A 54,942-nucleotide genomic window follows, 5' to 3' on the forward strand; every position below is an offset into this window, starting at 1 on the left:
GGATCCAGCCGACCTCCTCGAAGTCGCCCGAGTGGTAGGCGCGCGGCGCCAGGTTGGGCTCGCCCGAGCAGCCGCGGAAGTGCGGCACCGTGAAGGCCCAGCCCGCGGCGCGCGCGGCGAGCGCGAAGGCGATCGCGTAGCGGCTGCTCGACGAGCTCTCCAGGCCGTGGAACAGCACCAGCCGCGGTGCGCCGGGCGCGGTGGCGTCGAGATGGTCGAGGTCGACGAAGTCCTCGTCGGGCGTGGTCCAGCGCTCGCGCCGGTACGGCGGCGCCTCGTGCATCCACGGGCGCGAGAACAGCGAGGGCCAGATCGTCTGCAGGTGGCCGCCGGGCAGCCAGCGCGGAGCGCGGTAGTCGTGCATCGCGGCGCCGGCCCCGGGCACGGTGTCAGTGCAGCGTCGTCGGCGCCGGTTCGGGCGGCGGCCGGTCGTCGGGGCCGGCGGCGGTGGCGTGGTGGGCCACGATGCGCCAGCCCAGCGGCGTCTTCAGGTAGACGTTGGTCGCCAGCATGCGCAGCTCGCTGCGGCCCTGCGCGGTGTCGACGGCGATGCGCTCGACGAGGTGGTGCACGGCGACGTCGGCGCGCTGCAGGCGGTGCACGGCCTCGTAGCTCACCGGGATGCCACCGTCGGCGAGGATGGTCTCGTAGCTGGCGCGCACCGCCGCGTTGCCGACGACGCGGCCGCCGCCGGGGTGCACGCAGAGCACGTCCTCCTCGTCGGCCCACAAGGACATCATGCGGCCGACGTCGCCGCTGGCCATCGCCTCGTAGAACGCGGTCTCGGCGTCTTCCGGCGTCAGCGCGATCGTCGGCGCGGCAGGCGGCTTCGGGCGGGCCACGGCGTGGTCAGCGGAAGACCACGCTCTTGTGGCCGTTGAGCAGCACGCGGCGCTCGACGTGCCAGCGCACCGCGCGGGCGAGCACGCGCGACTCGATGTCGCGGCCGACGGCGGTGAAGTCCTCGGCCGACAGCGTGTGGTCCACGCGTTCGACGTCCTGCTCGATGATCGGGCCTTCGTCGAGGTCGGCGGTGACGTAGTGCGCGGTCGCGCCGATCAGCTTGACGCCGCGCGCGTGCGCCTGGAAGTACGGCCGCGCGCCCTTGAAGCTGGGCAGGAAGCTGTGGTGGATGTTGATCGCCCGGCCGCGCAGCACCTCGCAGAACTCGGGGCTCAGGATCTGCATGTAGCGCGCGAGCACGACGAGGTCGATGCGCTCGCGTTCGATGATCGCCTCGACCTCGCGCTCCTGGGCGCGTTTGGTCTCGGCGCTGCTGCCGCCGACCAGCGGCAGGTGCACGAACGGGATGCCGTAGCTCTCGGCCAGGCCGACGAAGGTCGTGTGGTTGGAAACGATCGCCGGGATCTCCACCGGCAGCTGCCCGCTCTTCCAGCGGAACAGCAGGTCGTTCAGGCAGTGGCCGTGCTGGCTGACCATCAGCAGCAGGCGCGGGCGGCGCGAGACGGCGTGGAAACGCACGTCCATCTGGTGCTGCTCGCGCGTGTGGGCGAACAGCCGGTCCAGCGTCTGCACGTCGGCGAGCTGTTCCGGCGCCTCGAAGTGCACGCGCATGAAGAACAGGCCCGTCGCGTCGTCGCCGTCGAGGTCGCCGAACTGCTGCGAGTCGATGATGTTGCAACCCGCCTGGTACAGCAGCCCCGAGACGGCGAAGACGATGCCTTTGGTGTCCCGGCAGGAGAGCGTCAGGACGAACTGGTTTTCCGCAGCCATCCCGGCATTGTAGGGACCGCCGTCGGCGCGCCCGGCGCGACATCCGTCACGGCCGCCCGGGCGCACTCCCATCAGGAGTGAGCGGAAATGTTCGATATACGACCGGATGTCCCGCGCTGCGCCCGTTTCCCCCTGAAGAGCCGATGAAGCTGCGTTCGATCTCGCACGGCTTCTCGGCCGCGGTGCTGCTCGCGCTGCTGGCCAACGTGCTGGTGTTCTGGGGCCTGGTGTTCCCGGCGCGCGAGGCCACCCGGCTGGCGGTCGACGACCGCGAACGGGCGCTCGGCTTCGTGCAGCAGATCGAGGACGAGAACGCCTTGCTGGCCGAGTTGGTGCAGGGTTTCACCGCACGCACCGACCGCCAGGGGGACCTGCGCTACCTGAACACCTACTACGAGATCCTCGAGGTGCGCGACGGCGTCTCGCCGGCGCCGCCGGGGCCCGACCCGATGCTCTACTGGCGCGAGCGCATGCGCCTGAAGGACCCGGCCACGCCGCGCACCGGCACGCCTGCGCCCCTGCTGGAGCGCATGTCGCGCCTGGGTTTCGCGCCCGACGAACTCGCCGCCACCGGTCGCGTGCTCGCCGCCGCGCAGTACATGCAGGAGCTGGAGAAGGTGGCGATGGCGGCCACCCAGGGCCTGTTCGACACCGCCAGCGGCGAGTTCGTCGACGACGGCCGGCCCGAGCTGTACTTCGCTTTCGAGCTGGTGCGCTCGCGCGAGTACGAGGACCGGCGGCTGATGCTGGCCGAGGCGGTCAGCGAGCTGCGCAGCCAGGTCCGCGCGCGCACCGAGGCCGCGACGGCCCTCGCGCGCGAGCGCCTCACGACCGGGATCCAGGTCGCGTTCGCGGTCAACGCGCTGCTCTCGCTGCTGTTCTACGCCGGGGTGCGCGTGCAGCGCCGCCTGGTGCTCGAGCCGATCCGCACGCTGAGCCGGGTGGCTGCGCGCATCACCGACGGCGACTACGACGCGCGCACGCCGCCGGGCACGCGCGGCGTCGACGAGCTCGTCAGCCTGGGCCGGGCGCTGGACGCGATGGCCAACCGCTTCCAGGCCGAGCTCGCGGCGCGCGAGCGCAGCAGCCAGGAACTGCAGCTCGCGCGCGACGAGGCCAACGAGGCCACCGAGGCCAAGTCGCGTTTCGTGCGCAACATGAGCCACGAGATGCGCACGCCGATGAACACCATCGTGCTCGGCCTCACGCACCTGTCGCTGCAGACCGACCTGTCGCCCGAGCAGCGCGACTTCGTCGACAAGGCCCAGGGCGCCTCGCGCATGATGCTGGCGCTGATCAACGACGTGCTCGACTTCTCCAAGATCGAAGCCGGGCGCATGAGCATCGAGTCGGCCCGCTTCTCGGTCGAGGAGGTCGTCGCCCAGGCGATCGAGCTGGTTCGCCAGCCGGCGCAGCACAAGGAGCTCGAGCTGCTGTGCGACTGGGCCGATCCGTCGCTGCTGGCCGCGCGCGGCATGCTGCGCGGCGACGCGCTGCGGCTTCAGCAGGTGCTCGCCAACCTGCTGTCCAACGCCGTCAAGTTCACGCCGCGCGGCCAGGTGCGGCTGACGGTGGACAGCCTGCCGCAGGACGACGAGACGACGGTCGAGCTGCGCCTGGCGGTCGAGGACACCGGCATCGGCATGACGCCGGAGCAGGTCCAGGGCCTGTTCCGCGAGTTCGTGCAGGCCGACGTGTCGACGACGCGCCATTTCGGCGGCACCGGCCTGGGGCTGGCGATCACGCGCCGCCTCGTCGAGCTGATGGCCGGCACGATCGAGGTGCACAGCGAGCCGGGCGTCGGCAGCCGCTTCGAGGTGCGCGTGGCGCTGCCGCGCGAACGCGCCGCCGAGGCGCCGCCGCCGTCGCCCGAGGCCGGCACCGCGCGCGTGCTCGTCGTCGACGACCAGCAGGACTCCCGGCTGGTGCTGCTGGGCCTGCTGCACACGCAGGGCGTCGGTTCGGCCGGCCGCCTGGCCGCCGCGCGCGACGGCACGCAGGCGGTGGCCATCGCCGAGGAGGCGCTGCGCGAGGGCCGGCCCTTCGACCGCGTGCTGCTCGAGTGGATGCTGCCCGACGCCGACGGCGCCGCGGTGCTGCAACGCCTGCGCGAACTGATGCCGGCGGCGCGTTTCAGCGTCGTCTCGGCCTATGGCAGCGACGAGATCCGCCAGCGCGCGCGGGCGCTGGGCGCGGCCGACTTCGTCGCCAAGCCGGTGCTGCCCGAGGACCTGCGGCGCCTGTTCCGCCCGGCCGAACCTCCTGCCGCCCGGACGCCGCCGCCGGCCGGGCTGCCCGGCCTGCGCGTGCTGCTCGTCGAGGACCACCCGCTGAACCAGGAGCTCGCCGCGTCGCTGCTGCGCCGCCGCGGCGCCCAGGTGGCGATCGCCGACAACGGCCAGGTCGCGCTGCAGACGCTGGCCGCGCGCGGCCCCGGGGCCTTCGACGTCGTGCTGATGGACGTGCAGATGCCGGTGCTCGACGGCCTGGAGGCGACGCGGCGGCTGCGCCGCGACGCGCGCTTCGACGCGCTGCCGGTGATGGCGATGACCGCGCACGCGCTCGACGAGGAGCGCCGGCGCTGCCTGGCCGCCGGCATGCAGGGCCACATCTCCAAGCCGCTGGACGTCGCTGCGCTGGAGGCGGCGCTGGCGCCGTTCGTGCGCGCGCCGCTCGCGGCGCCGGTGCTGGACCTGGACCAGGCGCTGCGCCTGGTCGGCGGCAGCGCCGAGCTGCTCGAACGCACGCTGAGCGCGTTCGCCGCCGAGTACGGCGCCGGCATTGCCGCCTGGGCGGCCTGGCGCGACCAAGGGCGCTGGCCCGAGCTGCGGCGTGCCGCGCACACGCTGCAGGGGCTGGCCGGCACCGTCGGCGCCGCGGCGCTGCGTGAACGCGCGCTGGCGCTCGAACGCGCCGCGGCGCGCCAGGACGCGGCGGTGGCCGCGGCCGCCTGGCGGCCGCTGGACGACGCGCTCGGCGAGGTGCTGGCCGCGATCGGCCCGGCGCTGCGAAGTCTGGGCGCGGGCTCACCGAACTGAAGAGGACTCTCTCGTGCGCACGTTCTTCCCCTCGCTGCGAACCGCGCTGGCACTGGCCGCCGCGGCGCTGGCGGCCGGCCCGGCGCTGGCGCTGGACCTGTCCTGGTCGGGTTTCGGCACGCTGGGCTGGGCGCAGTCGAACCGCGACTACCGCATCGAGCGCAGCATCGACGACGAGGGCACGGCCGAACGCGACACCGTGTTCGGCCTGCAGCTCGACGCGCGCCTGGCCGAACAATGGACCGCGACGGTGCAGCTCAGGGCCGCCGAGTCGCTGCAGAAGGACCGCCGCTGGGACCTCACCCCGACCTGGGCCTTCGTCGCCTGGCGGCCCAGCGACGACTGGCTGCTGCGCCTGGGGCGCATGCGGCTGCCGCTGTACCTGTACTCCGAGCTGCTGGACGTCGGCGCGACGCACGACCTGGCGCGGCTGCCGACCGAGATGTACTCGATCGCGCCGTCCAACGAGTTCGACGGCCTCGCGGCGACCCGGACCTGGGGCCTGGGCGAGGACGAACTGGCGCTCGACGTCTACGGCGGGCGGGCGCGCACGACGGCGCGCTTCTGGTCGCGCGACGGCGCCGAGCGGCGCAGGCCCGCGGGCGCGAACTTCGTCGACGTCGACGTCCAGCTCTTCGGCGGCGCGCTGACGCTGCGCCGCGCCGACGCCCTGTGGCGGGCGAGCGTCCACCACGTGCGCACCTCGCAGAGCGACGGCACGAAGATGCCGGTGACGCTGCCCTGGGTCGAGCTGGCGCCGGGCGTCGGCTTCTACAAGACCGACAACTCGATCCCCTACGGCCCGGCCCTGAGCCAGGTCTCGGCGATCACCAACCTGATCTTCACGCTCGGCGTCGAGCAACGCTTCGCCGAACACTGGCGCGTCGCCGCCGAGTTCGCACGCGACATCCAGCGCGACACCGAGCTCGGCTCCAACACCGCCGGCGGTTACGTCGCGCTGTTCCGCGAGTTCGAGACGGTGACGCCCTATGTCGCCTGGTCCAAGCTGCGCTCGACGCGCGGCACGCGCGAGTGGTACCGCCGGCTCACCGAAGGCGGCCTGCCGCCCGGCCTGCCCGGCGCCGAGCAGATCGCCGCCGGTCAGCGCCTGACCGCCGAGACCATCTGGGCCGCCGATCAGCGCGCGCTGGCGCTGGGCGCGTCCTGGAACCTGGGCAGCGGCCACAAGCTGAAAGCCGAGTGGAAGCGCACGCACATCGGCCAGATGAGCCGGTTGATCGACACGCCCGCGGGCGCCGACACGATCCACGACACGCACGTGGACGTCTGGTCGCTCGACTACAACTTCGCCTACTGAGGAGGGCCCCGATGCGCACACTCCTCGGTTTCATCTTCGGCGTGCTGCTCTGCGGCAGCGCCTGGGCCGGCGACGACATCGTCGTCATCGCCCACCCCGGCATCACGCGCCTGGACCTGCCGACGCTGCAGCGGCTGTACACCGGGCGGGCGGTGGAGGTCGGCGGGGCGCCGGCCGAAGTCGTCAACGCGCCGCCGGGCACGCCGTCGCGCCAGCGTTTCCTGTCGCAGGTGGTGCAGCTCGACGACGGCCGCTACGTCGCCTACTGGACGGTGCGCCGCCACGTCGGCCGCGGCGTGCCGCCGCGCGAGCTGAAGACGGCCGCCGAGATCATCGCCTTCGTGCAGGCCACGCCGGGCGCGATCGGCTACATCCCGGCGTCGGAGCTCAAGCCCGGGCTGAACGTCGTGCTGCGGCCCTGATCAGGCCGCCGGCAGCGTGACGGCGAAGCTCGAGCCGGCGCCGGGCTCGCTCTCGACCTCGATGCGCCCGCCCATCAGCACCACCAGGTCCTGCGTCAGCGCCAGACCGATGCCGGTGCCTTCGACCCGGCCGCGCACGCCGCGGCCGCGGTAGAAGGGCTCGAACAGGCGCTCGCGCTCGTCGCGCGCGATGCCGATGCCGGTGTCGTGCACGACGAAACGCCGCCACGGGCCGGCGGGCGCCGCGATCTCCAGCTCGACGCGGCCGCCCGGCCGGTTGTACTTGATGGCGTTGGTCAGCAGGTTCAGCAGCACCTGGCGCAGGCGGGTGCGGTCGGCGCGCACGACGGCGCCGGCCCCGGCGTCGGTCAGCGTCAAGCTGACCCGGGCGCGTTCGGCGCTCGCGGTGACCATCGCCAGCGCCTCGTCGGCCAGCGGCCGCAGCTCGACGGCGGCCAGCCGCATCTCGAAGCCGCCGGACTCGATGCGCGTCAGGTCCAGCAGGTCGCCGATCATCTGCAGCAGGTGCTCGCCGGCCTCGCGGATCAGCTTGAGCCGGCGCTCCTGGCCTTCGCTGGGCGGGTCGACCGGATCGCTCTCCAGCAGCTGGGCGAAGCCGAGCACCGCGTTCAGCGGCGTGCGCAGCTCGTGGCTCATGCGCGAGAGGAACTCGGTCTTGGCGCGGTTGGCGGCGGCCGCCACGGCGGCGTCCTGGCGCGCCTGCTCGAGTTCGCGGCGTTCGGTGGCGTCTTCCAGGTAGCCGTGCCAGACGGTCGAGCCGTCGTCCTGGCGGCGCGGCGTCGCTTCGCCGCGCACCCAGCGCAGTTCGCCGTCGCGGCGCACGCGGAACTCCACGCGCCAGGGTTCGAGCGTGCGTGCCGACGCGCGGATCGCGGCGCGCAGCGGGCCGCGGTCGTCGGGCTCGACGCAGTCCAGCAGCGCCCGGCCGTCGCGCGCCAGTTCGGCCGGCTCGATGCCGAACAGCGCCCGGCAGCGCTCGCTGGCGTAGGGGAAGGTGACGCGGCGTTCGCGGTCGACGCGCATCTGCACCAGCGTGCCCGGCACGTGGCGCGCGATGCGCGCCAGCCGCTCCAGCGCCTGCTGCGCGGTGTCGGCCAGCTCGCGCAGCTCGGTGATGTCGGTCTGCGTGCCCAGCATGCGCAGCGGGCGGCCGTCGGGGTGGCGCTCGACGATGCGGCCGCGCTCGCGCACCCAGCGCCAGCGGCCCTGGGCATCGCGGATGCGGTAGCTGTGCTCGTAGACGTCGACCTCGCCGCGCGCATGGCGCAGGTAGGCCTCGTGGTTGGCCGCCCGGTCCTCGGGGTGGATCAGCCGGTTCCAGTCTTCCTGGGTGTGGCCGATGGCCCCGGGCCGGTAGCCCAGCATCGCCAGGCCTTCGTCGATGTCGCTGAGGCGGTCGCTGTCGAGGTCCCAGCCCCAGACGAAGGTGCCGGTGCCGGCCAGCGCGGCGTGGAACAGCGCGTGGCGTGTATCGCCGCCGGCGGCCGGATCGGGCGGGCAGGGGCGCGCGCCCGATTCGGGCGAGGGGGTCGGCTGCGTGCCCACCCCCGCGTCCTCTCAGTGGCCGTGCAGGTGCACGCCCGCGGCCAGCTTGTAGGCCGTGCCGCAGTACGGGCAGCGGCCTTCGCCGGTGCTCGCGACGTCGATGAAGACGCGCGGGTGGTTGCTCCACAGCGGCATCTTCGGGTTCGGGCAGAAGACGACGCCCGGCCCGGCGAGGTCGGCCGCCTGGACCTCGACGGTGGCTTTGGGTTCGTTCATGGGTTCAGACCTTGGTGAGCCATTCGGCGTACTTGGGGTTGCGGCCGTTGACGATGTCGAAGAAGGCGGTCTGGATCTTCTCCGTCACCGGGCCCCGCGCGCCAGCCCCGATCTGGATGCGGTCGAGCTCGCGGATCGGCGTCACTTCGGCCGCCGTGCCGGTGAAGAAGGCCTCGTCGGCGACGTAGACCTCGTCGCGCGTGATGCGCTTCTCGACGACGCTGATGCCCAGGTCGCGGCAGATCGCGAAGATCGTGTTGCGAGTGATGCCGTTGAGCGCGCCGGCCGACAGGTCGGGCGTGTAGACGGTGCCGCCGCGCACGATGAACAGGTTCTCGCCGGCGCCTTCGGAGACGAAGCCCGAGGCGTCGAGCAGCATCGCCTCGTCGTAGCCGTCTTCGGTGGCCTCCATGTTGGCCAGGATCGAGTTCGTGTAGTTGCTCACCGCCTTGGCCTGCGTCATCGTGATGTTGACGTGGTGGCGGGTGTAGCTGCTGGTCTTGACGCGGATGCCGCGGCGCAGGCCTTCCTCGCCGAGGTAGGCGCCCCAGGGCCAGGCGGCGATCATCAGGTGCACGGTGTTGCCCTTGGGGCTGACGCCGAGCTTCTCCGAACCCAGCCAGGTCAGCGGGCGCAGGTAGCAGCTGTCGAGCTTGTTGGCGCGCACGACCTCGCGCTGCGCGTCCATCACCTCCTGCAGCGAGAAGGGGATCTTCATGCGCAGGATCTTGGCGCTGTTGAACAGGCGCTCGGTGTGCTCCTGCAGGCGGAAGATCGCCGTGCCCTGGGCCGTGTGATAGGCGCGCACGCCCTCGAAGGCGCCGCAGCCGTAGTGCAGCGTGTGCGTGAGCACGTGGATCTTCGCGTCGCGCCAGTCGACCAGCGCGCCGTCCATCCAGATCTTGCCGTCGCGGTCGGACATCGACATGGTGGTTCCTCGGGAAAAGTGAGCGGTTCTAGAGAGCGACGATTCTAGGCGGCGGGGTGCGCGCCGGCATCGGGTGCGGCGCCTGCGCGCACGAGCTGCCAGGCGCCGACACGGCCGCCGTGGAACTCGACACGCACCGCGTCGCCGCCGGCGTCGCGCCAGACGAAGGTCTCGGGCGTGTCGGCGATCTTTTCGCCCAGGCTGCCGGTGAGCTTCATCACGGCCAGCATCGGCAGCCCGCGCTCCAGCCTGGCGTGCAGCACGACGGCGCTGGCGACGCTGGCGCGTGGCCGCTGCGCCGCCTGCTGCATCCCGCGCAGCGCGCGGCTGAACTGCAGCAGCAGCCAGAACACGGTGACGGTGACGCCCAGCGCGACGCCCTTCCAGCCCCAGCCGACGTAGCCGGCGGCGACGGCGGCGGCGGCCAGCAGCCAGCCGATCCAGGCGTTCATCGTCTTGCTCCCAGGTCGGCTTCGCGCCGGCCGACGCGGCCGCTGCGCAGCGCGTCGGCCCAGTCGCCGCGGCCGTGGGCCTCGGCGCGGCGGGCGGCGCTTTCGTGGTCGTAGTCGACGGCGCGCAGCGTCGCCTGCCAGCCGCCGGAGCCGTGTTCCAGCCAGGCGTAACGCGCCTGCGGCGTGCCGGTCTCGGCGACGTGCGGCGCCGGCTGGTCGTGGTCGAAGGCCGGCAGGCCGACGCTGCCGGGGTTGAGCACCGTCGTCGTGCCGACGCGGCGCTGGCGCGGCAGGTGGCTGTGGCCGCAGAGCAGCCAGGCCGGCGTCGCGGCCGGCAGGCGCGCGGCGATCTCGCCCTCGTCGGCTTCGTGCAGGCCGTCGGCGCGCACGCTGTGCAGCAGGTACTCCAGGTCGCTGCGGCCGCTGCCGTGCAGCGCGAGCACGTCGGCATGCGGCGCCATCGTCGCCGGCAGCGCCGCCAGCCAGGCGCGTTCGGCCTCGCCGAGCGCGTCGAAGGCGAAGCGGTCGCTGTCGCCCAGGCGTTCAGGCGGCGGCGTCAGCAGCTGGCGCTCGTGGTTGCCGGCGATCGTCGGCCAGCCCAGCGCCATCAGCCGGCGCGCGGTCTCCAGCGGCCACAGCGGGCCGGAGACGATGTCGCCCAGGTTCAGCCAGCCGTCGACCGTGCCGGCGTCGGCGATCACCGCCTCCAGCGCCGGCAGGTTGCCGTGGATGTCGGAGACGACGGCCCAGCGCATCGTCACAGCCCGCGCACGATGTCGATCGCCTGCTCGATGCGCTCGACGGCGTGCACCGTCAGGCCTTCGATCGGCTTCTTCGGCGCGTTGGCCTTGGGCACGACGGCGACCGAGAAGCCGAGCTTGGCGGCTTCCTTCAGCCGCTCCTGGCCGCGCGGCGCCGGGCGCACCTCGCCGGCCAGGCCCACTTCGCCGAAGGCGACGAAGCCGCGCGGCAGCGGCTTGCCGCGCAGCGAACTGGTGATCGCGAGCAGCACCGCCAGGTCGGCCGCCGGCTCGCCGATGCGCACGCCGCCGACGGCGTTGACGAACACGTCCTGGTCCATGCACGAGACGCCGGCGTGGCGGTGCAGCACCGCCAGCAGCATCGCCAGGCGGTCGCGGTCCAGGCCCACCGACAGCCGCCGCGGGCTGGGGCCGCCGCTGTCCACCAGCGCCTGCACCTCGACCAGCAGCGGCCGTGTGCCTTCCAGCGTCACAAGCACGCAGGAACCCGACACCGGCTCGCCGTGCGCCGACAAAAAGATCGCGCTCGGGTTGCTGACGCCGCGCAGCCCCTTCTCGGTCATCGCGAAGACGCCGATCTCGTTGACGGCGCCGAAGCGGTTCTTGATCGCGCGCACCAGGCGGAAGCTGGAATGCGTGTCGCCCTCGAAATACAGCACCGTGTCGACGATGTGCTCCAGCACGCGCGGCCCGGCCAGCGCGCCTTCCTTGGTGACGTGGCCGACGAGCACCATCGCGCAGCCGCCGGTCTTGGCGACACGCGTCAGCTGCGCGGCGCATTCGCGCACCTGGGCCACCGAGCCCGGCGCCGAGGTCAGCTGGTCGGAGTACAGCGTCTGGATCGAGTCGATGACGCAGAACGCCGGCTTCTCGGCGTCCAGCGTCGCCAGGATCTTCTCCAGCGAGATCTCGGCGACGACGCGCACCTTGGCGCCGGCCAGGCCCAGCCGGCGCGCGCGCAGCGCGACCTGGGCGCCCGATTCCTCGCCGGTGACGTAGAGCACCGGCATCACGGCCGACAGCGCGTCCAGCGCCTGCAAGAGCAGCGTGCTCTTGCCGATGCCGGGGTCGCCGCCGATCAGCGTCACGCCGCCGGCGACGATGCCGCCGCCGAGCACGCGGTCGAGTTCCTCCTGGCCGGTCGGCGTGCGCGCGACTTCGGCGGCGTCGATGTCGGCCAGCGTCGCCACCGGCTGGCTCCTGGCCAGCGCCTGGAAGCGGTTGTTCTTCGTCGCCGGCTCGGCCAGGCCCTCGTCGAGCGAGTTCCAGGCGCCGCAGGCCGGGCACTTGCCCAGCCACTTGGGGCTGGTGCCGCCGCACTCGCGGCAGGTGTAGATCGTTTTCGCCACGGGGGTGATGCTGTCAGAAGTCGCGCACGCGGCCGCGCCCGGCCTTGACCTGGGCGTCGCGCGCCTTGCCCTGCAGCCGGCGCTGCTTGGACGACCAGGTCGGTTTCGTCGCCCGGCGTTGCACGGGCACCTCGGCCGCGGCGTCGACCAGCGCCTGCAGCCGCGCCAGCGCGTCGGCCTGGTTGCGCGGCAGGCTGCGGTGGGTCTGGGCCTTGATGACGACGACGCCGTCGCTGACGATGCGCTGGTCGGGCGTCGCCAGCAGTCGTTCCTTGATCGCGTCGGGCAGCGACGAGGCGCGGATGTCGAAACGCAGATGGACCGCGTTCGAGACCTTGTTGACGTTCTGCCCGCCGGCGCCCTGGGCGCGGATCGCCGCGAACTCGACCTCGCGGCGGTCGACGCGCGGCGGCGCGGCCATCAGTCCTCGGCGACGCGCATCGTCACGCGCGGCGCGACGGCGCACATCAACTCGTAGCCGATCGTGCCGGCGGTGCGTGCCACCTCGTCGATCGGCAGCACGCTGCCGCCCGGGCCGCGGCCCCAGAGCGTGACTTCGCTGCCGATGCCGGCGTCGGGCAGTTCGGTGAGGTCGACCTCGAGCATGTCCATCGAGACGCGGCCGATGGTGCGCGTGCGCCGGCCGTCGACCAGCGCCGGCGTGCCGGTGGGGCACAGCCGCGGGTAGCCGTCGGCGTAGCCGCAGGCGACGATGCCCACGCGCATCGGCCCCGGCGCGGTGAAGCTGCTGCCGTAGCCGACGGTGTCGCCGGCGGCCAGCGTCTGCGTGGCGATGATGCGCGAGCGCAGCGTCATCGTCGGCTGCAGGTCCCAGTGGGCGATGTCGTGCTCGGGGAAGTCGGGCGCGCTGCCGTACAGCAGGATCCCGGCGCGCACCCAGTCGTTCTTCACGCCGTGGCGCAGCAGCGCGGCGCTGTTGGACAGGCAGCGTTCGCCCGGCAGGTCCTGCGTCGCGGTCTCGAAGGCGGCGATCTGGTGGGCGATGCCGCGTGGGCCGTCGGCGTCGGAGAAGTGCGTGATCGCCGAGATCTCGTCGACCTGCGGCAGCGCGCCCAGCCGTGCCCAGGCGCCGCGGAAGGCCGCCGGCGTGAAGCCCAGCCGGTTCATGCCGCTGTTGAGCTTGAGGAAGACGCGGTGCGGGCGGTGCGTCTTGTGCGCCGCCAGCCAGTCGATCTGCTCGTCGCAGTGCACCGCATGCCACAGGTCCAGGCGCGAACACAGCTCCAGGTCGCGCGGTTCGAACACGCCTTCGAGCAGCAGGATCGGGCCGCGCCAGCCCAGCGTGCGCAGGCGCTCGGCCTCGGCCAGGTCCAGCAGCGCGAAGCCGTCGGCGCCGCGCAATCCGTCATAGGCGCGCTCGATGCCGTGGCCGTAGGCGTTGGCCTTGACGACCGCCCAGACCCGTGCATCGGGGGCCTGCGCGCGGGCGCGCTGGAGGTTGTGGGCGAGGGCGCTGACGTGGACGAGAGCTTCGATGTGGCGGGGCATGGCCGAGTCATTTTGCCAGCCGGATCGTGTCTTCCATCCTTCGGAACGACGATGCCACCGTGCTATAAACCGCCAGCCCGAAAGGATGGAGAGACAGGACTGGCGCCCGGAACCGGCGTCCCCGGCTGGTGCGCGACAGATGAAAAAAGGTTTCTCGACCATCATGTCGGCGCAGTTCTTCAGCTCGCTGGCCGACAACGGGCTTACTGTCGCTGCCATCGAACTGCTGCGCAGCAGCCAGGCGCCGAGCTGGCACGTGCCGGTGCTCGCGGTCGTCTTCGCGCTGTTCTACGTGGTGCTCGCGCCCTTCCTCGGCGCCTTCGCCGACGCGATCCCCAAGGGCCGCGTGATGCTGATCTCCAACGGCATCAAGATCGTCGGCTGTCTGCTGATGCTGTTCGGCGGCCATCCGCTGCTGGCCTATTCGATCGTCGGCCTGGGCGCCGCGGCCTACTCGCCGGCCAAGTACGGCATCCTCACCGAACTGCTGCCGCCGTCGCAGCTGGTCAAGGCCAACGGCTGGATCGAAGGCCTGACGATCGCCAGCGTCATCCTCGGCACCGTGCTCGGCGGCCAGCTCGTCGGGCCGCACATCGCGCCGGTGCTGCTCGGCATCGACCTGCCGTTCTTCGACACCGGCATCGACATGCCGGCCGAAGCCGCGATCTGCGTGCTGCTGGTCATCTACGCGCTGGCGGCGCTGTTCAACCTCTACATCCCGCGCACCGACGCGCCGCTGCAGCCGCTGCCGTCGAACCCGCTGACGCTGGTGCGCGACTTCTCGCGCTGCAACGCGCGCCTGTGGTCGGACAAGCTGGGCCAGATCTCGCTGGCGACGACGACGATGTTCTGGGGCGTCGGCGGCAATCTGCGCATCATCGTCTTCCCCTGGGCCGCGGCGGCGCTGGGCTACACGACGACGCAGGCCTCGTCGCTGGCCGGCGTGGTGTCCGTCGGCGTGGCCGTCGGTGCGGTGCTCGCCTCGATGCGCATGCGCCTGGACCGCGCCACCGCGGTGATCCCGCTGGGCGTGCTGATGGGTGTGCTGCTGATGGGGCTCAACCTCATCCGCGACCTGTCGGTGGCCATCCCCTTCCTGCTGCTGCTGGGCGCCGCCGGCGGCTACCTCGTCGTGCCGATGAACGCGCTGCTGCAGCACCGCGGCCACAACCTGATGGGCGCCGGGCGTTCGATCGCGGTGCAGAACTTCAACGAGCAGGCCTGCATCCTGGCGCTGGGCGCCTTCTATGCCGGCATGACGCGCTTCGAGCTCTCGGCCTTCGCCGCGATCACGGTCTTCGGCCTCGTCGTCGCCGGCATCATGGAGACGATCCGGCGCTGGCACCGGCGCAACATCGTCCAGCACAAGGACGAAGTCGAGCGGCTGCTGACCATCGCCCGCACCGATGGCCATTGACGCCGCCGCGCCGCGCGCCGGCAGTTCCGGCGCGACGGCGCCGGCGCTCGCGCTACTGGCCAACGCTTTCGTCTGGGGCCTCTCGTGGTGGCCTCTGCGCGAGCTGCAGGCCCTGGGCCTGCACCCGCTGTGGGCCACCGTCACGGTCTACGGCAGCGTCGTGCTGGCCATCAGCGCCTGGCGGCCGTCGGCCTGGCGCGAGCTGCTGCGCACGCCGGTGCTGTGGGTGCTGGTGGCCGCTGCCGGCACGACCAACGCCACCTTCAACTGGGGCGTGACCGTCGGCGACGTCGTGCGCGTCGTGCTGCTGTTCTATCTGATGCCGCTGTGGACCGTGCTGCTGGCGCGGCTGCTGCTGCGCGAGCGCCTGACGCGCGCCGCCGCCCTGCGCGTGGCGATGGCGCTGGCCGGCGCGGCCGTCGTGCTCTGGCCCGAAGGCGGCGGCCTGCCGCTGCCGCGCACGCTGGCCGAATGGCTGGGCATCGCCGGCGGCTTCAGCTTCGCGCTGAACAACGTGATGCTGCGCCGCGAGGCGCACCGGCCGCAGTCGGCGCGCGCGCTGGCGATGTTCCTCGGCGGTGTCGTCGTCGCCGGGCCGCTGGCCGCGACGCTGGCCGCGCACGGCGCGGTGCCGATGCCGCCGTCCCCGGCGCCAGGCTGGATCGCCGGCGCGCTGCTGCTAGCGGTGTTCTTCCTCGGCGGCAACCTCGCGCTGCAGTACGGCGCGGCGCGTCTGCCGGCCAACGCGACGGCGGTGGTCATGATCACCGAGGTGCTGTTCGCCTCGGTCTCGGCGGCGCTGCTGGGCGCTGCGGCGATCACGCTGCCGCTGCTGGCCGGCGGCGCGCTGATCGTCGGCGCGGCGCTGCTCGCCGCCCGCTGAATCAGTGGCTGGCGGGCGCCGCGGCGCGCGGCGGCCGCGAGACCAGGCGCGTCAGCTCGTCATCGTCCAGCGGCTTGCCGAGATAGGCGTCGGCGCCGGCGAGCGCGCCGCGCACGCGGTCGATCTCGCCGTGCTGCGCCGAGACCAGCACCAGCACCGCGCCGAGCGCGCCCGGGCTGGGCTGGCGGCGCAGGCGGCGGCACAGCGCCAGGCCGTCGAGCTCGCTCGCGTCGCCGAGCTCGACGTCGACGAAGACGAACTCGAAACGCTGGCGCGCCAGGCGTTCGAGCGCCTGGCCGCTGGTGCGCGCAGCGATGCTGGGCAGGCCCAGGCGCTGCAGCCGGCCGGCCAGATGGCGCGTCGCGACCTCGCTGTCGTCGACGATCAGCGCATGCGGCATGGCCGGCCGGGCGGCCGGCGCCGCCGGAGCGCGCATCGCGACGATGGCGTCGAGTTCACGCAACAGCAGCAGCGCGTCCATCGGCCGCGGCATCCAGGCCGCGGCGCCTTCGGGCGCGTGGCGGCCGACGAAGACCGCGTCGCCGACGCGGCCGGCGGCCGAGGCGCTGAGCACGGCGTCGACGTCGTCGGCGTCGACGACGAGGAAGTCGGCCTGCTCGGCGTCGGCGACCTGCACGTAGCCCGGCTCGCGCGTGGCGGCCAGGCGCACGCAGCAGCCGAGCGTGCTGCGCTCGAAGGCGCTGAAACCGAGCAGGTGGAGGCGGTGCAGCATGGCGGCAAACATGCTGCGCGGTGCCTGTTCGCCCTGTCAACGCCGGTCATGGGATGGGGGCTTACGATGCGCGTTTCGTCACGACCGGAGCTTCGATGGCCGCGACCCTGTCCGATTTCGACGCCGTCACGATCGACGGCCAAGCCGCACCGCTGTCCGCCTATGCCGGCCAGGTGGTGCTCGTCGTCAACACCGCCAGCCGCTGCGGCTTCACGCCGCAGTTCGCCGGGCTCGAGGAGCTGTGGCAGCGCTACCGCGAGCGCGGCCTCGTGATCCTGGGATTCCCGAGCAACGAGTTCGGTGCTCAGGACCCGGGCACGAACGACGAGATCGCCTCGTTCTGCCAGCTCAACTACGGCGTCAGCTTCCCGATGATGGCCAAGGTGAAGGTCAACGGCGGCGACGCGCATCCGTTGTGGCGATGGCTCACCACCGAGGCGCGCGGCGTGCTCGGCACCCAGGCGGTGAAGTGGAACTTCACCAAATTCCTCGTCGGCCGCGACGGACGCGTGTTGAAGCGTTACGCGCCGACCGACGCCCCGGCCTCGCTGGCCGCCGACATCGAGAAAGCGCTTTCGGCATGACCGTCTTCTCCCACCTCGAGCCCTATGCGGGCGACCCGATCCTGTCGCTGAACGAGGCCTTCGGCCGCGATCCGCGCCCGGCCAAGGTCAACCTGTCGATCGGCATCTACTTCGACGACGCGGGCCGCATCCCGGTGCTCGACTGCGTGCGCCAGGCCGAGGCGCAGCTGCTGGCCGAAGCCGGCCCCAAGCCCTATTTGCCGATGGAAGGCTCGGGCGCCATGCGCACCGCGGTGCAGACGCTGCTGTTCGGCGCCGCCAGCGCCGCCGTCGCCGAAGGCCGCGTCGCGACGCTGCAGACCATCGGTTCCAGCGGCGGCCTGAAGGTCGGCGCCGATTTCCTGAAGCGCTGGTTCCCGGCGAGCACGGTCTGGGTCAGCGACCCGACCTGGGACAACCACCGCTCGATCTTCGAAGGCGCCGGCCTCGCCGTGAAGGCCTATCCGTACTACGACGCGGCCACCGGCGGCGTCGCCTTCGATCGTCTGTGCGAGACGCTGCGCGGCCTGCCGGCGGGCGACGTCGTGCTGCTGCACGCCTGCTGCCACAACCCGACCGGCGTCGACCTGTCGCCGGCGCAGTGGGCCGAGCTGGTGACGATCGTGCGCGCGCGCGGCCTGATCCCGTTCCTCGACATCGCCTACCAGGGCTACGGCGACGGCATCGAGCAGGACGCGTTCGCCATCCGCGCGCTGGCCGACGCCGGGCTGTCGTTCTTCGTCTCGAACTCGTTCTCCAAGAGCATGAGCCTGTACGGAGAGCGTGCCGGCGCGCTGTCGGTGGTCTGCGCCGACCGGGCGGAGGCCGAGCTCGTGCTCGGCCAGATGAAGGCCACCGTGCGCCGCAACTACTCCAGCCCGGGGCTGCACGCCGCCGGCGTCGTCGCGCGCGTGCTCGGCGAGCCGGGGCTGCGCGCCTCGTGGGAGGCCGACGTCGCGGCGATGCGCGAGCGCATCCTGGCGATGCGCCGCGCGCTGCACGAGGTGCTGGCGGCGCGCAAGCCGGGGCGCGACTTCGGCTACTTCCTCAGCCAGCGCGGCATGTTCAGCTACACCGGGCTGTCGCCGCAGCAGGTCGACCGGCTGCGCGAGGAGTTCGGCGTCTACCTCGTGCGCTCGGGCCGCATCTGCGTGGCCGGGCTCAACAGCGGCAACGTCGAGCGCACGGCCGAGGCCATCGCCGCCGTCGTCTGAGCCTGGACGCAGGACGCCGGAAGGCGTTCTGCGCCTGCCCAAGGCCCGAGCGCGATTTCACGCGGGAGGGCTGAGCGGTCATTCGGCCGGGATCTCCCGGCCGACCGCCTGCTGCACCAGCGCGCGCAGCCAGCGCTGCGCCGGGTCGCCGTCCTGGCGCACCGGCCAGACCATGTGCACGCCCACTGGCGGCAGCGTCACCGGCGCCGGCAGCGCCCGCGTGACGAGGCGCTGCGGCGTGCCGGTCGCAGCGATGAAGGACAGCGGCAGCACCGTGATCACGTCCGACTGCGTGACGACGCGCCCCGCGGTGTAGTACTGGTTGACGGTCAGCACGATGCGCCGGCGCCGGCCGAGCGCGGCCAGGGCCTCGTCGATCATGCCGTGCGGCCGGCCCGAGAAGCTGACCAGCACGTGGTGCGCCTCGCAGAAGGCGTCCAGCGTCAGCGCGTCGGCCAGCGGATGGCCGCGGCGCATCACGCAGACGTAATGGCTGCGGTGCAGCTGGCGATGCAGCAGGCCCGACGGCGGGCCGTCGGCGACGATCGCCGCGATGGCCTCGGGAAAGTGGCCGACGGCCAGGTCGGCCTCGCCGTCGCGCAGCATCGCGCGCGGGTCGCGGCTGGTCAGCGGCACCAGGCGCAGGTCGACGCGCGCCTGGCGCGACTCGATCGCGCGCACGAAGATCGGCGTCAGCACCGAGGCCGGCGCATCGGACATCGCGATGCGGAAGTTCGCCTCCTGGCTGCGGGCGTCGAACTGCTCCGGCGCCAGCGCGCGCTGCCATTCGGCCAGCCCTTCGCGCACCACCGGCCACAGCGCCAGCGCGCGCGGCGTCGGCTTCATGCCGTGCGCGCCGCGCACGAACAGGGCTTCGCCGACGGCCTCGTGCAGCCGCTTCAGCGAGTGGCTGGCTGCGGGTTGCGTCACGGCCAGCACTTCGGCGGCGCGTGTCAGGCTGCCTTCGGCCATCACCGCGTCGAAAACACGCAGCAGGTTCAGGTCCAGCGTGCGGAAGTTCATGAATCGATTGTGATATGCACGCCGCTTATGCGCGTGATGCAAAACATTCAATGGATCGACATCGGGTAAACCCTGAAAATGCCGTCATCGCAGCCCCACAAGGGCTGTGCCGACAGGAAAGATGATGGGCATGTACGTTGAAGTCCAATCGGTCGCACCCGCGCAGGAGACCCCTCGCGGTTCGCTGATCGCCGCCGAGCTGTTCGCTCGCCTGATGAAGCGCCTCTCGCCGCAGCCGCACACCCCGGAGCGCGTGCACGACGTCGCGATGGTCCGTGAGCTCGCGCACCAGGTCGAAAACACCGACCCCGGTTTCGCCGCCGACTTGTTCGCCGCGGCCGCCCGCCACGAAGGCCTGGGCGACTGATCACTCCTGGCGGCCTGACCAGCCGCTCCCTCGCGGCCCCGACGCTTCCCGCGCTGGGGCCGTTTTTCGTCCGGCCAGGCCTGTCCGGGCACACGCGGCGCATCGGGCATCATTGCCCGCGATGTCCGTGTTCTTGCTGCGCCGTTTCGCGACCTTCTTGCTGACCCTGGTCGCGGCCTCGGCGATCGTCTTCGTCGTGCTCGACATGCTGCCCGGCAGCGCCGCCGAGGTGGTGCTGGGCGAGACCGCGACGCCCGAGGCGGTCGCCGCGCTCGAGGCCCGGCTGGGCCTGGACCGGCCGCCGGCCGAGCGTTACGCCGAGTGGGTCGGCGGGCTGCTGCACGGCCGCACTGCCGACAGCATCGCCTACGACACGCCGACCGCCGAGCTGATCGCCGAGCGCCTGCGTGTGTCGCTGCCACTGGCCGCGCTGGCGATGGCGCTGACCGTCGTCGTCGCGCTGGCCGCCGGCGTCTACGCCGCGGCGCGCCGCGGCCGCGCCGGCGACGTCGGCGTGATGATCGCCACCCAGCTCGGACTGGCCGTGCCTGGCTTCTGGCTGGCGATGCTGCTGATCCTGCTGTTCGCGGTGCAGCTGCAGTGGGTCGGGGCCGGCGGTTTCCCCGGCTGGAGCGAGGACGAGGGCGGCGGCCTGCTCGAAGGCCTGAAGGCGCTGCTGCTGCCGGCGCTGGCGCTGGCCGCGGTGCAGGCGGCGATCCTGGCGCGTGTCACGCGCTCGGCGGTGCTCGACACGATGGGCGAGGACTACGTGCGCACCGCGCGCGCCAAGGGCCTGTCGCGGGCGCAGACGCTGCGCCGCCACGTGCTGCGCAACGCCGCGATCCCGGTGCTGACCGTCGCCGGGCTGCAGTTCGCCAACCTCGTCACCGGCACCATCGTCGTCGAGAACGTCTTCGTGCTGCCGGGGCTGGGCCGGCTGGTGTTCCAGGCGGTGGCCAACCGCGACCTGGTCGTCGTGCGCGACGTCGTGCTGCTGCTGGCAGCGCTGGTCGTCGTCGTCAACTTCGTCGTCGACGTGCTCTATGCGCTCGTCGATCCGCGGCTGCGGCACGCATGAGGCACGGCGCGCCGTCCTTCGCCGCGCGGGCGCGGCGCAGCCCGGGCTTCGTGCTCGGCGCGCTGCTGATCGGCGCCGTCGTGCTGATGGCGCTGGTCTCGCTCGCCTGGACGCCATGGGCACCGGACGAGCTCGACATCGCGGCGCGGCTGCAGCCGCCGTCGGCGGCGCACTGGCTGGGCACCGACAGCCTGGGGCGCGACATCGTCTCGCTGCTGATGGCCGGCGCGCAGACCAGTCTGCTGGTCGGCGTCGTCGCGGTCGCGATCGGCCTCGTCACCGGCGTCGCGCTCGGCTGCCTGGCGGCGGCGCGCCGCGGCTGGGTCGACGAGCTGGTGATGCGCGCGGCCGACTTCGGCTTCGCCTTTCCGGCGCTGCTGTCGGCGCTGCTGCTGGCCGCGGTGCAGGGGCCGGGGCTGGCCACCAGCGTCGTCGCGATCGGCCTCTACAACGTGCCGGTGTTCGCGCGCATCACGCGGGGCGCGGCGCTGGCCGTCTGGTCGCGCGAGTACGTGCTCGCCGCCAGGGCCGCCGGCAAGGGCGGCTGGCGCATCACGCGCGACCACGTGCTGCCGAACATCGCCGCGCCGATCATCGTGCAGGCGACGATCGCCTTCGCCACGGCGATCCTCGCCGAGGCGGCGCTCAGCTATCTCGGCCTGGGCACGCAGCCGCCGCGGCCGAGCTGGGGGCGCATGCTCAACGAGGCGCAGACGCAGTGGTTCCAGGCGCCGATGCAGGCCGTCTACCCGGGCCTGGCGATCATGAGCGCCGTGCTCGGGCTGAACCTGCTGGGCGACGGGCTGCGCGACCTGCTGGACCCTCGCCTGGCCCGGTCCGCGCCCGGCGCGCGATGATCGCGGCCCGCACGGAGGCGCCATGGCACGCAATGTCGAGATCAAGGTCCGCGTCGACTCGCTCGACGCGCTGCGCGAGCGCGCCGCGGCGCTGGCCGGTGCCGCGCTCGAACTGATCGAGCAGGACGACGTCTTCTACGCGGTCGCCAAGGGGCGGCTGAAGCTGCGCCGCTTCGCCGACGGCAGCGCCGAGCTGATCCATTACGAACGCCCCGACGGCGACGGCGCACGCCTGTCCGACTACGAACGTGTCGCCGTCGGCGAGGCGGCCGAGGCGCTGCACCGCGTGCTCGCGCGCGGCTTGGGACTGCGCTCGCACGTGCGCAAGCAGCGCTGGCTGGCACGGGTCGGCCGCAGCCGGCTGCATCTGGACCGCGTCGAGGGCCTGGGCGACTTCGTCGAGATCGAGGTCGTGCTTGCCGACGGCGAGTCCGAGGCCGACGGCCGCGAGGTCGCCGAGGGCCTGCTGGAGGCGCTCGGCCTGAGTGCTGCCGAGCGTGTGCCGACCGCCTACGCCGACCTGCCGCCCTTGGCCGTCTGATCGGCGCTGGGCCGAGAAGCCCTAATCGTTGCGGCGCTGCAACAAAACGCGGTGTTGCATCCGTGCTGCAAGCGATGCCTCCGGATGGCGGCTTTCGCGCTCCGGAATGCCGCGGATGGCGGTGCGGGAACTGTCACGCAAGCCCTTTACGCGGGGGCGCGCGTCGTGCGAGCGCGAGTAGCCGCCATGCATGACAGGTCGTCGCATGCAATGCGGGTTTATTATTTCTTCTGATGCATGACACTATTGCCCAGGAAGAGCTAGTTGCCGCTACTGGCGGTTCGTAGCCTTCGAGTCGCTGAGGTGCCGCCTCGCTGCGGCCTGTGTGTCTGAATCTCATCTCCCAACGAGGAATCCATATGAAGAAGTCCCTCATTGCCATGGCCGTCCTGGCCGCTGCCGCCGGCAGCGCTTCGGCCCAATCGTCGGTGACCGTGTTCGGTATCGTGGACGTGGCCGTGCGTCATGTCGACGGCGACGGCACCACCAAGACCCTGCTGTCCAGCGGTGGCCTGAGCACCGGCCGCATCGGCTTCCGCGGCATCGAAGACCTGGGCGGCGGCCTGAAGGCCGGCTTCTGGCTCGAGTCGCAAGTCAACGCCGACGACGGCACGCAGCCGCAAGCCCGCTTCTGGCACCGCCGTGCCACGGTCAGCCTGATCTCGGACTCGCTGGGTGAAGTTCGCCTGGGCCGTGACTTCGCGCCGACCTACAGCGCGTTCGCCGACTACGACGCCTTCGGTGACAACGGCGTCGCCGCCTTCACCGCGATGTACAAGCCGCGTACCGTCAGCGGCACCACGCCGCAGACCGCCGTCCGCGACGACAACCAAGTCAGCTACATCCTCCCGACGACCCTGGGTGGCATCTACGGCCAAGCCTCGGTCGCCGCCGGCGAAGGCACCAAGGGTTCGAAGTACTACGGTGGCCGCATCGGCTACAAGACCGGCCCGTTCGACGTCAGCGCCGCCTACGGCCAGACCGAACTGGCGAGCAGCGACGACAAGTACAAGCTGTTCGTCGTTGGCGGTTCGTATGACTTCGGCGTCGCCAAGATCCTGGCTGCCTACCAAGAAGCCAAGTACGACGTCGGCGTCGCCTCGATCGACGGCCTGAAGGACAAGCTGCTGACGGTCGGCGCGACGGTGCCGGTCGGTGCCTTCGTGATCCGCGCGTCCTACGACCAGGTCAAGGCCGACGACGACAAGAACGCCAAGCGTCTGTCGCTGGGTGGCATCTACAACCTGAGCAAGCGCACCGCCTTCTACGGCACCTACTCGGTCATCGACAACGACGATGCCGGCACCTTCGTGGTTGCCGACAGCCCGGCCGTCGCCGCTGGCAAGAAGTCGCAAGGCGTCGAAGTCGGCGTCCGCCACTCGTTCTGATCGCGATCGGGCCGGCTGCCTCCGGGCAGCCGACCTGTCGGCTCAGCAAGCCCCGGTGCCCTGGTGCCGGGGCTTTTTTCTTGGGCGCCTCGGCGGGCGCGCTATCGTTGCCGGCCGCCGTGTCCCCGATGTCCGAGTCTTCCGAACTGCTTGCCGTGCACGACCTGCGGGTCGTGCTGCCGACCGCGACCGGCGCCGGCGCGGCGCTGGACGGCGTCTCCTTCGCGCTGGGTCGCGGCGGCACGCTGGGCCTGATCGGCGAATCCGGCTGCGGCAAGTCGCTGACCGCGCTGGCCTTGATGGGCCTGCTGCCCGAGGCGGCACGCGTCTCCGGCTCGATCGTCTTCGAAGGCCGCGAGCTGACGACGCTCGCCGAACGCGACTGGTGCGCACTTCGCGGCGACCGCCTGGCGATGGTCTTCCAGGAGCCGATGACGGCGCTGAACCCGCTGCACACCGTCGGCCGCCAGATCGCCGAGCCGCTGCGCCTGCATCGCGGCCTGTCGGCGGCGGCCGCGCGTGCCGAGGCGCTGCGCCTGCTCGAACGGGTGCACCTGCCCGACGCGGCGCGCCGGCTCGACGCCTACCCGCACCAGCTCTCCGGCGGCCAGCGCCAGCGTGTCGTCATCGCGATCGCGCTGGCCTGCGCGCCCGACCTGCTGATCGCCGACGAGCCGACGACCGCGCTCGACGCCACCGTGCGCCGCGAGGTGCTGGAGCTGATCGCCGAACTGCGCGCCGACACCGGCATGGCGCTGCTGCTGATCAGCCACGACCTCGGCGTGATGGCGCAGTCGGTCGAGCGCCTGCTCGTCATGTACGCCGGCGTCGTCGTCGAGAGCGGGCCGACGGCCGCCGTCTTCGAGCGCCTGGCGCATCCGTACACGCGCGCGCTGTTCGCCGCCCAGCCGCGCCTGGGCCTGGCGCGCGGCACCCGGCTGGCGACGATTCCCGGGCGCGTGCCGGCGCTGGGCGAACGCCCCGCCGGCTGCCCCTTCGCCGAGCGCTGCCCGCGTGCCGTCGCCGACTGCCGCGCCGCGCTGCCGGCGCCGGTGGCCGTCGGCCCGGGCCACGAGGCGCGCTGCATCCGCCTGGACCCATGACGGCGCCGCTGCTGCAGGTCCAGGGGCTGGGCAAGCGCTACCGCCTGCCGCGCGAGCACCTGTTCGCCCCGGCGCCCGAGCTGCAGGCGCTGGCCGACGCGAGCTTCACGCTCGAAGCCGGGCGCACGCTGGGCATCGTCGGCGAGTCGGGCTCGGGCAAGAGCACGCTGGCGCGCCTGGTGATGGCGCTGGAGATGCCCAGCGCCGGCCGCGTGCTGCTCGACGGCGAGGACCTGCATGCGCTGGCGCCCGAGGCGCTGCGGCGCGCGCGCGCCAAGTTCCAGATGGTCTTCCAGGACCCCTACGGATCGCTGGACCCGCGGCGCAGCGTGCTGCAGACCGTCACCGAGCCGCTGGCCGTGCTGCACGGCGCCGGGCGCGAGGAGCAGCTCGCGCGCGCCGTCGAGGTGCTGGAAGCCGTCGGCCTGGGTCCGGCCGACCTGCCGAAGTACCCGCACGAGTTCAGCGGCGGCCAGCGCCAGCGCATCGCGATCGCACGCGCGCTGGTCACGCGGCCCAAGCTGATCGTCGCCGACGAGCCGGTCAGCGCGCTCGACGTCTCGGTGCAGGCCCAGGTGTTGAACCTGATGCAGGACCTGCAGGAGCGCTACGGCGTCGCCTACCTCGTCATCAGCCACGACCTGGCCGTGGTCGACCTCGTCAGCGACGAGGTGCTGGTGCTCTACCAGGGCCGGGTCGTCGAACGCGGCACGCCCGAGCGCCTGTTCCGCGCGCCGGAGCACCCGTACACGCGCCGCCTGCTGGCCGCCGCCCTGGGTGGCGCAGAATCGCGCCGCCATGAATCCCACCCGTAGAACCGTCAACACGCTGCTGGCCGGCCTGCCGCTGGCCGCGGCGCTGCCTCTTGCGCAGGCCCAGGCGACGAAGAAGCGCCTGGTGCTCGGCATGGTGCTCGAGCCGCCCGGCCTGGACCCGACCGTCGCGCCGGCCGCGGCGATCGGCGAGATCGTGCACTACAACGTGCTCGAAGGGCTGACGAAGATCGGCATGGACGGTCGCGTGTCGCCGCTGCTCGCCGAGTCCTGGACCGTCTCGCCCGACGGCAAGAGCTACGTCTTCCGGCTGCGCCGCGGCGTCGCCTTCTCCGACGGCGCGGCCTTCGACGCCCAGGCCGTCAAGTGGAGCTTCGAGCGCGCGCGTGCCGACGGCAGCACGAACAAGGCGAAGAAGGCGGTGTTCGACAACATCGCCCGCATCACCGTCGAGAACCCGCAGACCGTCATCCTGACGCTGGCCAACGCCGACGCGACGCTGCCGTTCCGCCTCGGCGAAAGCAGCGCCGTCATCCTGCACCCGGCCAGCGCCGCGACTGCCGCGACGCGGCCGGTCGGCACCGGGCCGTACCGCGTCGAGGACTGGAAACGCGGCGTCAGCGTCACGCTGGCCAAGTGGGCCGGCCACCGCGACGCTGCGCGCGTGGCGCTGGAGCGTGTCGTCTTCCGCTTCATCAACGACCCCGCGGCCCAGGTCGCGGCGCTGCTGGCCGGCGACGTCGACGCGATGCCGCGTTTCGCCGCGCTGCAGGCGCTGCCGCAGCTGCGTGCCGACCGGCGTTTCGTCGTCGAGGTCGGCGCCACCGCCGGCAAGGGCATCCTGGCCGTCAACCACCGCCGCAAGCCCTTCGACGATGTGCGCGTGCGCCGCGCGCTGACGCACGCCATCGACCGCCGCGCCTTCATCGCCGGCGCCCAGGAAGGCCTGGGCACGCCGATCGGCAGCCATTTCGCACCCACCGACAGCGGCTACGTCGACCTGTCGGGCCTCTACGCCTACGACCCCGACAAGGCGCGTGCGCTGCTGAAGGAAGCCGGCGTGACGACGCCGCTGCACGTCACGCTGACGCTGCCGCCGCCGCCTTACGCGCGCAAGGGCGGCGAGATCGTCGCCGCGATGCTGGCCAAGGTCGGCGTCGTCGCGAAGATCGAGAACGTCGAGTGGGCGCAGTGGCTGTCGGGCGCGTTCAAGGGCCAGTTCGACCTCACGCTGATCAACCACGTCGAGCCGCTGGACTACGCCACCGCCTACGCCGACCCGAAGTACTACTTCGGCTACGACAGCGCCGACTTCCGCCGCCTCGTCGCCACGCACGCGGGCAGCAACGACGCGCGCGAGAAGGCGCGGCTGTGGCGCGAGATCCAGCGCAAGCTGGCCGACGACGCGGTCAACGTCTTCCTCTGGAACCCGGCGCAGGTGGCGGTCTGGCGCAAGGGCCTGCGCGGGCTGTGGACGCGCTCGCCGATCTTCGCCAACGACCTGGCCGCCGTCTCCTGGAGCGCCTGATGACGGCGCTGCACGCGCTCGACGCCGCGACGCTGGCCACGCTGTACCGGCGCGGCGAGCTGTCGCCGGTGGAGGCCACGCGGGCCGTCATCGAGCGTGTCGAGTGCCTGGAGCCGACGCTGCACGCGACCTGGGGCTTCGATCCCGAGGGCGCGCTCGCCGCCGCGGCCGAGTCCGAAGAACGCCACCGCCGCGGCCGGCCGCTGTCGGCGCTGGACGGCGTGCCGGCGATGCTCAAGGAGAACATCGGCACACGCGGCTGGCCCAAGCCGCTGGGCTGCGCCGCCGTCGAGGCCGCGCCCGAAGCCGAGGACTCGCCGCCCGCGGCGCGCCTGCGCGAAGCCGGCTGCGTTTTCGTGGCGCGCACGACGATGCCCGACTACGGCATGCTGTCCTCGGGGCTGTCGAGCCTGCACGCGGCGGCACGCAACCCCTGGAACCCGGCGCTGACGCCCGGCGGCAGCAGCGCCGGCGCGGGCGCCGGGGCCGCGGCCGGCTACGGCCCGCTGCACGTCGGCACCGACATCGGCGGCTCGATCCGTCTGCCCGCCGGCTGGTGCGGCGTCGTCGGCTTCAAGCCCAGCCTGGGCCGCGTGCCCATCGTGCCGCCGTACGCCGGCCGCTGCGCCGGGCCGATCACTCGCACGGTGGCCGACGCCGCGCTGCTGATGGCCGAGCTGTCGCGCCCCGATGCGCGCGACGCGACCAGCCTGCCGCCGCAGGCCATCGTCTGGGACCGGCTCGACGACCTGGAACTGCGCGGCCTGCGCCTGGGCCTGCTGCTCGATGCCGGCTGGGGTCTGGCGCCCGAACCGCGCCATGTCGAAATCGTCACTGCCGCCGCACGCGCCTTCGAGGCCGCCGGCTGCATCGTCGAGCCCCTGGCGCCGTTCACGACGCCCGCGATGGCCGACGGCATCGACCTCTTCTGGCGCATGCGCTCGTGGCTGGACCTGCAGGCGCTGCCGCCCGAGCGGCGCGAGCGTGTGCTGCCTTTCATCCGAGACTGGGCTGGTCGCGGTGCCGGCTACAGCGCGGCCCAGGTCTTCCACGGCCAGGCGCAGATGGCGGCGCTGCGCGACGCCGCGGTCGCGGCCTGCTCGCGGTTCGACTTCGTGCTCTCGCCGGTGGCGCCGGTGCCGGCTTTCCCGGCGCTGCACGCCAGCCCGACGAACGACCCGGCGCGCGCGATGGCGCACATCGGCTTCACGCTGCCGTTCAACATGAGCGAGCAGCCGGCCATCGCCGTGCCGGCCGGCATGACCGCCGACGGCCTGCCGGTCGGGCTGCAGATCGCCGGCCGGCGCCACGACGACCTGGGCGTGCTGCGCCTGGCGCGCGCCTGGGAGCGGCTGCGCCCGCCGCTGCCGGCTGGGCCGCCGATCTGAGGCCGGACGCAGGACGCCGGAAGGCGTTCTGCGCCTGCCGAAGGCCCAAGCGCGATTTCACGCGCGAGGGCTGAGCCCCGCCGGGCCTGTTACGCGCTCGCGCTACAGTCCTGCCATGGCGTTTTTCGATCTGCGAGGCAATCCCGTCGGCTGCGGTGTCGCCGCGGCGCGTGATGCCGCGGAGTCGGCGCTGTGGCGGCTGATGTCGTATTACGACTCGCCCCTGGCCGACCTCGACGCGGCGATCGCGGCCGATCCCGGCTGGGCGATGCCCTACCTGATGAAGGCGGGCTGGCTGCTCGCCGCCACCGACCCCGGCGAACTCGGCGCGGTGGCCCAGCACCTGGACGCGGCGCGCGAGCGCCTGGGCGGCGCCGGCGTACGCGAGCGGGCCCACCTCGAAGCGCTGCAGCTGGTGCTCGAGGGCCGCTGGCACAACGCCTGCCGGCGCTGGGACGACCTGCTGCTCGAGTACCCGCGCGACGCGCTGGCGCTGCAGTGGTCGCACCAGTGGGACCTGCACCGCGGCGACGCCGCCGGCATGCGCATGCGCCCGGCGCGTTCGCTGCCCGACTGGGACGGCGACGACCCGCTGTACCCCTTCGTGCTCGGTCTCTACGCCTTCGGGCTGGAGGAGTGCAACCTGTACCCGCAGGCCGAGGAAGCCGCGCGCCAGGCCTTGCAGGCCGACCGCCGCGTCACCTGGGCGGTGCACGCCGTGGCCCATGTGCTGGAGATGCAGGGCCGCCACGACGAGGGTTCGGCCTGGCTGCGGCTGCACCAGCACGACTGGGCCGAGGGCAACGAGTTCGCCTCGCACCTGTGGTGGCACAAGGCGCTGTTCCGCGTCGAGGCGATGGACTGCGCCGGCGTGCTGCGCCTGATCGACGGCCACCTGACGGCCGAGACGCTGACGACGACGACGCAGCGCGTAGACGCCGCGGCGATGCTGTGGCGGCTGCACCTCGTCGGCGAGGACGTCTCGGCGCGTGCGCTGGCGCTGGTCGACGCCTGGGCCGATGCCGACGACGAACCCGGCTACTACGCCTTCAACGACCTGCACCGCGTGACCGCGCTGATCGCCGCCGGCCAGCTGCCGCGCGCCGAGCGCTGGGTGGCGCGCTGCGCCGAACGTGCGCTGGCCATCGACGACGCGCGCCGCGTCAACCACACGATGGCGCGCGAGGTCGGCCTGCCGCTGATGCGCGCCTTCCTGGCCTTCGCACGCGGCGACGTCGACACCGCCGCCGACATCCTCTACCCGGCACGCATGTCCGCGCGTGCGCTCGGCGGCAGCCATGCGCAGCGCGACCTGATCGACCAGACGCTGCTTGCCGCGGCGGTGCAGGGCCGGCGGCGCAACCTCGGCCGCGCCCTGCTCAACGAGCGCCTGATGGCCAAGCCGGCGACGGCGCTGACGCGCCACTGGGCCTCGCGCCTGGGCCTGCCGCGCGAGGCGCGGGCCTGAGGACGCGGGCGTGGCGACGCGGCGCGAAGACGAACGCCTCGAGCGCCTGCGCACGCTCGACGAGCAGATCGCCGACGCGCTGCGCGAGAGCCAGGACAACGGCGAGCTGAAGTCCGCGCCCAGCTGGGGCCGGCCGCTCGCGCTGGACGACGGCTACGACCAGACGCCCGACGCGCTGAAGATGCCGTTCAAGATCCTGAAGGACGCCGGCCACGTGCCCGCCGAGGTCGAGCTGATGCGCGAGATCGCCGCGCTGCAGGCCGAGCTCGACGCCGCGCCGGCCGACGAGGCCGACACGCCGCCGTGGCGCGCCAAGCGCCAGCGTGTCGCCGAGCTGCGCCAGCAGCTGGCGTTGCGCCTCGAACACCTGCGCCGCAGCGCCAGCCTCTGATCGGCGCGCCGCGCGCCGCGGGCGGGCGCACAATGCCGTGATCCAGTCGTCCGCGAGGGGTCATGTCCGAACATCACGCCCAGGTCGAATGGCGGCGTCAGCCCGCCGAGGCCTTCACCGACCAGCGCTACAGCCGCTTGCACGCGCTGCGATTCGACGGCGGTGCCGAGATCGCGGCGTCGGCTTCGCCCGCTTCCGTGCCGCTGCCCTACGCCAACGCCAGCGCCGTCGATCCCGAGGAACTGTTCGTCGCCTCGCTGGCCAGCTGCCACATGCTGTGGTTCCTGTCGCTGGCCGCCAGCGCTGGCTGGCGCGTCGATTCCTACATCGACGACGCCTTCGGCACGATGGGCCGCGACGAGCAGGGCCGGCCCTTCCTGACCACCGTCACGCTGCGCCCGCGCGTGCGTCTGGCCGGCGACGCCGTGCCCGAGGCGGCGCGCCTGGCGGTGCTGCACCACCGCGCCCACGAGGCCTGCTTCATCGCCAACTCGGTGAAGACCGAGGTGCGCCTGGAGCCGCAGCCGTGACGCGGCTGCGCACCGCGCGCCTCGTGCTGCGCAGCTTCGGCCCGGCCGACGTCGAGCCTTATGCCGACATGTGCGCCGACGCCGAGGTCATGCGCCACATCGGCGCCGGCGGCCCGGTCGAACGCGACGTCGCCTGGCGCCAGGTGGCGCTGTTCATCGGCCACTGGACGCTGCGTGGCCACGGCATGTGGGCCGTCGAGCGCCAGAGCGACGGCCGCATGATCGGCCGCGCCGGCTTCATGCACCCCGAGGGCTGGCCCGGCTGCGAGCTCGGCTGGCTGTTCGCGCGTGACGCCTGGGGCCAGGGCTACGCCCAGGAGGCGGCGCGTGCCGCGCTCGCCTGGGGCCGCGACGTGCGCGGCATCGTCTCGCCGATCAGCCTGATCCGGCCCGAGAACGAGCGCTCGATCCGGCTCGCCGAACGCCTGGGCGCGGTCGCCGACGCCGAGATCGACTTCCTCGGCGGCCGCGCCGGCGTCTGGCGCCACAGCGCCTAGGCGCGCAGCCAGTCGGCCAGCGCCGTGCGGCCCAGCCGCGCGCCGGCGCCCGGCGTCAGCGAGTCGGGCTCCAGCCGGCCGCCGAAGTAAGCCGCCTCGGGGTCGGTGACGATGCGCCGGCCGTCGCCACGCGCCACCAGCACCCGGCGCAGCAGATCCTCGATCGCGAAGGCCTGCGGGCCGCCGAGTTCCAGCACCGCGTCCTGCGGGCCTTCGGCCAGCAGCCCGGCCAGGGCCGCGGCGACGTCGGCGGCGGCCACCGGCTGCATGCGCGCGGCCGGGGCGTGCACGACGCCGTCGACCGTGCCGGCCTCGGCGACGGTCGGCAGGAACTCGAAGAACTGCGTCGCGCGCAAGATCGTGCAGGGCAGGCCGCCGGCCTCGATCAGCCGCTCCTGGGCCAGTTTGGCGCGGAGGTACGCGTTGTCGGGCAGGCGGTCGCAGCCGACGACCGACAGCGCGAGGTGGTGGCGCACGCCGGCGGCGGCGCCGGCGGCCAGCAGCCGGCGTGTCGAGGTCTCGAAGAACTCGAGCACCGCCCGGGCTTCGAACGACGGCGCGTTGCTGACGTCGACGACGGCCTCGGCACCCTGCATCACGGCGTCCAGGCCTCGACCGCTGACGGCGTCGACGCCGTGCGAAGGCGACGCGATGGCCGGGTCGTGGCCGGCCTGGCGCAGGCGCGCCGCGAGCTGGCGGCCGATCAGCCCGCTGCCGCCGACGATGACGATCTTCATGGGAACTCCTTGCCCGTGGGGTGCTGCGGCGGCGCCCGTTGCGCCGCCTTCCCCCACAAGACGCACGAGCCCGCGGGCCGGCCCGGCGACTCAGCCGCGGGCCTGCCAGGCGGCCTGCAGCCGCGCCAGCTTGGCCGGGTTGCGCTGCACGCCGATGCGCAGGATGCGGCCGTTCTCGAACTCGAAGCTCTGCGCCGACTCCAGCCGGCCGTCGACGAAACGCAGCAGGCCCGGCCGGCCGTTCAGCGTCACCGGCTCCCAGCGCAACCGGCCCGCCCAGCGCAGCGCGTTGGCGAAGTACAGCTGGGCGATGCGGCGCGCCCCGCGCAGCGGGTGCGGCACGCTGGCCACCTGGCCGCCGCCGTCGCCCTGCAGGCTGGCGTCGGCGGCCAGCAGCGCCTGGATCGGGCCGAAGTCGCCGGCCGCGGTCGCGCGCGCGAAAGCGGCGAGCAGGCGTTCGTGTTCGGCGGCCGGTGCGTCGCCGCGCCGGGCCTCCTCGCCCAGCGCCGCCTTGGCGCGGCTCACCAGCTGGCGGCAGCCGGCCGGCGACTTGCCGAGGATGCCTGCGAGCTCGTCGTAGTCGAGCTCGAACACCTCGCGCAGCAGAAAGGCCGCGCGCGCCGCCGGCGTCAGCCGTTCCAGCAGCGCCTGCAGCGCCATCGAGACCTCGCCCAGGCGTTCGAGCTCGTCTTCGGGCGACTCGGCAGCGCTGCCGTCGCCGAGCACCGGCTCGGGCAGCCAGAGGCCGGGGTAGTGTTCGCGGCTGCGCTGCAGCGACCGGAGGCGGTCGATCGCCAGCCGCGTCGCCGCCGTGACCAGCCAGGCCTCCGGGGTCCGGACCTCGGCGTCGGCGCACTCCCGCCAGCGCAGCCAGACGTCCTGCACCAGGTCGTCGGCGTCGGCCAGCGAGCCGAGCATGCGGTAGGCGATGCCGCGGATCCGGGCGCGGTGCTGGAGGAAGGTTCGGGTGCTGGCGTCCATGGGCTGCGGGCAAGGTCCGCGCACAGGCTAACCGAGCGCCGCGCCGGTCCACTGGCGTGCTGCTGCGCGTGAAGCAACGCCGGTGCACCCGATTAGGCGTGTGGACGACGCCGTCGAAGCAAAGACCAGGTCCGGGTTTAGGCCCGCATGGCGCAATTGCATTGCATCTTCTGGCGACGACGAAGGCCGGTCGCAGCGCCAGGGAAGATGCACGACGCGGATACACGAATTGCAAGCGCTGACTGCACCGAAAGCGTGCGGTCCGGCATGTCTGTTGCCAATGTCCCGCGCCTGCCACGCTGTTTCAAGCGATTCGCCGATCGGGTGTTTGTCAAGATCGAAATGCGTGGCGAATGTCGCGCACTGCGTGGTAAGTTTCGCGCTGCGCGGGCCGCCGGCCCGCGCGTCACCCGCCGTCGCAGAAGGCGGGCGGTCCGGTCGGCGCAACCGGTCCGCAAGGAGGACGCCGGCGGCAGCGCCAGCCCGGAACGATCATGACGAAAACCTATAGCGAAGTCCTCAAGCAGATCGAATCCTTGAAGGCCGAAGCCGAAACGATGCGCCGGCGCGAAGTCGACGCCGTCATCGCGGCGATCCGCGAGCAGATAACCCAATACGGGCTGACGGCCGCCGATCTCGGCCTGGTCGCTGCCAAACCGCGTTCGCGCAAACGCAAGATCGTCGTCGCCAAATACCGCGACGACGCCGGCAATACCTGGGTCGGCCGCGGCAAACGCCCGCAATGGGTGCGCGACGCGCTGGCCGCCGGCAAGACACTGCAGGACCTGGAAGTCCAGGCCTGAGTCGGGCCGCCGCCTTATTCGGCGACGGTCTGGCGCACGGCGCGCTCCCAGCGTGCCATCAACTCGTCGGCGCGTTCGCGCGCTAGCGTCGGCAGGAAACGCCGTTCGGCCTGCCAGAGCGCGGCGATCTCGGCGCGATCGCGCCAGACGCCCACCCCCAGCCCCGCGAGGTAGGCCGCGCCCAGCGCGGTCGTCTCGGTGACCTGCGGGCGCACCACCGGGATGCCCAGCAGATCGGCCTGGAACTGCATCAGCAGGTCGTTGACGCAGGCCCCGCCGTCCACCCGCAGCTCCGACAGCGGCCGCCCGCCCTGGGTGGCGGCGTCGCGTGCCATCGCCTGCAGCAGCGCCGCGCTCTGGAAGGCGATGCTCTCCAGCGCCGCGCGCGCGATGTGCGCGACGGTGCTGCCGCGTGTCAGGCCGACGATGGTGCCGCGCGCGTCGGCGTTCCAGTAGGGCGCACCCAGGCCGGTGAAGGCCGGTACGAACATCACGCCGCCGGCGTCGGGCACGCTCTCGGCCAGCGCCTGCACCTCGCCGCTGGCGCGGATCGCCTGCAGGCCGTCGCGCAGCCATTGCACGACGGCGCCGCCGATGAAGACGCTGCCTTCCATCGCGTACTCGCGTGCCGCGCCGCAGCGCGCCGCGGCGGTCGACACCAGGCCGTTGCTCGAACGCTCGAAACGCTCGCCGGTGTGCATCAGCATGAAGCAGCCGGTGCCATAGGTGTTCTTCGCCAGCCCGGGCTCGAAGCAGGCCTGGCCGAACAGCGCCGCCTGCTGGTCGCCGGCGACGCCGGCGATGGCGATCGGCGTGCCGAACAGCCCGGGCTCGGTCTCGCCGTAGGCGTGGCTGGACGGCAGCACCTGCGGCAGCAGGCTGTCGGGCACGTGCAGCGCGGCCAGCAGCTCGTGGTCCCAGACGTCGTGGCGGATGTCGTAGAGCATCGTGCGCGACGCGTTGCTGACGTCGGTGGCGTGCACCCGCCCGCCGGTCAGCTTCCAGATTAGCCAGCTGTCGACGGTGCCGAAAGCCAGCTCGCCCTGGGCCGCGGCGAGGTGCGCGCCGTTCACGTGGTCCAGGATCCAGCGGATCTTGGTCGCCGAGAAGTAGGGGTCGATGACCAGGCCGGTGCTGCGCCGCACCGTCTCTTCCAGTCCGTCGGCGCGCAGGCGCGCGCACAGCGGCTCGCCGCGGCGGTCCTGCCAGACGATGGCGTTGCACACCGGCTGGCCGGTGCGGCGGTTCCAGACGACGGTGGTCTCGCGCTGGTTGGTGATGCCGATCGCGGCGATGTCGCGCGCCGTCAGGCCGGCCTGGGCGATGGCCTCGCGCGCCGTCGCGAGCTGGCTCTGCCAGATCTCCTCGGGGTCGTGTTCGACCCAGCCGGGCTGCGGGTAGTGCTGGCGGAACTCGCGCTGGGCGAGCGCGACGACGCGCCCGGCCTCGTCGAAGACGATGCTGCGCGAGCTGGAAGTGCCCTGGTCGAGCGCGAGGACGTGGCGGGACATGCGGTGCTCCTGGCGAGGCGCATCAGCATATCGGGGCCATCGCGCGGCGGGTTAGATTCGCGCCGTCATGACCCTCGACGCGCTGGCTCCGATGCCCGGCGTCCCGCAGGCTTTCGAGGCCCAGGAGGACGCCGCCGAGTTCCGCCGCCCGGCGCATCGCCCGGGCGTGGAGCTGTATCGCGCGGCCATCGTGCGCCACGCCTTCGAGCCGCACGCGCACGACGGCTTCGGCGTCGGCGCGATCGAAGCCGGCGCCGAGCGCTTCCGCTACCGCGGCAGCGAGCTGCTGGCGCCGGCCGACTCGCTGGTGCTGATGAACCCGGGTGAGGTCCACACCGGCCGCGCCGAGACCGAAGCCGGCTGGCGCTACCGCATGGCCTACGTCGACGACGAGCTGGTCGAGGCGCTGACCGGCGAGCGCTGGTCTTTCGCCGCGGCGGTGGCCCCGGACGCGCCGCGCGCGCGCCGCGTCGGCCGGCTGCTGGCGGCGCTGTGGCGGGCCGCCGACGAGCCGCTGGCCTTCGACGGCCTGCTCGCCGACCTGCTGGCCGAGCTGCGCCCGCACGCCCGCGCCGACCGCGCCGCGGCGCGCGAGGCGGCGCCGCGTTTCGCTGCGGTGCTGGACTACATGCACGACCGCCTGGCCGAACGCCTGACGCTGGAGGAACTGGCCGCGGTGGCGGGCTTGAGCCCCTTCCACTTCCTGCGCCGCTTCCGCGAGGCCCAGGGCGCGACGCCGCAGCAGGTGCTGATGTCGCTGCGCCTGCTGGCCGCGCAACGCCAGCTCGCCGCCGGCGTCGCGCCGGCCGAGGTCGCCGCGGCCACCGGCCTGGCCGACCAGGCGCACCTGACACGCGCCTTCGCGGCGCGTTACGGCGTCACGCCGGCGCGTTACCAGCGCCAGGTCGGAGCGCGCTAGTTCAGCGCCGCGCCTCCCGCACGATCCACTCGTCCACCAGCGTCTCCAGCGTCGACAGCGGCAGCTCGCCGTGGTCGATCAGCGCGTTGTGGAAGCGGCGCAGGTCGAACTTCGGCCCCAGCCGGGACTGGGCGCGCGCGCGCAGCTCGTCGATCTTCAGCCGGCCGACCATGTAGCCCAGCGCCTGGCCGGGGTCGGAGGTGTAGCGGTCGACCTCGGCCTCGACGAAGGCGCGGTCGACGCCGGTGCGTTCGACCATGAAGTCGATCGCCTGCTGGCGGCTCCAGCCCTTGGCGTGGATGCCGGTGTCGACGACCAGGCGCGCGGCGCGGAAGGCCTGCCACTGCAGGTGGCCGAACAGGCTGTACGGATCGTCGTAGGCGCCGATCTCGCGCATCAGCGTCTCGGCGTACAGCGCCCAGCCTTCGACGTAGGCCGTGTAGCCGCCGCCTTCGCGCCGGAACTCGGGCAGTTCGTCGAGCTCCAGCGCGCGTGCGCCCTGCAGGTGGTGGCCGGGCACGGCTTCGTGCGCGACCAGGGTCTGCATGCCCCAGACCGGCTGCTGGCGCCAGCCGACGAGGTTGGCGTTGAACCAGCCCGGCCGGCTGCCGTCGACGGCGCCGCCTTCGTAGAACTCGGCGGCGTCGGGGCCCATGTGCTCGGGCATGCCGCGCACGCCGTAGGTGCCGCGCGGCAGCTCGGCGAACAGCCGCGGCATCTCGGCGTCGAAACGTTTGGCGATCGCGCGATAGCGCATCAGCAGCTCGTCGGCGCTGGCGACGAAGAAACGCGGGTCGGTGTTCAGCCACTTCACGAAGGCCGCGAAGTCGCCGCTGAAACCGGTCGAGCGCATCACGCGCTCCATCTCGGCGCGGTCTTTGTCCAGCTCGCGCAGGCCGATGGCGTGGATGGCGTCGGCGCCGAGGTCGGTGGTCGTGCGCTGGCGCACCAGCATCTCGTAGACGCGCGCGCCGTCGGCGTAATGCGTCAGCGAACCGTCGGCCGGCGCCTTGGCGCGGTACTCGCCGGCGACGAAGTCGCGCAGCCGGCGCATCGCCGGCACCACCTCGCGTTCGATCGCCTCGCGGCCCCGGGCCTGCAGCGCCGCGCGCTCGGCCTCGGCCATCGCCGGCGGCAGGCGGCGGAAGGGCTCGAAGAAGGGGCCGGCGGCCGGGTCGGCGGGCAGCTGGGCGTCGATCTGGGCGATGGCGCGCTCGAGCACCGGCGCCGCCGGCACCCAGCCCAGCGCCATGCCGCGGCGCATCAGCGCGATCTCCTGGTCGATGCGCTGCGGCAGCGCCGCCATGCGTGCCAGCACCTTGGCGGCGTCGGCGCGGCCGTCCATCGGCATCATGCGCAGCAGGCCGGAGAAATCGGACTGCACGCCGCCCATCGCCTCGATGCGCAGGCTGCGCCAGCCTTCGAACGGCTGCTCGGCGAGGTGGCGTTCGCGCTGCTCGATGAACAGGTCCAGCGAGACGCGGTCCTCCGGCGACAGCCGCGCGCGCGGGATCGCCCGTGCTTCGGCCAGCCAGCGGCGCTCCTGAGCGGTGGCGGCACGTTCGGCCTCGGGCGAGACCTCGCCGAGCCGGTCGTCGAAGCGGTGGTCGCCGCGCCAAGTGGCCCACTCGGGGAACCGGCGGGCGCTGTCTTCCCACTGGCGCGCGAACAAGGCGTGCAGCGCGCGCGTGGCGGCGTTGTCGGCGCGTGCGGTGGCGGTCTTCGGGGCGGCGAGGGCGGTCGGAACGGTGGCGGCCGTGCCCAGGGTCAGGGCGGCGGCGACGGCCAGCAGGCGAAACGGCATCGGGAGAGTCTCGTGGACGGCGAAGCCGTCGATTCTGGCCGTCGCTCCCGCGGCCCGCCCCGGCCGTGCGACGAAGCCCGCGGCTGGCGCGACGAATCGGCCGGCGCGGCGCAATCCGGTACAAGACCGCCGCCCGCCGCCGCGGCACGATGCGCCCATGTCCCACCGTGCCGCGCTCGTCTCCGGAACCCTGTTCGCCCTCGCCGCCGGGCTGATGTGGGGGCTGATCTTCGTCGCCCCGCTGCTGCTCGCCGCCTATCCGCCGGCGATGCTGTCGGTCGGGCGCTACCTCGCCTTCGGCCTGATCGCGCTGCCGCTGGCCTGGCTGGACCGGGTGCGCATCCGCGAGCTGACACGCGCCGACTGGGCCGACGCGCTGCGCCTGGCGCTGGTCGGCAACCTGCTCTATTACCTGCTGCTGTCCTCGGCGATCCAGCGCGCCGGCGGGCCGCTGCCGACGATGATCATCGGCACGCTGCCGCTGGTCATCGCGGTGGCCTCCAACCGCCGCAACCGGCACCGCGACGGGCTGCTGTCGTGGCGCCAGCTCGCGCCGTCGCTGCTGCTGATCGGCGCCGGGCTGGCGCTGGTCAACCGCGCCGAGTTGGCGCAGCTCGCGCCCGACGCCGACCGCGGCCGTTATGCCCTGGGCGCGCTGCTGGCCGTCGGCGCGATGGCCTGCTGGACCTGGTACCCGATCCGCAACGCCGACTGGCTGCGCGCCCACCCCGGGCGCTCGCCGTCGACCTGGGCCACCGCACAGGGCCTGGCGACGCTGCCGCTGGCGCTGGCCGGGGCGCTGATGCTGGCCGGAGCGTCGGCCGCGGGCTGGATCGAGTTGGGCGGACCGCTGGGGCCCACGCCCTGGCGTTTCGTCGGCCTGATGCTGGTCGTCGCGCTGCTGTGCTCCTGGCTGGGCACGCTGTGCTGGAACGAGGCCAGCCAGCGCCTGCCGACGACGCTGGCCGGGCAGCTGATCGTCTTCGAGTCGCTGGCCGGCCTGGCCTACGCCTTCATGCTGCGCGGCCAGTGGCCGCCGGCCGACACGCTGGCCGGCATCGTGCTGCTGATCGCCGGCGTCGCCTGGGCGCTGCGGGCCAGGCCGCAGCCGGTGGCCGCGGTCGCCTGAATCAGGCGATCAGCTCGTCGAGCAGCTCGATCCAGTGCCGCACCGGCGTCTTCGTGCCGCCCTGCAGGTGCTGGATGCAGCCGAAGTTGGCCGAGACGATGACGCCGGCTTCCAGCGGCTCCAGATGCGCCAGCTTGCGCCGGCGCAGCGCCTGCGACAGCTGGGGCTGCAGCACGCTGTAGGTGCCGGCCGAGCCGCAGCACAGGTGGCTCTCGCCGGCCGCCAGGCGCACGTCGAAGCCCAGCTCGCGCAGCCCGTCCTCGACGCCGCCACGCAGCTTCTGGCCGTGCTGCAGCGAACACGGCGGGTGGTAGGCGACGCGTGTGCCGGGCGCGATCTTCAGCCGCGGTTTGAGCGCCGCGACGATGTCCGGCAGCAGCTCGCCGACGTCGCGCGCGAGTTCTGCGACGCGGCGCGCCTTCTCGGCGTAGGCCGGGTCCTGGGCCAGCGCCAGGCCGTACTCCTTGACCGTCGTGCCGCAGGCCGAGGCGTTGAGCACCAGGGCCTCGACACGCCCCTGCGAGGTCAGCCCCTCGATCAGCGGCCACCAGGCGTCGATGTTGCGGCGCATGTCCGCCAGCGAGCCCTCGGTGTCGCCGAGGTGGCCGCGGATCGCGCCGCAGCAGCGGGCTTCGTCGGCGACCAGGGTCTGGATGCCGGCGGCGTCGAGCACGCGCGCCGTCGCCGAGTTGATGTTCGGCGCCAGCGAGGGCTGCACGCAGCCCAGCAGCATCAGCACCTTGCGCTTGTGCTCGCGCTGCGGCCAGAGCTTGGCGCGCGCACCCGGCGCGGCGGTGACCTTGTCCTTCAGGCGTGCCGGCAGCAGCGGCCGCAGCGCACGCCCGGCGGCGACCGCCGGGCCGAAGGCCGGGGACGTCAGCCCTTGCTTCAGCAGCCAGCGCGCCGTGCGTTCGCCGCGCGGGCGCTCGACACGCTGCTCGACGAGGTGGCGGCCGATGTCGACCAGGCGGCCGTACTGCACGCCGCTGGGGCAGGTGCTCTCGCAGTTGCGGCAGGTCAGGCAGCGGTCCAGGTGCAGCTGGGTGCTGCGCGTGACCGGCGCGCCTTCGAGCAGCTGCTTGATCAGGTAGATGCGGCCGCGCGGGCCGTCGAGCTCGTCGCCGAGCAGCTGGTAGGTCGGGCAGGTGGCGGTGCAGAAACCGCAGTGCACGCACTGGCGCAGGATGGCCCCGGCCTCCTCGCCTTCGGGCGTGCCGCGGAACTCCGGCGACAGATGGGTCTGCATCAGGCGAGCCTGTAGTCGAGCACCCAGTAGTGCTCGTACGCGGTCCAGCGCGGATCGCGGGCCCGCGGGCCGAGCACGGCGAAAGCCTCGTCGGGCGTCGGGAAGTTCTTCAGCACCTCGTGCACGCTGCCGTCGTCGAGCACGCGGTCCTGGTAGGTGTTGCCGGCCTCGTCGCGGCGTGTCAGCGGCGTGCTGCTCGTCTGCACGAAGCTGTTGTCCAGCATCACGACACGCGCGCCGGGTTCCAGCCGCGCATGCAGCGTCGCCAGCCAGCCGGGCAGGGCCTGCAGCGGCACGTGGCTCCACCAGCAGCCGGAGAAGGCGGCGTCGAAGGTCTCGTCGCCCAGGCCGTCCAGCGTGTAGGCGTCGACCTGGCGGAACTCGACGGCCGCCGGCAGCGCCTTGGCGCGTGCGACGTCCATCGTCTCGGGGTTGGCGTCGGTGGCCAGCCAGCGCTGGGCGTCGCGCGCGGCGTGCGGTGTCCACCAGCCGGTGCCGCAGGCGATCTCGAGCACACGCCGGCCGGCGAACGGCGCCGCCAGCGAGGCTTCCATCGCGCGCAGGTCGGCCTGGCGCTCGGGCCGGTGATAGACACGTTCGTAGTAGGCGGCGCGGCGCTTGTAGTAGTCGAGCATCGTCAGAGGTCCGGAAACAGGCGGCCGGGGTTGAAGACCCGCGCCGGGTCGAAAGCGTTCTTCAGCTGGCGGTGCAGCCGGTCCAGCGGCGGCCTGGGTGGCGTGAACACCGGGCCATCGCCGGCGCCGCGCCAGCGTGTCGCGTGGCCGCCGACGGCCGCTGCGGCGGCGCGCACCGCGGCGGCCGGCAGCGGCGTGCACAGCCAGCGCTGGCCGCCGCCCCATTCGATCAGCTGCTCGCCGGCCAGGCCCAGCGGCGGTGTGGTTGGCGGCAGCGACAGCCGCCACAGCGCGGCGCCACGGTCGACGGCCGCGCGGGCGCCGGCGAAGAACTCGTCCTGCTGGTCGCGCAGCCCGGTCCAGAAGCCGTCGGCCAGCGTCGGCTCGATCGGTTCGCCGCCCAGCTTCTCGTAGGCCGACTGCACCGCGGCGGCGGCGCCGGCCAGGCGCAGCACCAGCGTGCCGTCCCACCAGGCGCTGGCCGAGATCGGCAGCGGCTGCGCCGACCAGGCCGCCAGGCGCTGCAGCGCCTGGCTTTCCGCGAACTCGTAGCGCAGCGTCGCCACCGCCGGCGGCCGCGGCAGCACCTTCAGCGAGACCTCGCAGATCAGGCCCAGCACGCCCAGCGAGCCGGCGAGCAGCCGCGGCACGTCGTAGCCGGCGACGTTCTTCATCACCTGGCCGCCGAAGGTGAGCACCTCGGCGCGGCCGCTCAGCATCGTCGCGCCGAGCACGAAGTCGCGCACGCTGCCCGAGGCCGCACGGCCGGGGCCGGCCAGGCCCGAGGCGACCATGCCGCCGACGGTGCCTCCGGCGGCGAAACGCGGCGGCTCGAAGGCCAGCCACTGGCCACGTTCGGCCAGCGCCGCCTCCAGCTCGGCCAGCGGCGTGCCGGCGCGTGCGGTGACGACCAGTTCGCTCGGCTCGTAGGAGCTGATGCCGGCCAGCTCCGCCATCTCCAGCGGCTCGCCGGCGGGGGTTTCGCCGTGCCAGCGTTTGCTGCCGCCGCCGACGATCTCGAGCTTGCTGCCGTCGGCCGCCGCGGCCCGCACGCGGTCGACCAGGCGGCCCAGGGCCGCGTCCTCGTGTGCCGTCATCGTCAGAAGCGCTCCAGTTCCGCGAAGGCCAGCAGCCCGCGCCGCACGTGCTGCTTGCCGCCTTCGACGCAGCGCACCAGCGTCGGGATCACCTTGCCGGGGTTCAGCAGCCCGGCCGGGTCGAAGGCGGTCTTCAGCGCCGCCATCTGGGCGCGCTCCTCGGGGCTGAACTGCACGCACATGCTGGCCAGCTTCTCGACGCCGACACCGTGCTCGCCGGTGATCGTGCCGCCCAGGCGCACGCTGGTCTCCAGGATGTCGGCGCCGAAGGCCTCGCAGCGGCGCAGCTGGTCGGGGTCGTTGGCGTCGTAGAGGATCAGCGGGTGCAGGTTGCCGTCGCCGGCGTGGAAGACGTTGGCGCAGCGCAGGCCGTAGGTCTGCTCCATCTGCTGGATGGCGAGCAGGATGTCGGCGAGCCGCTTGCGCGGGATCGTCGAGTCCATGCAGAGGTAGTCCGGGCTGATGCGGCCCGACGCCGGGAAGGCGTTCTTGCGCCCGCTCCAGAAACGCAGCCGCTGGGCTTCGTCGCGGCTGACCTCCAGCCGCGTCGCGCCGCAGCCGGTCAGCACGTCCAGCATGCGCGCGACCTCCTCGGCCACCTCCTCGGGCGTGCCGTCGCTCTCGCACAGCAGGATGGCCTCGGCCGTCAGGTCGTAGCCGGCGTGCACGAAGTCCTCGACCGCGGCGGTCATCGGCTTGTCCATCATCTCCAGCCCGGCGGGGATGATGCCGGCGGCGATGATCGCCGCCACCGCGTCGCCGGCGCGGCGCACGTCGTCGAAGCTGGCCATGATGCAGCGCGCGAGCTGCGGCTTGGGCACCAGGCGCACGGTGACCTCGGTGGCGACGGCCAGCATGCCTTCGCTGCCGATCACCGCGGCCAGCAGGTCCAGCCCCGGCGCGTCCAGCGCCAGGCCGCCGAACTCGACGGCCTCGCCCTCGGCGGTGAAGCCGCGCACGCGCAGCACGTTGTGGATCGTCAGCCCGTACTTCAGGCAGTGCACGCCGCCGGAGTTCTCGGCGACGTTGCCGCCGATCGTGCAGGCGATCTGGCTCGACGGGTCGGGCGCGTAGTACAGGCCGTGCGGCGCCGCCGCTTCGCTGATGGCCAGGTTGCGCACGCCGCACTGCACGGTGGCCGTGCGCGCCAGCGGGTCGACGGCGAGGATGCGGTTGAACTTGGCCAGCGACAGCGTCACGCCCAGCGCGTGCGGCATCGCGCCGCCCGACAGCCCCGTGCCGGCGCCGCGTGCGACCACCGGCACGCCCAGCGCGTGGCAGGTGCGCAGCACGCCCGAGACCTGGGCCTCGGTTTCCGGCAGCGCGACGGCCAGCGGCAACTGGCGGTAGGCGGTGAGCCCGTCGCACTCGTAAGGCGTGGTGTCCTCGCGCTGCCAGAGCAGCGCGTGCGCCGGCAGCACCTTGCCGAGCGCGGCGACGACCTCGGCCTGGCGTCGGGCGCGCGTGGCGGCGTCGGGCGGGGCCTCGGCGGCGGAAGTCGCGGCGTCGGCGGGCAGGGGAGCGTTCATGCGCGGGGAGCTGGCGGCGGGCTGCGGAGGACTGTAGCAAGCGCGGTGCGTCCCGCGCCGCCCCGGGGTCAGGGCCTGCCGCCGAGGTTCATCCGGGCACGCGATCGGTGGCCCGGAACTCGGCGCACTGCGGGTGGCGCGCCCAGGCGGCGCGTTCGCACTGCTGCTGGAAGCAGCGGTACAGCGCGAAGCCGCTGCGCTCGCCGCAGACGGCGCGCGGCGACGCCGGGCCGGCGGCGCCGCGCTGCGGCGGAGGGTCGAGGAACTCTTCGCGCGGTGGCGGCGTCGTCGTCGCCGGCGTGGTCTCCACCGGCACGGCGGGGGCCGTCTCGGCGGCCGGCGGCGCGGCCGGGCGTTCGGTCGGCGCGGTCTGCACGGGCGCCGGTGCGGTGGCCGCAGGCGGCTCGGCGGCTACCGGCGCCGGGCGCGGCTCGGGCGGCCGCGTCTCGTGCCACCACAGGCCCAGGCCCAGCGCCCCGGCCAGGGCCAGCGCGCCCAGCATCCAGCGCATCACGCTGTCCTGCGGCGGCGGCTCCAGCGGCACGGCGCGGGCAGGCGCTGCGGCGGCGGCCGGCGCGGCTGCTTCGCGCGCCGGGGGCTCGCGCCGCGGCGGCGCCGGCGGGATGGTGTCGATGACGCGCTGGATCAGGTCCACGGTCGCGGCATCGGGGTCGTCCTCGGCGGCGGCCGGGCGTGGCGCCGTGTCGGGCGCCGGTTCGGCGTGGAAGGGCATCAGCGGCGGGTCGCGCCGGGCCGACGGCCGCGACGCGGCGGCCCGCTCGGGGATCGAGGCCGACGGCGGGCGTGGCACCGGGGCCGCCGTCGGCGCCGGCTTGGAAGCGGTGGAGGGAGCGGCAGCGGGAGCGGGCGCAGGGCCCGCGCCCTCGGGCCAGCGCGACCAGTCCGGCGCCGGCCCGGGTGCCGAGGCGCCGCGGCCCAGGCGGCCCCGCGGCCCCGGCCGTGCCGGCGCGGCGGCGGGTGGTTCGGGCGGCGGCGCCGGCTCGGGCAGGTCCAGCTCGACGTCGATCGACGGCTCCGCGCGGGGCGCGGCGGCGGCGCGGCGCGGCGGGCCGTTGGCCAGCCAGGCGGCGAACTCGACGATGCTCTGCGGCCGCGCGGCGATGTCCGGCGACACCGCGGCGTCCAGCGTCGCCAGCAGCGCCGGGCCGTAGCGTGCCGACGGGTGGTCGAAGAACAGCCGTTCGACGACCGCGGCCAGCGGCTCGGGCGTGCTGCCGGCCGGTGGCGGCAGCATGCCGGTGATCGCGAAACGTGCCAGCTGCGCCAGCGCGAAGACGTCGCTCCAGGCGCCGATGCGGGTCGGGTCGGCGTCGAGTTCGGGCGCGGCGAAACCGGGCTCCAGCGCGGCCATCGCCGGCCCGCCGCGTGCGATCGCCCGTTCGGCATAACCGGGGCCTAGCAGCAGCGGCCGGTCGTCGTCGAGCAGCAGCACGCCGGCCGGGTGCAGGCCGCCGTGCACGCCGTTGACGCGGTGCCATTCGTTCAGCGCGGCCAGCAGCGCGTCGAGCAGCGCACGCAGCGCCGGCTCGTCGGGCGGGCCGCTCATCTCGCGGCGCAGCTCGGCCAGCGGCCGGCCGGCGTACCAGGGCATCACCAGGCAGGCGCCGCCGTGCGCCGGCAGCAGGTGCAGCACCCGGGCGATCGACGGGTGGTCGCAGCGCGCCAGCCGCCGGCCTTCGTCGATGAAGGCGCGCAGCCCGTGTTCGAAGGCCTCGGCCAGCGCTGGCTCGGCCGGGCCGATGTCGCCGTAGGGCCCGCGCCGCGCCAGCGCCGCCGGCAGGTACTCCTTCAGCGCGACGGCGACTTCCAGGCCGTGGTCCCAGCCGCGGTAGACGATGGAGGTGGCGCGCACCGCGACGACGCCGCGGAACTCGAAACCGCCGAGCCGGTGGCCGGCGGGCCAGGCGCTGACGCCGGGGGGCAGCGCGTGCGCGGCCGGGGCGAGGCGTTCGGGCGTGGAGGGCTGGTCGTTCATCGCGGCGGCTGACGGTTTCGTGACGGTAGCCCCGCCTGCCGCGCCACGCTGTAAGCCCTTGTTCTGTACGGCGAGCGCGGCCCGAAGCGCGCAACATCCGCGCGCTGCGGCTTACCTCCGCTTTCAGGCCCGGCCGGTGAAGACCGTCAGCACCCCGGTGTAGCCGTAGACGTGCTGGTGTGCGATCTCGCCGCCGGCGAAGAAGCCGACCAGCGGCACGTCGCCCAGCGCGTGGCGCACGAGCTGCAGCTCGGCCGAGGGGCCGCCGAAATGCGGCCCGCCGCGGCCGGCGCAGCTGACGTAGATCGCGCCTTCGATGCGCCGCCCGGTCAGCGCCGGCAGCGTGATGTCTGCGGCCTCGGGGCTCAGCTCCTCGCGGATCTCGCTGCAGATGCGCACCAGGTCGCGCCGCGCGGCGTCGACGTCGCGGGTGCAGAACGCCAGCCGCATGCCGGGCTCGACCATGTCGGCGACGGCCACCGCCTGGCGGCCCGGGTCCAGGCCGACGAGGTGGCGCACGCGCACGTCGGGGCCGAACTGACCGCCGCGGCCGACCGCGACCTGGTCGCCGTCGGTCAGACCGGCCAGCGTGGCGCGCAGCCGCGGCAAGGCGCTGCGCGGGTCCAGCGCGGCGTCCAGCCCCAGGTCGCCGAGCAGGCAGGGCAGGGCCGGCGCGCCGTCGAGTTCGGCGACGATGTTGCGTTCGGCACGCGTGATCGTGCGCACCGGGCCCACCGGCTGGCAGCCCTGGGTGACGCGCGACAGCAGCGCGACGTCCTCGCTGAAGGCCACGCCCGAGAGCCCGCCCTGCCAGACGCCGTCGGCCAGGTGCACGGTGGCCGAACGCGAGGCGGCCAGGCCGCCGAACAGGTAGCCGCTGTCGACGCGGTCGCTGAGCTCGGTGATCAGCTCGGCCAGGTCGGGTGTCGCCGGGTCGGCGTGCACCAGCGCGCTGAAGGCGGCGATGCGGTGCAGCGGGCGCACGCCGGAGAAGACCTCGAAGCAGCCTGCCGGCAGGTCGCAGAGCATCAGCACCAGCGCCGGCTCGTCGAAGTACTCGACGCCGCTGGCGGCGACGCCGACGCCGACGCAGCCGACCCAGGCGACGCCGGGCCAGCGCTGGCGCAGCTCGGCGAGCAGCGCCTCGGCCTGCGGCGCGTAGGCGTCGGTCAGGTAGGCGAACCCCAGCGTCGGCGGGCCGCCGGGGCCGGCTTCGATCGCCGCACGCTGGGCGTCGAGCTGCGCCGCTGCGAGCGCCAGCGCCATGCGCCAGTCGGGATGGGTGGCGTGTCCGGTGACGAAACTCGGCATCGGGTGGGGCTCAGGTCGATCGGCTGCGCCGCGGCGCGGCGCGTTTGGCGGCGGTGCGCGCCGCGGGTTTCTTGCCCGCCTTCGTCTGGGCCGGGGCCGGCGCCGGAGCGGGCGCCGGTGTCGCGGCCTTGCGCACGTCCTGCATCGCGGCGCTGGCGATTTCGCCGAACTGCTGCGTCAGCGCGCCCCACCACTGCATCGGGTCGATGGCCGGCGGCGCCGCGGGCGCCTCGTCGGCGGCCGGAGCAGGCGCCGGCTCGGGTGCGGCGGCGGCCTGCGGGCGCAGCTTCAGCGCCTCGCGCAGGTCGGGCATCGGCACGTTCATCGAGCGCAGCGTCGACAGCGTCATGCGCTGCACCTCCAGCGCCTGGATCGTCGTGCCCAGCAGGCGCGCGTTCTGTTCGAGCCAGAACTGCACCGTGCGCAGCTCGGAGATGCGTTTCTCCAGCTCGTCGGGGTTCAGCGTCGGCGCGATCCACTGGCCGATGTTCGGCATCCCGGCGCCGGCGTTCTGCAGCAGGCCCTGCAGGAAGTCGTAGCCCGGCAGCATCTTCGCGAAGTCGGTGGCAGCCGTCATCCTGGTCTCCTCCTGTGGCGGTGTCGATCCATTGTGCGCCGGGCTCAGCGCGCCGGCGTCACCGCGCGCACGACGAAGCCGCGGGCGGCCAGCAGCCGGGGCAGGCCCTGCTCGCCGACCATGTGCATCGCGCCGACGGCGGCGAACACCCGGCCGCCGGCGGCGTGCTGGGCCTCGATGCCGTCGGCCAGCGCCGGGTTGCGCGCGTCGACCAGCTCGTGCAGCGCCTCGCGGTCGGCGTCGTCGGCGACGCAGTCGCACCAGCGCTCGTAGTCCTCCAGCGTCGCCAGGTCGGCGCGTTCCCAGGCGCTGGCCAGGCGGCGCAGCGCTTCGGCGCCGCCGCCGGACTCCAGCGGCTGCAGCGAACGTTCGACGGTCGCGGCGATGGCCTCGGCCTCGCGCGGCATCAGCAGCGCGGCCTGGGACTCGACGGTCTCCAGCGCGACGAGCTTGCGGCCGCCGGCGCGGGCGGCGGTGGCCAGCGCCGGTTCCTGGCCCCAGGCGGTGTCCAGCCCGGCGCGGCGCGCCTCGGCCAGCGTGACGACGATCGCGCGCATCGCCGGGTGCAGCGCGGCCAGCCCGGGGCTCTCGACGCAGGCGGCACGTTCGGCACGCTGCAGCCGCTCGGCCAGCGCCGGCGGCAGCGGCGGCACCGGGCGCAGCGCCTCGGTGACGAGCAGGCGCTGCACCGCCGGGTCCTCGGGGTCGAGCTCGAGCGCGACGACGTCGGCGCCGGCCAGCGCCTGCGCGATGCGCGGGCCGGGGATGGTCCAGCCGGGCTTGCCGACGTGCAGCGTGCCGTAGAGCCAGGAGCGGTGGCCGTCGCGTTCGATGGTCCACAGCGGGCCGCGGTCGGCGGCCGGCGCCGGGGTCGGGTCGATCGGCGGCGGGCAGTCCTGCGCCAGCGCCGGCGGCAGCACGCCCAGGGCCAGCAGCAGCGCCGCGGCACGCCGCTTCCAGCGGGCCAGGGTGTTCATTCGCCGATCTCCGAGACACGTTGTTCGATCGCGCCGAAAGGGCTGGAGCCGTCGGCGGCGAAGGCTTCGACACGCAGCACGGCGCCGGGGGCCAGCCAGGGCGTCGGCTCGGTGCCGGCTGCGGCTGCGGCTTCGGCGGCGCGGCGCTCGGCCAGGCAGCCGGCGCCGTCGGCGGCGTCCTTGGCGCCGATGGTGCCGCTGCCGACGATGGCGCCGGCGCCCAGGCCGCGGGTGCTGGCGACGCGGGCGATCAGCCGGCCGAAGTGCCAGCGCATGCCGGCGGCGGCGTCCAGGCGGGCGAAGCGCCGGCCGTCGAGGCGGGTCTCGACCGTCAGCGCCAGCTTGCCGCCGCGCCAGGCCTCGCCCAGCTCCTCGGGCGTCACGGCGACCGGGGCGAAAGCCGCCGGCGGTGCCGCGTCGCCGTCGTCGCCGCGCCAGGCGTTGGCCAGCAGCACCAGGCGCACGCCGTCGAGCGCGCGGTCGGCCGGCGTGCCGGCGGCGACGTCGCCGGTGACGATGGCCAGCTGCGGGCCGAAGTCGCGCCGCGTCGCGGCGGCGGCGAACTCGACCTCGTCGTGCGCGCCGAGCAGCCCGTCGCCGGCGGCGGCCAGAACCGGCGGCGCCTCGCGCAGCGTGGCCGGCGGCTCGACGCCGAGCGCGCGCAGCACGCGTTCGGCGGCGTCGGGGTAGGCGCCGACCTGCACCCAGTGCGCGGCGCGCGGCAGCGGCGCCATGCACTGGCGCGCGTCGAAGGCGAAGGCGTGGCGCGCCTTGCCGTGGTTCAGCGCGGTGTACAGGTCCTCGAGCTGCGGGCTGACGAAGTTCCAGTCGTCGAGCACCTGCTGCAGCCGGGTGGCGATGCCGGTGGCGAAGTGGGCCTGCGTCAGGTCGCGGGAGACGACGGCGAGCTGGCCGTCGCGCGACCCGTCCTTCAGGGTGGCAAGTTTCATGGGCGAGGGGGATCGGCGGAGGTTCGGGGACCGGGCAGCATTCTGCGATGCCCGCGCCCCGCACCCTGTCGCCCCCACGCCGCAGCCGGCGTTGGCGCTCGGCTGCGGCGCTGGCCGCCGGGCTGGCGGCGCTGCATCTGGCGCTGCTGGATGCGCTGAACCGGCCGCCGACGTCGGGGCCGGCGGCGGCGCCGGCCACGCCGCCGCTCGTCGTCCGGATGCTGGTGCCGCAGCCTGCGCCTGCCCCTGTCGAGCCGCCGCCGCGCCGCGTGCCGCCGCGTGCCCCCGGACCGGCGCCGCAGGCCGCGCCGCCACCGCTGTACGCGGTGCGCCTGCCGCCGCCGCAGCAGCTGCGCTGGCAGCGCCGCCGCGGCGAGGCCGAGGACGAACTGCGGCTGGACTTCGAACACGACGCCGCCGGCTACCGCCTGGTGCTGGCCGACGGCGCCGGCGACGGCTGGGCCAGCCGCGGCGCCGTCGGCGTGCACGGGCTGGAGCCCGAGCGCCTGGTCGAGCGCCGGCGCCAGCGCGAGGTGCGGGCGGCCAACTTCCGCCGCGAGATCGGCCGCATCAGCTTCTCGGGCGGCGCCGGCGAGCTGCCGCTGCAGCCCGGCGCGCAGGACCGGCTGAGCTGGCTGCTGCAGCTGGCCGGCGTCGTCGCCGCGGCGCCGCAGCGTTTCGGCCCCGGCGCGGCGGTCGAACTCTTCGTCGCCGGCGCCCGGGGCGACGCCGGCTGGCGGCGTTTCGAGGTCCGCGGCGCCGAGCCGCTGGACCTGCCGGCCGGCCCGGTGGCCGGCGCGCTGCGGCTGGAGAGCCTGCCGCAGCGGCCTTACGAGCCGGCGCTGGAGGTCTGGCTGGACCCGGCGCGCGGCTGGCTGCCGGTGCGCTGGAGGAGCCGCGTCGCCGAGACCGGCGCCGAGGCCGACCACCGCCTCGCCGCCGCCGGCTCTTGAAATGGCGGCCGGCGGGGCCACCTGCGGCCCATGCAGATGCTGTACCAATCCGACACCTTCGTCGTCGTCCAGGTCGAACTGCCGTCCGAAGCCGGCACGCCGGCTCGCGGCGGCTACGAGATCGTCGACAAGCTCTCGCGCACCGACATCTGGCTCGAAGGCGCGATTGCCGAGAGCTTCCGCCGCGGCGTCGAGGCGCTGGTCGAACGCGACCCGGGCCCCGAGGCCTTCGACGACTTCATCGCCGGCTACGCCCAGCTCGCCCAGCAGCCGCTGACCCTGCACTGAACGGGCGGGCACAATGGTGCGATGAACGCCCGCACGCCCGCCTACACCCGCGGCCAGGCCCTGGCCGACCTGCTGCCCCGGCGCATCGTCGTCATCGACGGCGCGATGGGCACGATGATCCAGCGCTGGAAACTCGGCGAAGCCGACTTCCGCAACGAGGCGCTGCGCGAGCATCCGAAAGACCTGAAGGGCGACAACGACCTGCTGTCGATCACGCGCCCCGACGTGATCCGCGAGATCCACGCCCAGTACCTGGCGGCCGGCGCCGACATCATCGAGACCAACACCTTCGGCGCGACGACCATCGCCCAGGAGGACTACGACCTGGCGCACCTGGCGCGCGAGATGAACCTCGCGTCGGCGCGCGTCGCGCGCGAAGCCGCCGACGCCGCGGCCACGCCTGACAAGCCGCGTTTCGTCGCCGGCGCGCTGGGCCCGACGCCGCGCACCGCCAGCATCAGCCCCGACGTCAACGACCCCGGCGCGCGCAACATCACCTTCGACCAGCTTCGCGAGGCCTACCGCGAGCAGGCCGAGGCGCTGCTCGACGGCGGTGTCGACCTGTTCCTCGTCGAGACGATCTTCGACACGCTCAACGCCAAGGCGGCGATCTTCGCGCTCGACGAGCTGATGGAAGAGCGCGGCGAACGCCTGCCGGTGATCGTCTCGGGCACCGTCACCGACGCCTCGGGCCGCATCCTCTCGGGGCAGACGGTGGGCGCGTTCTGGCACTCGGTGCGCCATGCGCGGCCGCTGGCCATCGGCCTGAACTGCGCCCTCGGCGCGGCGCTGATGCGGCCTTACATCGAGGAGCTGTCGCGCATCGCCGACGACACCTACGTCAGCTGCTACCCGAACGCCGGCCTGCCCAACCCGATGAGCGAGACCGGCTTCGACGAGACGCCGCCGGTCACCGGCGCGCTGATGGCCGACTTCGCCAAGGCCGGTTTCCTGAACATCGTCGGCGGCTGCTGCGGCACGACGCCCGACCACATCGCCGAGATCGCGCGCCGCGTCTCGGCCTACCGGCCGCGCTCGCGTCGCGACCCGCTGTTCACGGGGCTGGTCGCGGCGGCCTGATCAAGGCGGCGTGCACAGGCAATGCGCCATGGCCGCCGGGCGGCGGCCGTCGCTGGACTGAAGCAGCCAGGCGGTCTGCTGCTTCAGCTCGGCCAGCGGCGCCGGCAGCGGCGGCGGCAGCGCGGCCTGCAAAGCCGGTTGCAGCAGATCGCCCAGCGTCGTGCCGGTGAGGCCGCCGAACCATTCCATCAGGCGCTCGGCGCGGCCGGGCTCACGTTCGACGTACTGCACGCGGTAACCCGGCGCGAGCTTGGCGCGTGCGGCGGCCAGCGCCAGCGCGTCGCGCAGGCCGCCGGTACGGTCGACGAGGCCGCGTTCGCGCGCCTGCGCGCCGCTCCAGACGCGGCCCTGGCCGATCTCGTCGATGCGTTCGGGCGTCGTCTTGCGCGCCGCGGCGACACGGTCGAGGAACTGGCCGTAGACGTGGCCGATGCTGGTCTGCAGCACCTGTTCCAGGCGCGGGTCCAGCGGCGAGCGCGGGTCGTAGGCGTCGACCGCCCAGCTCGTGCGGTAGCCCTCGGTGCGCAGCCCCAGGCGCTCGAGCGCACGTTCGGCGGTCGGCAGCACGGCGATGACGCCGATCGAGCCGGTGATCGTCGCCGGGTCGGCGACGATCGCGTCGGCCGCGGTCGAGATCCAGAAGCCGCCCGAGGCCGCGACGTCGCCCATCGAGACGATCACCGGCTTGCCGGCGCTGCGCGTCAGCTCCAGCTCGCGGCGGATCAGCTCCGAGCCGAAGGCGCTGCCGCCCGGCGAGTTGACGCGCAGCACGACCGCCCGCACCGCGGCGTCGTCACGCGCACGGCGTACCAGGGCCGCGGTCGACAGCCCGCCGATCGTGCCCGGGCCGGCCTCGCCGTCGACGATCGGGCCTTCGGCGACGACGACCGCCACCTTCGGCCCGGTCATCGGCGCAGTGAAACGCGCCGCGTAGTCGGCGAAGCCGATCTGGCGGAAGGTCTCGCCGTCGCGTTCGCCGCGTGCGATCAGCGCCGCGCGCAGCTGGTCACGCGTCTTCATCGCGTCGATCAGGCCTTCGCGCGCGGCGAGCTTGGCGCCGTCGCCGCCGGCAGAGGCCAGACGTTCGGGCAGCTCGGCGATCGCGCGGTCCAGGCTGCCGGCCGGCAGCCGGCGTGCGTGTTCGACGGCCGCCGCGTAGTCGGCCCACAGACCGCCGTAGAGCGCACGGTCGGCCTCGTCGGTCTCGGGCGACGGGCCGCTGGCGGAGAAGGTCTCGGCGGCGTTCTTGAACCGCCCGGCGCGCACGACGTGGGCGGTGACGCCGAGCTGGTCCAGCGCGTCCTTGAAGTAGGTGCGGCGGCCGCCGTAGCCGTTGATCTCGACGCCGCCCATCGGGTGCAGCCAGACCTCGTCGGCGTGCGCCGCCAGGTAGTACTGGCGCTGGTCGTAGTTCGAGCCCCAGGCGACGACCTTCTTGCCGCTGGCGCGGAAGCGGTCGATCGCGGAGGCCAGCTCGCGCAGCGTCGGCAGCCCGGCGCCGGCGAAGTCGTCGAGCATCAGCAGCGCGCTGCTGATGCGCTGGTCGGTCGCGGCGGCGTCCAGCGCGGTCAGCAGGTCGCGCAGCCGCGTCTGCTCCAGCTCGGAGCCGCGTGCCTTCTGCAGCGCGTTGTCGCGCAGGCTGCCGCTGAACTGCTCGCGCACCGGGCCGTGCGGGTTGAGCACCAGCACCGTCTTGTCGGCCAGCGGCGGTGGGCCGCGGTGCAGCAGCGTCCAGGCCACGGCGGCGATCACTGCCAGCAGCAGCAGATTCAGGATCGCCCGCCGCCCGGTGTCCACGAGCCACCACAGGCCGCGCAGCACACGCATCGTCCGGGAACGGGGTTTCGTCTCGTCGGCCATCGAATCCTCCTCTGACGGGTGCGAGGCTAGCAGGACGTCGATGAACGCATGGCCGATTCGTCACCGATCGTCGGCGATGAAGCGCTCGTCGGACTGACTGGAGCCTCCCTCGCGGAGGGAGGCTGGAGGGTGCCGTCGAACGAGCTGGAGCACCCTCCCGGCGGGGGCTCGGGGGATCTGTGCGTTACAGCCGCAGGCCCGGCGTCCGGGCGGCGGACGCCGAACCGATTGCGATACTCGCAGCGATGTTGTCGATTCTCGCCGTGACGGCGCCCTTCTTCGCGCTGGTGGCGGCGGGTTACGCCGCCGGCCGGCTGCACCTGCTGCCCGAGAGCGCGATCCCCGGCCTCAACGTCTTCGTCCAGTGTTTCGCGCTGCCGGCGATGCTGCTGCGCCTGGCGATGGCGACGCCGATCTCGCAGCTGCTCGACCCGGCGGTGCTGCTGTGCTGGCTGGGCGCGGCGGCGCTCGTCGTCGGTCTCGTGCTGGCCGTCTCGTGGCGCCGCGCCGGGCTGAAGAACGCATCTTTCGGCGCGCTGGTCGCGACCTTCCCGAACTCGGGTTTCATGGGCGTGCCGCTGCTCGTCGGCCTGCTCGGGCCGCAGGCCGCCGGGCCGACGATCGCGGTGCTGCTGATCGACGTCTTCGTGACCAGCTCGCTGTGCATCGCGCTGGCCCAGGCCGGTGACGCCGCCGGCCACGGCACGCGGCGCGCGCTGGCGCTGGCGCTGCGCGGCGCCTTCGGCAATCCGCTGCCCTGGGCGACGGCGCTGGGCGCGCTGTTCTCGGTGGCCGGCGTCGGCCTGCCGGGGCCGGTGAACGTGCTGGTCCGCATGCTGGCCGAAGCCGCGACCCCGGTGGCGCTGTTCACCGTCGGCGCCGTGCTCTGGCGTGCCGGCCAGCGCGCCGGCCACGGCACGCGCTGGGGCGGCGTGGCGGCGATCACCGCGGTCAAGCTCTTCGTGCATCCGGCGCTGGTCGCCGCGCTCGCGCTGGCGCTGATCGCCCTGGGCGTGCCGCTGTCGCCCGAGCAGGCGCTGGTGCTGACGCTGGCCGCGGCCCTGCCCAGCGCGAGCAACGTGCCGCTGCTGGCCGAGCGCTACCGCGCCGACGCCGGGCCGGTGGCGCGAGTGGTGATGGTCTCGACGGCGCTGGCCTTCTTCAGCTTCAGCGCGCTGGTCGCCTGGATGGGCGTGCAGCCGGGCTGATCAGCGCCGGCGCAGCACGCGCCACAACCAGGCGGCGAGCGCGGCGACGACGATGGCCTCGGACACCGGGCCGATCCAGCGCGCCGCCGCTTCGTGGCGTTCGCGCAGCGTGAAGCCGGCGCCGGCCAGCGCCGAACACCAGATCAGCGTGCCGGCGGTGGACCACAGCAGGAAACGCGGCAGCGCCATGCGCGCGACGCCGGCCGGCGCCGAGATGATGCTGCGCACCGCCGGCACCAGCCGGCCGCCGAAGACGGCGCGGGCGTCGTGGCGCTCGAACCAGCGCGTCGCACGTTCGACCTCTTCGCGCGACACC

General features: G+C 73.6%; 55 protein-coding genes (2 of these 55 only partly in view). 27 read left to right on the forward strand and 28 right to left on the reverse strand.

The window, feature by feature from the left end:
- The 3 genes in view from RGE_RS00760 to purU are tightly spaced (at most 25 nt apart) and all read right to left on the reverse strand, a layout consistent with a single transcriptional unit that may run on beyond the window.
- Positions 1–364 carry the start of a YheT family hydrolase gene (locus RGE_RS00760; protein WP_014426393.1) on the reverse strand. The gene continues 605 nt to the left of window position 1, outside the view, so only the first 364 of its 969 coding nucleotides appear in the window; the start codon lies at positions 362–364; its stop codon lies beyond the left edge, outside the window.
- 25 nt (positions 365–389) lie between these two features.
- Positions 390–842, reverse strand: coding sequence for a YybH family protein (locus tag RGE_RS00765; protein ID WP_014426394.1), 453 nt, complete (start codon positions 840–842; stop codon positions 390–392).
- Between the two features lie 7 nt (positions 843–849).
- Positions 850–1,734 (reverse strand): formyltetrahydrofolate deformylase, encoded by an 885-nt coding sequence (gene purU, locus RGE_RS00770; RefSeq protein WP_014426395.1) that lies wholly within the window; start codon positions 1,732–1,734, stop codon positions 850–852.
- Positions 1,735–1,877: 143 nt separating this feature from the next.
- On the opposite strand from purU, the gene RGE_RS00775 reads away from it, so the two are divergent.
- The 3 genes from RGE_RS00775 to RGE_RS00785 are packed head-to-tail and all read left to right on the forward strand — an operon-like array spanning position 1,878 to position 6,512.
- Entirely contained in the window at positions 1,878–4,772 is a 2,895-nt protein-coding gene (locus tag RGE_RS00775; protein WP_014426396.1) for a response regulator, read from the forward strand.
- A 13-nt stretch (positions 4,773–4,785) separates the two neighbouring features.
- Entirely contained in the window at positions 4,786–6,090 is a 1,305-nt protein-coding gene (locus RGE_RS00780) for a hypothetical protein (RefSeq protein WP_014426397.1), read from the forward strand.
- Positions 6,091–6,101: 11 nt separating this feature from the next.
- Positions 6,102–6,512: a type 2 periplasmic-binding domain-containing protein gene (locus tag RGE_RS00785; protein ID WP_014426398.1), complete on the forward strand. Its 411-nt coding sequence runs from the start codon at positions 6,102–6,104 to the stop codon at positions 6,510–6,512.
- Here RGE_RS00785 and RGE_RS00790 read toward each other — a convergent pair whose 3' ends face one another.
- From RGE_RS00790 to alr, 8 genes are read right to left on the reverse strand one after another with little or no spacing between them, the layout of a single operon-like run.
- Positions 6,513–8,078, reverse strand: coding sequence for a PAS domain-containing sensor histidine kinase (locus tag RGE_RS00790; RefSeq protein WP_014426399.1), 1,566 nt, complete (start codon positions 8,076–8,078; stop codon positions 6,513–6,515).
- A 12-nt stretch (positions 8,079–8,090) separates the two neighbouring features.
- Entirely contained in the window at positions 8,091–8,294 is a 204-nt protein-coding gene (locus tag RGE_RS00795) for a zinc-finger domain-containing protein (protein WP_014426400.1), read from the reverse strand.
- A 4-nt stretch (positions 8,295–8,298) separates the two neighbouring features.
- Complete coding sequence (locus tag RGE_RS00800) at positions 8,299–9,222, reverse strand: branched-chain amino acid transaminase (RefSeq protein WP_014426401.1); 924 nt, start codon at positions 9,220–9,222, stop codon at positions 8,299–8,301.
- Between the two features lie 44 nt (positions 9,223–9,266).
- On the reverse strand, positions 9,267–9,674 hold the full coding sequence (locus RGE_RS00805; protein WP_014426402.1) for a hypothetical protein: 408 nt from the start codon (positions 9,672–9,674) through the stop codon (positions 9,267–9,269).
- Positions 9,671–10,429, reverse strand: a complete 759-nt coding sequence (locus RGE_RS00810) for a metallophosphoesterase family protein (protein WP_014426403.1) — start codon at positions 10,427–10,429, stop codon at positions 9,671–9,673. The genes RGE_RS00805 and RGE_RS00810 overlap by 4 nt, the downstream gene beginning before the upstream one ends.
- A gap of 2 nt (positions 10,430–10,431) precedes the next feature.
- Positions 10,432–11,784, reverse strand: coding sequence for a DNA repair protein RadA (radA, locus tag RGE_RS00815; protein ID WP_014426404.1), 1,353 nt, complete (start codon positions 11,782–11,784; stop codon positions 10,432–10,434).
- 13 nt (positions 11,785–11,797) lie between these two features.
- On the reverse strand, positions 11,798–12,205 hold the full coding sequence (gene arfB / locus RGE_RS00820) for an alternative ribosome rescue aminoacyl-tRNA hydrolase ArfB (RefSeq protein WP_014426405.1): 408 nt from the start codon (positions 12,203–12,205) through the stop codon (positions 11,798–11,800).
- Positions 12,205–13,293: an alanine racemase gene (gene alr / locus RGE_RS00825; RefSeq protein ID WP_014426406.1), complete on the reverse strand. Its 1,089-nt coding sequence runs from the start codon at positions 13,291–13,293 to the stop codon at positions 12,205–12,207. Before alr ends, arfB begins: the two co-directional genes overlap by 1 nt.
- A gap of 139 nt (positions 13,294–13,432) precedes the next feature.
- Here alr and lplT point away from each other — a divergent pair, with 139 nt between their 5' ends.
- Both lplT and RGE_RS00835 read left to right on the forward strand, forming a co-directional pair.
- Entirely contained in the window at positions 13,433–14,710 is a 1,278-nt protein-coding gene (lplT, locus tag RGE_RS00830) for a lysophospholipid transporter LplT (protein WP_014426407.1), read from the forward strand.
- Positions 14,700–15,593 (forward strand): DMT family transporter, encoded by an 894-nt coding sequence (locus tag RGE_RS00835; protein WP_014426408.1) that lies wholly within the window; start codon positions 14,700–14,702, stop codon positions 15,591–15,593. Before lplT ends, RGE_RS00835 begins: the two co-directional genes overlap by 11 nt.
- Position 15,594: 1 nt before the next feature.
- Here the strand turns inward: RGE_RS00835 and RGE_RS00840 are convergent, their stop codons facing one another.
- Positions 15,595–16,326 (reverse strand): response regulator, encoded by a 732-nt coding sequence (locus tag RGE_RS00840; protein ID WP_148280095.1) that lies wholly within the window; start codon positions 16,324–16,326, stop codon positions 15,595–15,597.
- A 95-nt stretch (positions 16,327–16,421) separates the two neighbouring features.
- Here RGE_RS00840 and RGE_RS00845 point away from each other — a divergent pair, with 95 nt between their 5' ends.
- Complete coding sequence (locus tag RGE_RS00845; RefSeq protein WP_014426410.1) at positions 16,422–16,910, forward strand: glutathione peroxidase; 489 nt, start codon at positions 16,422–16,424, stop codon at positions 16,908–16,910.
- A complete protein-coding gene (locus RGE_RS00850; RefSeq protein WP_014426411.1) occupies positions 16,907–18,103 on the forward strand; it encodes an amino acid aminotransferase in 1,197 nt (398 codons plus the stop codon). The genes RGE_RS00845 and RGE_RS00850 overlap by 4 nt, the downstream gene beginning before the upstream one ends.
- 78 nt (positions 18,104–18,181) lie before the next feature.
- On the opposite strand, the gene RGE_RS00855 is transcribed toward RGE_RS00850, so the two are convergent.
- Positions 18,182–19,126, reverse strand: coding sequence for a LysR family transcriptional regulator (locus RGE_RS00855; RefSeq protein WP_014426412.1), 945 nt, complete (start codon positions 19,124–19,126; stop codon positions 18,182–18,184).
- Positions 19,127–19,256: 130 nt separating this feature from the next.
- Between RGE_RS00855 and RGE_RS00860 the strand changes: the two genes are divergently transcribed.
- From RGE_RS00860 to RGE_RS00920, 13 genes are all read left to right on the forward strand, one after another.
- Entirely contained in the window at positions 19,257–19,493 is a 237-nt protein-coding gene (locus tag RGE_RS00860) for a hypothetical protein (protein ID WP_231384607.1), read from the forward strand.
- Positions 19,494–19,614: 121 nt separating this feature from the next.
- Entirely contained in the window at positions 19,615–20,571 is a 957-nt protein-coding gene (locus tag RGE_RS00865) for an ABC transporter permease (RefSeq protein ID WP_014426414.1), read from the forward strand.
- On the forward strand, positions 20,568–21,428 hold the full coding sequence (locus RGE_RS00870; protein ID WP_014426415.1) for an ABC transporter permease: 861 nt from the start codon (positions 20,568–20,570) through the stop codon (positions 21,426–21,428). Before RGE_RS00865 ends, RGE_RS00870 begins: the two co-directional genes overlap by 4 nt.
- A 22-nt stretch (positions 21,429–21,450) precedes the next feature.
- Entirely contained in the window at positions 21,451–21,969 is a 519-nt protein-coding gene (locus RGE_RS00875) for a class IV adenylate cyclase (protein ID WP_014426416.1), read from the forward strand.
- Between the two features lie 359 nt (positions 21,970–22,328).
- Positions 22,329–23,357: a porin gene (locus RGE_RS00880; protein ID WP_014426417.1), complete on the forward strand. Its 1,029-nt coding sequence runs from the start codon at positions 22,329–22,331 to the stop codon at positions 23,355–23,357.
- A 128-nt stretch (positions 23,358–23,485) separates the two neighbouring features.
- Positions 23,486–24,460: an ABC transporter ATP-binding protein gene (locus tag RGE_RS00885; protein WP_014426418.1), complete on the forward strand. Its 975-nt coding sequence runs from the start codon at positions 23,486–23,488 to the stop codon at positions 24,458–24,460.
- Positions 24,457–25,275 carry an ATP-binding cassette domain-containing protein gene (locus RGE_RS00890; protein ID WP_014426419.1) on the forward strand — a complete coding sequence of 273 codons (819 nt, stop codon included), beginning with the start codon at positions 24,457–24,459 and terminating at the stop codon, positions 25,273–25,275. The genes RGE_RS00885 and RGE_RS00890 overlap by 4 nt, the downstream gene beginning before the upstream one ends.
- Complete coding sequence (locus tag RGE_RS00895; protein ID WP_014426420.1) at positions 25,259–26,761, forward strand: ABC transporter substrate-binding protein; 1,503 nt, start codon at positions 25,259–25,261, stop codon at positions 26,759–26,761. The genes RGE_RS00890 and RGE_RS00895 overlap by 17 nt, the downstream gene beginning before the upstream one ends.
- Positions 26,761–28,149 (forward strand): amidase, encoded by a 1,389-nt coding sequence (locus RGE_RS00900; RefSeq protein WP_014426421.1) that lies wholly within the window; start codon positions 26,761–26,763, stop codon positions 28,147–28,149. The genes RGE_RS00895 and RGE_RS00900 overlap by 1 nt, the downstream gene beginning before the upstream one ends.
- Before the next feature lie 115 nt (positions 28,150–28,264).
- Positions 28,265–29,617 (forward strand): tetratricopeptide repeat protein, encoded by a 1,353-nt coding sequence (locus RGE_RS00905; RefSeq protein ID WP_014426422.1) that lies wholly within the window; start codon positions 28,265–28,267, stop codon positions 29,615–29,617.
- A 10-nt stretch (positions 29,618–29,627) separates the two neighbouring features.
- Positions 29,628–30,008 carry a DnaJ family domain-containing protein gene (locus RGE_RS00910; RefSeq protein WP_014426423.1) on the forward strand — a complete coding sequence of 127 codons (381 nt, stop codon included), beginning with the start codon at positions 29,628–29,630 and terminating at the stop codon, positions 30,006–30,008.
- A gap of 62 nt (positions 30,009–30,070) precedes the next feature.
- Entirely contained in the window at positions 30,071–30,538 is a 468-nt protein-coding gene (locus RGE_RS00915; protein WP_014426424.1) for an OsmC family protein, read from the forward strand.
- Positions 30,535–31,035: a GNAT family N-acetyltransferase gene (locus RGE_RS00920; RefSeq protein WP_014426425.1), complete on the forward strand. Its 501-nt coding sequence runs from the start codon at positions 30,535–30,537 to the stop codon at positions 31,033–31,035. The genes RGE_RS00915 and RGE_RS00920 overlap by 4 nt, the downstream gene beginning before the upstream one ends.
- Here the strand turns inward: RGE_RS00920 and RGE_RS00925 are convergent.
- Both RGE_RS00925 and RGE_RS00930 read right to left on the reverse strand, forming a co-directional pair.
- The gene (locus RGE_RS00925; protein WP_014426426.1) at positions 31,032–31,772 is read right to left on the reverse strand and encodes an SDR family oxidoreductase; all 741 of its coding nucleotides are present in this window, start codon (positions 31,770–31,772) and stop codon (positions 31,032–31,034) included. The genes RGE_RS00920 and RGE_RS00925 overlap by 4 nt on opposite strands.
- Positions 31,773–31,862: 90 nt before the next feature.
- The gene (locus RGE_RS00930; RefSeq protein WP_014426427.1) at positions 31,863–32,753 is read right to left on the reverse strand and encodes a sigma-70 family RNA polymerase sigma factor; all 891 of its coding nucleotides are present in this window, start codon (positions 32,751–32,753) and stop codon (positions 31,863–31,865) included.
- A 494-nt stretch (positions 32,754–33,247) separates the two neighbouring features.
- Here RGE_RS00930 and RGE_RS00935 point away from each other — a divergent pair, with 494 nt between their 5' ends.
- Positions 33,248–33,556: an H-NS histone family protein gene (locus tag RGE_RS00935; RefSeq protein WP_014426429.1), complete on the forward strand. Its 309-nt coding sequence runs from the start codon at positions 33,248–33,250 to the stop codon at positions 33,554–33,556.
- 14 nt (positions 33,557–33,570) lie between these two features.
- On the opposite strand, the gene glpK is transcribed toward RGE_RS00935, so the two are convergent.
- Entirely contained in the window at positions 33,571–35,067 is a 1,497-nt protein-coding gene (gene glpK, locus RGE_RS00940; RefSeq protein WP_014426430.1) for a glycerol kinase GlpK, read from the reverse strand.
- Between the two features lie 67 nt (positions 35,068–35,134).
- Between glpK and RGE_RS00945 the strand changes: the two genes are divergently transcribed.
- Entirely contained in the window at positions 35,135–35,986 is an 852-nt protein-coding gene (locus tag RGE_RS00945) for an AraC family transcriptional regulator (RefSeq protein ID WP_014426431.1), read from the forward strand.
- A 1-nt stretch (position 35,987) separates the two neighbouring features.
- Here RGE_RS00945 and RGE_RS00950 read toward each other — a convergent pair whose 3' ends face one another.
- A complete protein-coding gene (locus tag RGE_RS00950) occupies positions 35,988–37,790 on the reverse strand; it encodes a DUF885 domain-containing protein (protein WP_014426432.1) in 1,803 nt (600 codons plus the stop codon).
- 157 nt (positions 37,791–37,947) lie between these two features.
- Between RGE_RS00950 and RGE_RS00955 the strand changes: the two genes are divergently transcribed.
- Positions 37,948–38,919 (forward strand): DMT family transporter, encoded by a 972-nt coding sequence (locus RGE_RS00955; RefSeq protein WP_014426433.1) that lies wholly within the window; start codon positions 37,948–37,950, stop codon positions 38,917–38,919.
- 1 nt (position 38,920) lies between these two features.
- Here the strand turns inward: RGE_RS00955 and glcF are convergent, their stop codons facing one another.
- The 9 genes from glcF to RGE_RS01000 all read right to left on the reverse strand — a co-directional run bounded on the left by glcF (position 38,921) and on the right by RGE_RS01000 (position 49,237).
- The gene (glcF, locus tag RGE_RS00960) at positions 38,921–40,165 is read right to left on the reverse strand and encodes a glycolate oxidase subunit GlcF (RefSeq protein ID WP_014426434.1); all 1,245 of its coding nucleotides are present in this window, start codon (positions 40,163–40,165) and stop codon (positions 38,921–38,923) included.
- On the reverse strand, positions 40,165–40,800 hold the full coding sequence (locus RGE_RS00965; RefSeq protein ID WP_014426435.1) for a class I SAM-dependent methyltransferase: 636 nt from the start codon (positions 40,798–40,800) through the stop codon (positions 40,165–40,167). Before RGE_RS00965 ends, glcF begins: the two co-directional genes overlap by 1 nt.
- Positions 40,801–40,802: 2 nt before the next feature.
- Positions 40,803–41,897 carry a glycolate oxidase subunit GlcE gene (gene glcE / locus RGE_RS00970; RefSeq protein WP_014426436.1) on the reverse strand — a complete coding sequence of 365 codons (1,095 nt, stop codon included), beginning with the start codon at positions 41,895–41,897 and terminating at the stop codon, positions 40,803–40,805.
- A 2-nt stretch (positions 41,898–41,899) separates the two neighbouring features.
- Entirely contained in the window at positions 41,900–43,426 is a 1,527-nt protein-coding gene (locus tag RGE_RS00975) for an FAD-linked oxidase C-terminal domain-containing protein (protein ID WP_014426437.1), read from the reverse strand.
- An 88-nt stretch (positions 43,427–43,514) separates the two neighbouring features.
- The gene (locus RGE_RS00980; protein WP_014426438.1) at positions 43,515–45,422 is read right to left on the reverse strand and encodes a serine/threonine-protein kinase; all 1,908 of its coding nucleotides are present in this window, start codon (positions 45,420–45,422) and stop codon (positions 43,515–43,517) included.
- A gap of 123 nt (positions 45,423–45,545) precedes the next feature.
- Entirely contained in the window at positions 45,546–46,733 is a 1,188-nt protein-coding gene (locus RGE_RS00985) for an FIST signal transduction protein (RefSeq protein WP_014426439.1), read from the reverse strand.
- Between the two features lie 10 nt (positions 46,734–46,743).
- Positions 46,744–47,310, reverse strand: coding sequence for a PhaM family polyhydroxyalkanoate granule multifunctional regulatory protein (locus RGE_RS00990; RefSeq protein ID WP_014426440.1), 567 nt, complete (start codon positions 47,308–47,310; stop codon positions 46,744–46,746).
- A 44-nt stretch (positions 47,311–47,354) separates the two neighbouring features.
- Entirely contained in the window at positions 47,355–48,287 is a 933-nt protein-coding gene (locus tag RGE_RS00995) for a TraB/GumN family protein (RefSeq protein ID WP_014426441.1), read from the reverse strand.
- Positions 48,284–49,237, reverse strand: a complete 954-nt coding sequence (locus tag RGE_RS01000; protein ID WP_014426442.1) for a fumarylacetoacetate hydrolase family protein — start codon at positions 49,235–49,237, stop codon at positions 48,284–48,286. Before RGE_RS01000 ends, RGE_RS00995 begins: the two co-directional genes overlap by 4 nt.
- A gap of 47 nt (positions 49,238–49,284) precedes the next feature.
- Here RGE_RS01000 and RGE_RS22975 point away from each other — a divergent pair, with 47 nt between their 5' ends.
- Genes RGE_RS22975 through RGE_RS01015 form a run of 3 tightly spaced genes read left to right on the forward strand, consistent with a single transcriptional unit; the run spans position 49,285 to position 51,558 of the window.
- Positions 49,285–50,190 carry a DUF3108 domain-containing protein gene (locus RGE_RS22975; protein WP_014426443.1) on the forward strand — a complete coding sequence of 302 codons (906 nt, stop codon included), beginning with the start codon at positions 49,285–49,287 and terminating at the stop codon, positions 50,188–50,190.
- Between the two features lie 36 nt (positions 50,191–50,226).
- Positions 50,227–50,478: a BTH_I0359 family protein gene (locus RGE_RS01010; RefSeq protein ID WP_232504971.1), complete on the forward strand. Its 252-nt coding sequence runs from the start codon at positions 50,227–50,229 to the stop codon at positions 50,476–50,478.
- Positions 50,479–50,499: 21 nt separating this feature from the next.
- The gene (locus RGE_RS01015; RefSeq protein WP_014426445.1) at positions 50,500–51,558 is read left to right on the forward strand and encodes a homocysteine S-methyltransferase family protein; all 1,059 of its coding nucleotides are present in this window, start codon (positions 50,500–50,502) and stop codon (positions 51,556–51,558) included.
- On the opposite strand, the gene sppA is transcribed toward RGE_RS01015, so the two are convergent.
- On the reverse strand, positions 51,559–53,418 hold the full coding sequence (gene sppA / locus RGE_RS01020) for a signal peptide peptidase SppA (RefSeq protein WP_014426446.1): 1,860 nt from the start codon (positions 53,416–53,418) through the stop codon (positions 51,559–51,561).
- Positions 53,419–53,663: 245 nt separating this feature from the next.
- On the opposite strand from sppA, the gene RGE_RS01025 reads away from it, so the two are divergent.
- Entirely contained in the window at positions 53,664–54,626 is a 963-nt protein-coding gene (locus RGE_RS01025; protein WP_014426447.1) for an AEC family transporter, read from the forward strand.
- On the opposite strand, the gene RGE_RS01030 is transcribed toward RGE_RS01025, so the two are convergent.
- A protein-coding gene (locus RGE_RS01030; RefSeq protein WP_014426448.1) for a DedA family protein crosses the window boundary here: on the reverse strand, positions 54,627–54,942 show its 3' portion. The gene runs 275 nt beyond the window's last position; the window shows 316 of its 591 coding nt (coding positions 276–591); its start codon lies off the right edge, out of view; it ends in the stop codon at positions 54,627–54,629.

This window comes from Rubrivivax gelatinosus IL144 (assembly GCF_000284255.1).
GTDB classification, from domain to species: Bacteria; Pseudomonadota; Gammaproteobacteria; order Burkholderiales; family Burkholderiaceae_C; genus Rubrivivax; species Rubrivivax gelatinosus_A.

Bases quoted from the DNA above. Each gene is read 5' to 3' on its own strand.
- RGE_RS00990 (WP_014426440.1), bottom strand. From the start codon at position 47,310: ATGACGGCTGCCACCGACTTCGCGAAGATGCTGCCGGGCTACGACTTC.
- lplT (WP_014426407.1), top strand. From the start codon at position 13,433: ATGAAAAAAGGTTTCTCGACCATCATGTCGGCGCAGTTCTTCAGCTCG.
- RGE_RS00895 (WP_014426420.1), top strand. From the start codon at position 25,259: ATGAATCCCACCCGTAGAACCGTCAACACGCTGCTGGCCGGCCTGCCG.
- RGE_RS01000 (WP_014426442.1), bottom strand. From the start codon at position 49,237: ATGAAACTTGCCACCCTGAAGGACGGGTCGCGCGACGGCCAGCTCGCC.
- RGE_RS00950 (WP_014426432.1), bottom strand. From the start codon at position 37,790: ATGCCGTTTCGCCTGCTGGCCGTCGCCGCCGCCCTGACCCTGGGCACG.
- purU (WP_014426395.1), bottom strand. From the start codon at position 1,734: ATGGCTGCGGAAAACCAGTTCGTCCTGACGCTCTCCTGCCGGGACACC.
- RGE_RS00890 (WP_014426419.1), top strand. From the start codon at position 24,457: ATGACGGCGCCGCTGCTGCAGGTCCAGGGGCTGGGCAAGCGCTACCGC.
- RGE_RS00850 (WP_014426411.1), top strand. From the start codon at position 16,907: ATGACCGTCTTCTCCCACCTCGAGCCCTATGCGGGCGACCCGATCCTG.
- glcE (WP_014426436.1), bottom strand. From the start codon at position 41,897: ATGACGGCACACGAGGACGCGGCCCTGGGCCGCCTGGTCGACCGCGTG.
- RGE_RS00800 (WP_014426401.1), bottom strand. From the start codon at position 9,222: ATGTCGATGTCCGACCGCGACGGCAAGATCTGGATGGACGGCGCGCTG.
- alr (WP_014426406.1), bottom strand. From the start codon at position 13,293: ATGCCCCGCCACATCGAAGCTCTCGTCCACGTCAGCGCCCTCGCCCAC.
- RGE_RS00980 (WP_014426438.1), bottom strand. From the start codon at position 45,422: ATGAACGACCAGCCCTCCACGCCCGAACGCCTCGCCCCGGCCGCGCAC.
- RGE_RS00810 (WP_014426403.1), bottom strand. From the start codon at position 10,429: ATGCGCTGGGCCGTCGTCTCCGACATCCACGGCAACCTGCCGGCGCTG.
- RGE_RS00955 (WP_014426433.1), top strand. From the start codon at position 37,948: ATGTCCCACCGTGCCGCGCTCGTCTCCGGAACCCTGTTCGCCCTCGCC.
- RGE_RS00795 (WP_014426400.1), bottom strand. From the start codon at position 8,294: ATGAACGAACCCAAAGCCACCGTCGAGGTCCAGGCGGCCGACCTCGCC.
- sppA (WP_014426446.1), bottom strand. From the start codon at position 53,418: ATGGCCGACGAGACGAAACCCCGTTCCCGGACGATGCGTGTGCTGCGC.
- glcF (WP_014426434.1), bottom strand. From the start codon at position 40,165: ATGCAGACCCATCTGTCGCCGGAGTTCCGCGGCACGCCCGAAGGCGAG.
- RGE_RS00880 (WP_014426417.1), top strand. From the start codon at position 22,329: ATGAAGAAGTCCCTCATTGCCATGGCCGTCCTGGCCGCTGCCGCCGGC.
- RGE_RS00905 (WP_014426422.1), top strand. From the start codon at position 28,265: ATGGCGTTTTTCGATCTGCGAGGCAATCCCGTCGGCTGCGGTGTCGCC.
- RGE_RS00785 (WP_014426398.1), top strand. From the start codon at position 6,102: ATGCGCACACTCCTCGGTTTCATCTTCGGCGTGCTGCTCTGCGGCAGC.
- RGE_RS00985 (WP_014426439.1), bottom strand. From the start codon at position 46,733: ATGCCGAGTTTCGTCACCGGACACGCCACCCATCCCGACTGGCGCATG.
- RGE_RS00900 (WP_014426421.1), top strand. From the start codon at position 26,761: ATGACGGCGCTGCACGCGCTCGACGCCGCGACGCTGGCCACGCTGTAC.
- RGE_RS00885 (WP_014426418.1), top strand. From the start codon at position 23,486: ATGTCCGAGTCTTCCGAACTGCTTGCCGTGCACGACCTGCGGGTCGTG.
- RGE_RS00915 (WP_014426424.1), top strand. From the start codon at position 30,071: ATGTCCGAACATCACGCCCAGGTCGAATGGCGGCGTCAGCCCGCCGAG.
- RGE_RS00775 (WP_014426396.1), top strand. From the start codon at position 1,878: ATGAAGCTGCGTTCGATCTCGCACGGCTTCTCGGCCGCGGTGCTGCTC.
- RGE_RS00945 (WP_014426431.1), top strand. From the start codon at position 35,135: ATGACCCTCGACGCGCTGGCTCCGATGCCCGGCGTCCCGCAGGCTTTC.
- RGE_RS00840 (WP_148280095.1), bottom strand. From the start codon at position 16,326: ATGCTGCACCGCCTCCACCTGCTCGGTTTCAGCGCCTTCGAGCGCAGC.
- RGE_RS00855 (WP_014426412.1), bottom strand. From the start codon at position 19,126: ATGAACTTCCGCACGCTGGACCTGAACCTGCTGCGTGTTTTCGACGCG.
- RGE_RS00875 (WP_014426416.1), top strand. From the start codon at position 21,451: ATGGCACGCAATGTCGAGATCAAGGTCCGCGTCGACTCGCTCGACGCG.
- glpK (WP_014426430.1), bottom strand. From the start codon at position 35,067: ATGTCCCGCCACGTCCTCGCGCTCGACCAGGGCACTTCCAGCTCGCGC.
- RGE_RS00845 (WP_014426410.1), top strand. From the start codon at position 16,422: ATGGCCGCGACCCTGTCCGATTTCGACGCCGTCACGATCGACGGCCAA.
- RGE_RS00935 (WP_014426429.1), top strand. From the start codon at position 33,248: ATGACGAAAACCTATAGCGAAGTCCTCAAGCAGATCGAATCCTTGAAG.
- RGE_RS01015 (WP_014426445.1), top strand. From the start codon at position 50,500: ATGAACGCCCGCACGCCCGCCTACACCCGCGGCCAGGCCCTGGCCGAC.
- RGE_RS00865 (WP_014426414.1), top strand. From the start codon at position 19,615: ATGTCCGTGTTCTTGCTGCGCCGTTTCGCGACCTTCTTGCTGACCCTG.
- RGE_RS00805 (WP_014426402.1), bottom strand. From the start codon at position 9,674: ATGAACGCCTGGATCGGCTGGCTGCTGGCCGCCGCCGCCGTCGCCGCC.
- RGE_RS00835 (WP_014426408.1), top strand. From the start codon at position 14,700: ATGGCCATTGACGCCGCCGCGCCGCGCGCCGGCAGTTCCGGCGCGACG.
- RGE_RS22975 (WP_014426443.1), top strand. From the start codon at position 49,285: ATGCCCGCGCCCCGCACCCTGTCGCCCCCACGCCGCAGCCGGCGTTGG.
- RGE_RS00870 (WP_014426415.1), top strand. From the start codon at position 20,568: ATGAGGCACGGCGCGCCGTCCTTCGCCGCGCGGGCGCGGCGCAGCCCG.
- RGE_RS01010 (WP_232504971.1), top strand. From the start codon at position 50,227: ATGCTGTACCAATCCGACACCTTCGTCGTCGTCCAGGTCGAACTGCCG.
- RGE_RS00925 (WP_014426426.1), bottom strand. From the start codon at position 31,772: ATGAAGATCGTCATCGTCGGCGGCAGCGGGCTGATCGGCCGCCAGCTC.
- arfB (WP_014426405.1), bottom strand. From the start codon at position 12,205: ATGGCCGCGCCGCCGCGCGTCGACCGCCGCGAGGTCGAGTTCGCGGCG.
- RGE_RS00975 (WP_014426437.1), bottom strand. From the start codon at position 43,426: ATGAACGCTCCCCTGCCCGCCGACGCCGCGACTTCCGCCGCCGAGGCC.
- RGE_RS01025 (WP_014426447.1), top strand. From the start codon at position 53,664: ATGTTGTCGATTCTCGCCGTGACGGCGCCCTTCTTCGCGCTGGTGGCG.
- RGE_RS00930 (WP_014426427.1), bottom strand. From the start codon at position 32,753: ATGGACGCCAGCACCCGAACCTTCCTCCAGCACCGCGCCCGGATCCGC.
- RGE_RS00995 (WP_014426441.1), bottom strand. From the start codon at position 48,287: ATGAACACCCTGGCCCGCTGGAAGCGGCGTGCCGCGGCGCTGCTGCTG.
- RGE_RS00860 (WP_231384607.1), top strand. From the start codon at position 19,257: ATGTACGTTGAAGTCCAATCGGTCGCACCCGCGCAGGAGACCCCTCGC.
- RGE_RS00965 (WP_014426435.1), bottom strand. From the start codon at position 40,800: ATGCTCGACTACTACAAGCGCCGCGCCGCCTACTACGAACGTGTCTAT.